Genomic DNA, 57,671 nt, shown 5'->3' with positions numbered 1-57,671 from the left:
TTATATTCACGGCGTAGTGTATAAATATCACCCTGAATATTCGATTCGATAATTTCCAAATTTTCACCTGGAATACGCTTACACACTGCTTCATGCAATGAAGTATCCGCGACCAGTCTTGAAAAGTCCTCAATTGAAACACCATGAATTGTTTCATTAACCGTAAATTGATGTGCCATTTTTAAATGTCCATTTCGTTTTATTAGGATTTCATCATTGCGCAAAAGTATAGCATTCTCATTTGCATCTCTAAATCTGATCAGACAAAAATGGATGACTGCTCGGATTAGTTATTTCTATTGTAATGATGCCGTATGCCTAATTTGACCGTGACACGCTCCATACGACTGATATACAGATAATGATCCCCATATTCAATCACCGCATAAAACTGCTCCGCACCATCATCCAAACCTGTAGCTGACCATCTTGTGCCTTGCGGAAACTCATCTAACCATGCCGCTTTGTAAAAGTCTGAAACCGAATCAAAAGTCAGGTAGTGCTCAGGATCGGCCATAATTTTAGCTGCCATCTGATCGAATTTTTGTTGTTTAAATGCCTCTAAACTGAGTAACACAAAGCGTCCTTCTGATTTAAATTGTGCTTGAATTGCATGGTTAACTTTCCGCCTAATCTTTAACTGACTTACAAAAATACAGTGATTTTCTTATATCTCTATTTTGCTGCGGAATACGCTGTTTTTCTACATTATTTTCAGTTTTATCATATATTTTTAAGCTGTGCTGATTTGCTAGCACAGGCTCAATATGTTATCACCTTGTTATGTTTTCTATTTTTTACAACGATAAACTATAAGGAGTAAATATGTCTTATCAAAATATTTTAGTTCCTGTTGATGACTCTCCAATTTCCTATGCCGCAGTCGAACATGCGCTTTCTTTAGCAAAACTATCTGGGGCAAAAGTCACCATTCTGAGTGTGGTTGCGGTTGACCCATTTGTCGGTGTGGATTTTTATCAAGTTGCCCCTGCGGTGACCGATTACTTTATGCAAGCCGAAGCACAAGCCAAAACACAACTACAAGACATTTCTCAATCCTTTGTCCGTGATGGTATTCAGGTGAATACCAAAATTCATCATGGTTCAGCCAGTGAAGGCATTATCTTTGTTGCTGATGAAGTTGGTGCAGATCTGATTGTGATGGGCTCACATGGCCGCACAGGGGTAAAACGTTTATTGCTGGGTAGTGTGGCACGTGCCGTTTTAACAGAATCACATATTCCAGTGCTGATTGTGAAGCAATAACGATTTGCTTTAATTGAAAAAACCTTGTGTCTCGATACAAGGTTTTTTTATTGTCTCAAAGTTGCATAGATGACCGATTCGCCCCCCATATTGATCATTTATAACCCTGTTCCATGATTTAAAAAGATGCTTCACTAGCAATTGGACATTTATTTTCAAGTCAAAATAGTGAGTCGAATCAGCTTACTATCGCCAGAAAAAATGACCGTCAATAAAAACAGCATGTTTAAGAATAAGACACGGTTTTACAAGGATGATCAATATGAAACTCAATCCAATGGTGATTGGCCTGTGTGGGATATGTATCAGTACATTGAATCACGCGGCAGCACTGGACCAATCAGGACAATCCATTCTCCCTTTTCTGGAAAATGGTAACTATGTTGAAGTCAGTGCAACAGCCGTTGATGCTGACATTTCGGGGAAAATCCGTAATCGTCCTGAACTGGTCAATGATCCACAGAACCTGAACTCAGGCAATATGGGCAATAGCTTTCAATATTATAGTGCCGCGCTCAAACTTCAACTGACTGATCGAATCAGCTTTGGTCTACTCTATGACCAGCCTTTTGGTGCTGATATTCGCTATCCGATGCAATCGAATAACACCTTCTCGGACAATGAATTTACCCAGCAAGGCACATCGGTCAATGTTGATACTGAAAGCATTAGCATGATTTTGGGTGTCAGTCCTTTTAGCAATGTTCAACTCTATGGCGGCGCTGTCTATCAATCGGTCAAAGGTGATGTCGCGCTGCGTGGTAATTCATACAGTGAAGCCTTTAATGGCTATGATGCCAAATTTAAACAGGATCATGCAGTCGGTTGGCTGGCAGGCCTGAGTTATCAAATCCCAGAGATTGCCTTAAAAGCTGCGCTGACCTATCGCTCCAAGATCGACCACGATATGCAAGTGACTGAGACCATGTTCGGTCAGCCTTTAGAAGTGACTACCCCAAGTAAAACCAAAATTTCCACGCCACAATCGGTGAATGTTGATTTTCAAACAGGTGTGTATAAAGACACACTGCTCTATACCAATCTACGTTGGGTCAACTGGAAAGATTTTCATATTCGACCGACGCAATTTGGCGCAGTGACGGAGTATCTCACTGGCGTAATCAGCGAAGGAACCTATACAGGTGGTTTTGATTTAGACAGCTATCAAAAAGATCAATGGACGGTCAATGTCGGACTTGGACATCAGTTTACTGAGAAATGGAGTGCATCCACTGAAGTCAGTTGGGACTCTGGTACAGGCGACCCTGCATCCACATTGAATCCGACCAAAGGGTCTTGGGGGATTGGTCTAGGTGCTCAGTTTAATCCTGCCCCGAACTACTTTATTGCGGCTGGCGTTAAATACTTCTGGTTAGGTGATGTGATTGCCGAAGACGGCACCTATTACATTCCTGTAGCAGGAATTAAACCCATTGCTGAACAGGCCGATTTTAAAGATAACAGTGCAATCGCTTATGGTTTGAAAATGGGCTATCGTTTTTAGTCACAAAAACTCATCATGCTAAGTAGGAACAGATCTACCTCTAGTCTTGCTCCTACTTGGCTCTTTTCTGGCATTCAATCAGCGGATTAGCTTAGAATCTCAAAGCATTATTTTAATAATGAATGTCATCTCTAGGAAAAATCCAATGAAAAAAATCCCTCTTGTCTTTTCAATATTTATATCTAGCTTCGTTTTTCCTTTTACTACTTTTGCCAATTCACCTGATCCCAAAGAAAGCATGGATATTTTTATTGGCACCCTAACCATTCAGGATAACAAAGCCATTTTAACGCGATGCGATATTGCTCAGAATGAATATGTGTTGAAAGATGCGGACTGGTCTAAGCAAAAGGCGGTATCAGGTTTTCTCTCCAAAGCCACAAAACTAAAACAGCCGATCTATGTAGAAGTGATTGCAGCGTATAAAAGCGAAAAAGATATTAATATTCTCTTGGTTGATTCCATTGAAAATCTGACTGAAGCGAAAAGCTGCCATTTAAGCGATTTATTTTAAGGCTCAAAATACATGGCAGACTTTTAGCTCGAATCTTGATGAGCAAAGCTTAGTGACTCATCGTCACTCACTAAAAGTTTGCCATGTCTCAAAAGCATGTCTGCGATACAGCTTTAACTTAGAAAACTGAGGAATAATTGCTTCACTCTGGGTTGGTCTTAAAAATACAAAATCATCGACTTGAATATCACAATCCTTCGGTACATTGATCAATTCCTGATTACTGCTACGCCCGTACAATGCATGGGTATGCGCTTGATCAGGATAGACATAATCAGCCAGCCAATAGCCACCATAAATAAACAGCGCCTTACATTTATGTGGCAATTTATCTAATAAAGACATAGAAGGAAGCTGAGTAAATGGCAGTATTTTTAATACAGGCGCAGCAATCCATAACGCAGGTTGTAATGCCCTTAAAAAATCACTGTCAAAATCACTTGGTTTTAAGAGCATTGAACCAAAAGACAAATCATTGCAGACACTTTCAGTGGTATGAAAGCTAAAGGTTGGGCTACCACCGCCATTAAAACACAGCGCATCATGCCACAGCGATGGAAACTGCTTTTGAATCAATTGTTGATAATGGGCATAGGTCTGCTGTGAACTGTGATAAGCCAATTCAGGTTTTTTAATGATGGCTGGAATTTTAGTGACATGCGCATCATAGCCCATCAAACCAGAAAGCTTTAAATACTGCGGATACTGCTGAATCAGCTTTAAAATTTCGGTCAGTTGCTGTGTCGACTGTACCCCACCACGATGTAAGCCGACATCAATTTCAATATTCACATCCAAACACAGAGAATAGAGCTGGGCAATCTCGAGATATTGCTGTAAGCGTTGCTTGGTATCAATCAGCCACTGAATTTTGGCATTCGACCACTCCGCATGCTGATCAAAAAAATGACGTACAGCTTGGGCAGGCATAGGCTTACCCAACAGAATATCGGCTTCGGCAAAATTTTCTAGGATCGAAACAATATGCGGTTGATGAAATACCATAAAGCGTTGCGTATTCATCTGTTCGGATAGCAACTTGAGTAGGTCTAGGCTTGCTAATGACTTGACCACCAAGCGTGCTTTTAAATGTTTGGCATGAGCAAGACGAATCTGAACATGTTGGATATTTTGTTTTAACGCTGCTTCATCGATGATCAGTTGCGGAATCGCAATCCCCTGCTTTTTTAGGTCGAGATTGAGTTGTTTAAAATAATGATCCAACATGGCTATACCTTTTTTATTTAATTGTGATTCTAAAAAACCATCTTATACGAGGGAATGTCATCTACAACCTGAGCAAGCCAAAGCGACTAAAGCTTTGAGTGCAAGAAGTTTAAATACATCTTACCAAGCTTCAAATGCTTCTCAGGGTGAAACCAAAGTAATTCCAGCTGAAAGCTTAACCCTTAATTGGATGAGAACTCGACATGACTCCGTTAAGCACTTTCAGCTTATAAAATAACTCTATTTAACCTAAAAACAGCTTTTCCAGATAGGGATTTAAAAACTTGGCTTCTGGGTCCAACTGCTGGCGCAAAGCCATAAAATCATCCCACTTTGGATATAAAGCCCGAAGCTGTGTGCTGGTCATATGATGCATTTTACCCCAATGCGGACGCCCTCGATATTTCTGCAAAATCGGCTCAACCACATCAAAAATCAACTTCGGGTCTTGCTTATGATATTGATGCACTGAAATCGAAATGGAGTCCTGCTGATAAAACGGACTAAGCCAAATATCATCACCCTTCACAAAGCGAAATTCGAGCGGAAAAAAGGTGGCCACTTTATACTTTCTTAAGGCATGCAATATTTCATCCAAACACTCAATTCCACGATCAACAGGAATCTGATACTCCATTTCATTGAATTTGGTATTACGCGGCGTTGGAAATATCTTGCTCGACCAATCAACATAGGTTGTCGGTTTGACAAAGATGCCTAATAGCTTCTGTAAATAAGGATTCAGCGAAGGAAAGTTTTTGGTCAGTTCTGAACACAAAGTCAGCAAGGTATCATCCGATGGAAAATTTTCCTTCCGCGGCAAAACCGCTTCATCAGTCTCATCCAAAGTTTTTAGCATCAACTGCTTTTCATGGGAAAACACAAAGCACTCAATATGTCGATGCTGCTGCTTCCATTGCTGAATATGCTGCATCATGTCTTCTACCGGACACAGTTGAATATGCTCTTTCAGCTTATAGCGAGGGCGATTCTGCATGGTGATCTGAGTCAGGATACCCAAGCTTCCCAAAGACACCCGTCCTGCGGCAAAGATTTCAGGATATTCTGTGCGGCTACATTTCAGGATTTCACCAGAAGCCGTCAATAACTCAAAAGCTTCAACATAGGCCGAAATACAATGTAAATCTGCTCCTGTCCCATGTGTGCCTGTGGAGACAGCCCCCGCTAGACTTTGCTGATCAATATCGCCCTGATTCATCAAAGCCTGATTGATCGATTGCTGTTGCAGATGTTGATCTAGGTCATATAAACGTGTACCCGCATAAATGCTGCTCTGACATCGTTCAAGATCTGTCGATGCAATGCCTGCAATATGATCCAAAGACAATAAGGTGGCATCAGTACAGACTAAGGGCGTAAATGAATGTCCTGCACCGACTACCCGTATTTTTTGTTGCGCTTTAACAATGGACTGTAGTTCTTGCACATTGGCTGGTTGTAAAACCTGTTGCGGCATAGATTTTTGGAAGCCTGACCAGTTCGTCCAGATGCCTTGTGTTAAATCACTCATACTGCCTCTCCTTGGCTAACGGCAGTTTTTAAATTGCCATGATTGCTGCGTTTTGCGAGTTCCTGTGCTGGAATCGGTTGTGGTCGTGTCATTTCATCGTAATGACGTTTATTTTTCTCTAATAACAATTGTTCAGCTAAACCTTTGAATTTGCTCTGACAGGCAGCTAGCGTCCATTGACCAAATAAGGTATGTCCACCTTCATAGGCTTGCGCTTGATATTCTTCATAGGTGGTGACATAACCCATATAATCATTGCAGTAGGATGCTAACCAAACCCTTTCAACCGAAGCCTGTGCGGCAAGCGTCTGTTTAACCGTATCAATGACACGCTGCCCTGCAATAGTGGTAAATTCTCCTGGACAGCAAATCAAAGCCAATCGACCTAATCGCAGAATCTGTAAGGGAACCACGCTTGGAACTAAAGGACTGTGCTGAATCGCTCCCGCTTTCACTTGTCGGTTCATTTCTGCAATCAACGGATCAAGCATACTCGGTGGAAAACCAATCGGCTGCCCTAAAATCTTTTTGGCACCTGCTTCCAGTAAAATCTGTTTCGGCCCTTGAGAGGCATACAACTGCTGATAGTCTGCAAAATCAGCAGCTTTTGGGTGCTTGGTTTTTTGTTTGCGAAATTGATCCGCTAAAAATTGCATCCCCATAATTAAGGGTTTGGGCGCCCCTAAGCCATCGACAGGCGTACCTGCAAAAAATGCGGTACCGTGACAAGGCTGACTGGTCTTGGCATGCTTTTGCCCCGCTGCGAACTCATCTGGAATTTCAATATTACTCAGGTCTACATAGGACAAAACCGCATCGATCTTGCCTTCGACTTTATGTAAATTTTTAGGAATATTTGACTGTAAAGCCGTCAAAGCCAGTTCACTTTGATATCGCCCGTTTTGTTGCGCGTATTGATATTCCTGCTCGCCTTTAATCTTATTGCGAATCTTGAGCTGATCTTTGCCATGAAAATGCGGTGATACATCTCCCGCAGTTGCTTGTGCAAAAATCGTGACTGGATTTTGAATCCCTTGCTCAATTAAAGCCTGCTCAGAGAATGCGGCTGCATAGCCTTTATTATCGCCATCATAGGCGTTTAAGGAATTTCCTAAACAGGTTGCATGTACCCCAAATAAGGAAATAAAGGACTGCAGTTTTTGCTCACGATAGAAACCAATCAACTGCATTTCTCGGTTCAAGGCTAAATGCGTTTCCGCTTCGGTACGTGGCTGAACTTCTGGATTACGATTATAGGCTTTAATTGAACGATTCCATGCGACAGCGGTACGCTCTGGAAAATGTTGAGTCTCCAAGAAAATCTCGGTGTCTTGTTCAGATGCAATCGCATTTTGAATACTCAGTACAATCGCCTCAACAATGGCAGTTAAATGTTCAGGCACAAAACCAGGGGTTGGCATATTGTATAAAGCTTCATAGCCACAACCACCAGGGCCAGAATGGGTATGGGTTGCCATGAGGACCAATTGATTTTCATCAAATGGTGAATCTAGAATTTGTGTGAGTCGCGCTATTGTTTGGCTGCGTATGGCATGGGTAATACAACCTACGTCCAGACAACAGATCAGGAGTCGGTTATGTTGCTGATCGACAATACTCACGCAACGTGCAAATAAAGCTGTGCGCTGTTCATAGGCTCGATGTGACCATTGCCCATAACCAAACATGGCATAGCCTTTCGGTGTAATTTTGATTTGCTGCTTGTCCCAACCCACCTGATACATCACGACTTCCTTTCAATTCTTTTTCTAACTGTATTAAAGCATGTTGAAAGTTAATCAAAATTATGCGATACCCAACAGGGTTAAAGACACTTTTCTTTGGGGGGCAAAACGGACTTATGCCTATACGCAGCAACTGTAAAAATGAACAACAGCAATTTATTCCACCCACCATTCTGGCGAGCCTAATCCATTATGCAGAGCAGCAACAGTGGGATTATGCTGTATGGTTTCAGAATTCAGGTTTAGACATTGCACAAATACAGCAAACCCAAGCTGTGGTTCGTTTTAGCCAACTCTGTGATGTGGTTGGTCAAGCCATGACCACCTATCAACAACCGAACCTAGGCTTAAAGCTTGGCAGTAGCGAAGGTCTGATTTCGATGGGGATTTTGGGCTTTGCCATGCAATCCTGTAAAACGGTTGCAGATGCTTTAGACATTGCGCTGCGCTACCATAGGATTTCTGGCAGTGTCTTGAATATCGACTTTTCTATCCACGCTGATCTTTGTGAATTGGAAGTCACCGAACCTTATCCCTGCAATGAACTCAAAGCCTTTTTCTATGATGAATTATTTAGCAGCATCATCACCTGTTTAAATGCGATGTTGGGCGATCATGATGATGTGATCAGTCTTGAGCTCAGCTATTTACCACGCGAATATCAACAACAATATAACGAACTCTTTGGCTGCCCGATCCAGTTTAATCGTGACAGGAATATCATGCGTTTTAGCACTAGCCTATTGCAGCGCAGCTTAAAAAATTATAGTCCAGCCAACTATGCAACTGCACTACACATCTGTGAACAAGCCCTAAAAGAAATAGACCAGCTCAACCAAGTGGGTTATGTGCATCTACTCGATCATTTGATTGAACAGCATTTACCTGAACGCTTTGAGATGCAACAAGCTGCTGAACAATTACGGATCAGCGAACGCCATTTAAGACGACAATTGTTATCAGAAGGTCTGAGCTTTCAACAAATTCGGCAAAATGTGTTGGAGCGTAAAGCCAAGCAACTTATTGAACAGAACCTATCCCTGAGTGAGATTAGCCTGCAATTGGGTTTTAGCGAATTACGTGAATTCCGACGTGCCTTTAAACGCTGGACAGGGCAAGCGCCTTCTATTTATAAACAAGAGACTCACCTTACTTAAATGATTAGTTCGTAATACCTACTCATATAAAATGAACATATCTCAGGAATTACTGGTGCTACAGGTCATCCACAACCTGCGTGAGATTAATCAGATGCTATTTCTGCGATTAATTTAAAGAGATACCGGAAGAAGACAGGTTTTGTGGATGACAATGGTTTTGGTTACTTTTGCTGAAACAAAAGTAACTCCAGCTGAAGGCTTATCTAAAAATAAGATGAGATCTCTATAAGATTCCACCGAAGCAAAAAAATTAAAACTAAATTTTAACTCGCTGCTTGATAAAACGGTACATCACCATTAATCGTGGCACGATGCATAATCCGATGCGCATCACCATAATCAAATAACGCCTTATGCTGTGTGCAACGATTATCCCAAATCGCTACATCACCTGCCTGCCACTGCCAACGCAAATGGAACTGCTCATTGGTGGCATGCGCAAATAAATACTTTAGCAATTCAGCACTTTCCGTCTCATCCAGTTCATTAATACGTGTGGTAAACCCTTCACTCACGAACAAAATCGGCTGACCCGTTACCGGATGCGTTCTCACCACCGGATGAACAACGGGTGGATTACGCTTAAAGGTTTCTTCCAGTTTTTTACGCTCAACATCGTTATGCGCAAAACGTTCAATCGGGAAAGACTGACGAATGTCATGCGTTGCGGTTAAGCCTTTTAACTTTTGCTGCAAACCTTGATCCAAGGCAGCAAATGCAGCTGCCCCGCTTGACCAAAGGGTATCACCACCGACAGGTGGAATCTTAATCGCTTGCAATACACAACCCAATGGCGGTTTCTGACTGAAAGTCACATCAGTATGCCAAAGCTCATTATCACGTAAGTCTTGTTTCCAGCTGTCCAATACAATGATTTCAGGCACATTATCGATAGATGGGTAAATCGGATGAATATGCAAAGAACCAAAACTACGTGCCAACTCCGCTTGTGCCTGAGGTGCAAGCTGCTGATTACGGAAGAAAATTACATGATGATCCAGCAAAGCCTGTTGAATTTGTTGCGTCGTATTTTCATCAGCCGTGTTTAAATCAACATCGTGAATAATGGCACCAATCGTTGGTTTAATAACTTCAATATTTAAGGTCATCTTCTACTACTCACACTTATAACTGTTGGCCATACCAAGGAGATAATTGCTTCTGTAACCAACGCAAAAACAATTCAAAACTAACGGCGACAATCGCAATCACAATAATGCCCAGAACTACGGTATCGGTGATCAGGAACTGCGCTGCAGACTGCACCATAAAACCAATACCGCGATCTGCTGCAACTAATTCCGAAGCCACTAGAGTCGACCAGCCCACACCTAAACCAATACGAATACCCGTTAAAATATGCGGTAAGGCTGTCGGCAGAATCACATGCCAAAACACTTGTGATTGGCTTGCCCCTAAAGATAAGGCAGCACGTTCACGATTGAGCTGATGGCTCAGCACACCATGGGTACTACTGATAATCACAGGTGCAAGGATCGAAAAGAAAATCAAAAGGACTTTGGTGGTTTCACCGATCCCGAACCAGATCACCAATAGTGGCAAATAAGCCAAAGGTGGAATCGGACGCAATAACTCAACCAATGGATCAAGCACGGCACGAACCCACTTATTCAGCCCCATCCATAAACCTAAAGGTACACCAATCGCAATCGCAGCAACTAAAGCCAATAAGACACGAGAAATACTTGCTGCCAAATGCTGCCATAAGGTGGCTTTCATAAAACCTTGTTGACTGACTTCTAGAAATTTTTGCCATACCGCTTGTGGGCTCGGCAAAAATAGACTTGGGACAATTTTTAATGCCGTGATCAAATACCAAATCACCAGTACGCTCAAGACACTGGAAAAACTGAGCGCTAAACTACGATGGCGAGTAAAAAAGGACCCAATTGGACTAAAAACCGAACCTGACTGTGTTTGATTCGTCGATTGCAGTTCCTCGGCCTTGCTCACCTCATAGGCTGTATTTTTTGCTTGCCCCGTCATACAGCCACCTCATGCCCTGCTTGTTTCTGCACACGTAGGCGTTCAAACAATTGCTCGCGTAATTGAATAAATTTAGGATCCGATTTGATCGCACGAATGGATTCACCTTGCTTATAACGCTCTGCAAAATCCAGTTTTAAAGTTTCGACAATCTTACCTGGGCGAGCGGTCATCAACACCAATTGATTACTCAGCAATAGTGCTTCTTCAATGTCATGGGTGATCAGGAAGAAGGATTTATTTTGTTCAATCCATAAGTCCAGGACCAACTGCTGCATGGTTTCACGAGTAAAAGCATCAAGCGCAGCAAAAGGCTCATCCAATAAAATAAAGGCTGCGTGGCTAATCAAAGCACGCGCAATACCGACGCGCTGTTTCATGCCACCTGACAATTCCCAAATATTGGCTTTAGCCACATGACTCAAGCCGACAATTTTAAGAATTGCATCGACTTGCTGTTGAATGTCTTGCTCTTTTAAACCTTTGAGCTGCAAAGCAAAACCGATATTTTCAGAGACATTTAACCAAGGTAATAGCGCATGATCCTGAAATACCACCGCACGGCGTGCATCTGGCGCAGTCACCACTTCATGATCCAGTGTAATCTGCCCCGAACTTGGCTTTTGAAAACCCGCCAGAATATTCAGTAATGTTGTTTTACCACAACCAGACTCACCCAAAATCACAGTCAAAGTGCCTTCTTCAATCTTCAGATTGATATCTTGCAATACAGGCACGGTCTGTTTTGGAAAGGTTAAATGAAGATGCTCGGCAGCTAATACGCTCATTTAGATCTCCTAGGGCTGTAAGAATTGGGTGGTGACATTCGCTTGATAATCAGGTTTTACTTGATCCACCTTGCCTTGGCTTTTGAGGAATGTTGCTGTGTCGAAAATATTTTTGGCGAACTCACCCGCTAATGTTGCGTGTTGTTGCTGACCATTCAGATAAATATTGCCTGATAACAGTAAAGGAATATCTTTCACATCAGAGCCTGTCAGCTGAGCAATTTTCTGGATATTGTCCGCATTTTGTTCAAATGCTTTTGGATCTTGCTGATACGCTTCAACTTGTTTCAAGCTGGTTTTTACGAATGCTTTTAAGAACTCTGGATTTTTTTCAGCGAAATCTTTACGAACCACCCATAAATCATAGGTTGGTGCGCCCCACTCGCCGACTTGTTTCGAATCTGTTAATACATGACCACTGGCTTTGACTTTACTTAATGCAGGTTCCCAAACATAAGTTGCATCGATATCACCACGCTCCCAAGCTGCTGTGATTTCTGGTGGACGTAAGTTAATAATCTTGACTTGATTATCCGCAATATTCCAATGCTTGAGTGCTGACAATAAACTGTAATGCGTGGTTGAGACGAATGGTACGGCAATGGTTTTGCCAATCAAATCTTGAGGTTTTTGAATGCCTGATTTGTTACTCACCACCAATGCCTCTGAACCGCCTAATTTAGCCGTCACAAGAAAGACTTCAATCGGTAAATCACGACTTGCAGCAGCAGCCAGAGGACTAGAACCAATATTGCCGATCACCACATCACCCGAAGCCAATGCATTAACCACATCTGAACCTGCATCAAATTTGCGCCATTGAATTGCTTGATTACTATCACGTTCATAATCACCATTGGCTTGTGCAACCTTGGTTGGATCCACACCAGTTTGATAGGCAATCACCACTGCCTTGTTATTTTTAGACTGAACAGGTGCAGCATCTTTTTGATTTTGATAGACAATAAAAGCAACAATCGCCACAAGGACGATCGCTGTAACAATTAGCGGCTTAGAGTTTTTGATGCCCATAATTAGATGATCTTTCAACAATATAGGCTTATGGTATGCGGCATGCTTTATGATTAAAAATAAGAAAAAGTGAGTTGCTTATTCCTTTATGAGATAAGAATAAGACTTAGGCAATTTTTGCTGTTTTTATATTCAATTGGTTTATTTTTAGTGTTGTTTCATTTAATTTCCCAACTAAGCCTTTTAAATATTTATCCCGCTGTTTAATTGAAAAGTAAAATATTTAATCCTGATAATTTCATCTTTAAATTAAATAAGCATTTTCATTTTAAAATATAGCTCCAAACTATATTCCGAATAAATTAATAAAAACCTATTATTTATCAAAAATAGATATATAAATAAATTTTGCTTATTTTCCTGAATATAAAAACAGTCCTAAGATAAAAACATCATCCCGCTGATGTATGAAAGGTTATAAAAATGAATGCTCAATTTGATTCTACTGATCTAGCAGAATCGACATCTACGATTCACGGTTTATCAAAAAATCCACAAGATATCTTGGCGCGTGCGCAACATTATGCTGAAGAAAATGAACTCGATTTCACTGGCAGCGTTCCCCCACCTGAAGCTTGGTATTTGGTTGAACAAGGCCTAGCGGTATTGGTCGATGTACGTACCAATGAAGAACGCAAATTTGTCGGCTATGTCCCTGAAAGTATCCACGTCGCATGGGCAACGGGCACATCTTTTAACCGAAACCCACGCTTTCTGAAAGAACTGGATAGCAAAGTTGGCAAAGACAAAACCATTCTGCTGCTCTGCCGTAGTGGTAAACGCTCTGCTTTAGCAGCTGCAGCAGCATTTAGTGCAGGTTTTGCCCAAGTTTATAACGTGCAAGAAGGCTTTGAAGGTGATTTAAACGAGCAACAACAACGTAATCAAAGCAATGGCTGGCGTACACATCAGTTACCTTGGTTACAAGACTAATGCTGCTTTTTTAAGCAATTATTTTACGATTTATTTAAGATCTCGTTTTGCAAGGAACTCGCGTGAGTCAATGGAAAATACAGCCTGTCGTCGAAGGCCTACAACAAGCACGACATGAATGGAGAGAGCGTCAACATCGCATCAAAGAATTTGGTGGGCGTGAACTCCCATCTAAGGATGCGCTGAAGTCAATTTTAGATGATCTGTGTGGGATCTTATTTCCAATGCGACTTGGGCCGAGCGATCTACGCCAAGAAACTGAGGATTACTATATTGCCTATACCCTTGACCGTGTCTTGAATGAACTGTTTGCACAGGTCAAGTTGGCTTTAAATTACGAAGCCAAAAGTCGAGTCAAACCGATCCCTGTTTCTAGCAATGAACGTCTGCTGTATGAACAGCAAGTCGCTTTGGCCCAAACCATCGTACAGGATTTTGCCAATACCTTACCTGACATTCGCCGCTTATTGGATGCCGATGTCTGTGCAGCATATGAAGGTGATCCCGCAGCGCATAGCGTTGATGAAGTCTTACTCTGCTATCCAGGTATTTTAGCGATTATTCATCATCGTGTAGCACATCAGCTCTATCACAGTGTACCGCTGCTCTCACGGATTATTTCTGAATTGGCCCATTCAGCAACGGGTATTGATATTCATCCGGGTGCGCAAATTGGGAAAGGCTTCTTTATCGATCACGGCACAGGTGTGGTGATTGGAGAAACCTCAGTGATTGGTGAATATGTCCGTATCTATCAGGCGGTGACGCTCGGTGCAAAACGGTTCGAACTGAATGAAGACGGTGCACTGAAAAAAGATTATGCCCGTCATCCGATCGTGGAGGACCATGTGGTGATTTATGCAGGTGCAACAATTTTAGGCTGTATCACCATCGGTAAAGGCTCAATTATTGGCGGCAATGTGTGGCTTACCCATAGTGTTGCAGCAGGCAGTCAGATTTTACAGTCACCAAGTGAGTCATTACACAATAGTAAAGTTTAATTTAATGAGGTATTTAACCAAGTAAATAAAAAGGCGTAAGAATAAATAACGTATATTCAATACTTATATTTATTTTTCATAATTATATTCTTATGAGTAATAAGCAGATAATTCACGATTATTTATCTCATAATAATATTTTTAAAAAAACTAAATAGCCTCTAGTCTAACGAAATAAATCATTAAATATTATTGCAATAAAACCAATTTTTATTAACAAAGCCAAAGACAACAGGAAAACTTATTCATGGCAAAAACCACAGATAAAGTCCAACTTGCGCTTGGAGATCATGCAGCTAGACAGCTTGCCAATGCCACCAAGACCGTTCCACAACTTTCGACCATTACCCCACGTTGGCTCACACATTTATTGCAATGGATTCCTGTTGAAGCAGGTATTTATCGCGTTAACCGTGTCAGCAACACCGATGATATCCAAGTGGCCTGTACACAACGTGATGAAGCGACTTTGCCGCAAACCTTTGTTGATTATGATGCGCAACCGCGTGAATATTTCTTAAATGGTGTGTCTACCGTCTTGGATATTCATACTCGCGTTGCCGATCTTTACAGCAGCCCACATGATCAAATTAAAGAACAATTACGCTTAACCATTGAAACCATTAAAGAACGCCAAGAAAGCGAGCTGATCAACAACCCTGAATATGGTTTATTGGCCAGTGTCGCAGATGAACAGCGTATCTCAACTTTAAATGGTCCCCCAACACCAGATGACTTTGATGATTTACTGCGTAAAGTCTGGAAAGAACCCGGTTTCTTCTTGGCACATCCAGATGCGATTGCCGCATTTGGCCGTGAATGTACCCGTCGTGGCGTGCCACCACCAACCGTCAGTTTATTCGGTTCGCAGTTCATCACATGGCGTGGTGTCCCACTGATTCCATCGAATAAAATTCCGGTGGAAGATGGTAAAACCAAAATCTTGTTACTGCGTGTGGGTGAAAAACGCCAAGGTGTGGTGGGCTTATTCCAACCAGGCTTGGCAGGTGAGCAATCTCCTGGCCTTTCTGTACGCTTCATGGGCATCAACCGCAATGCGATTGCGTCTTATCTGATCTCACTGTACTGCTCATTGGCGGTATTGACTGAGGATGCGTTGGCTGTGCTCGAAGATGTGGAGGTGGACAAATATCATGACTACCCAGTTAACTACAAGTAACCTATCTTCTACAGGTACTGGGCAAGGTAGTCCAACGGGTTCTGAAGTGGTCGGTGTTAGTCCACCGTCCAACTTCCCAGATGAAGCAACACTTTCAAGGCTTGCCTCTGAATTTTTTGCTGCGCTGCCAAGCTCAGGCAGTAGCCACCCTTCTGGTTTGAATTTGGACTTGCCCAATATCGGTACACCGCCACATCAACCTCAGCCTGCTGAACCTTTAGCAGCGTTAAGTGGTCGTGCGCCGAATATTGCTTATGAAAAAAGTTTGAATCCTGAATATCCTGAGCATATCCCAAACTATCCCGATTATCCTGAACGTCGTGCGATTGCTTCTGCGCCAATGGTTGGTGGAGCGAACTTACCTCGCCCACCAATTGAACCAAATTTTCCACAGGCCATTCATAGTGCACCGAATGTGCCTTTGGTTGAACCTTCTCATCCATCGGCAAGTGAGGCATCACCATTTTATTTTTTAAATGATTTTGCAGCACCCAGCACATCAAATTCTGAATTTGATGCAGCCAGTTTTGCGACTGCTCAATCATTTCAATTACCACATGGCGATGCACTAAAAAGCTTATTGCAGCAAGATCAGGCAAGTTCAACCCAACCCCAAAGTCCTGTCTCTACAGGTTTCTACTTTCTTGATTTGCCACAAAGCAATACGGGTTATGGCAATTACCAGCCTTCACAACCACAGTTTATAGCCAATGCAGCTCAACCTTTGGATATTCAAGCGATCCGTCGTGATTTTCCAATTTTGCAAGAACGCGTCAATGGTCGACCTCTGGTCTGGTTTGATAATGCAGCGACCACGCAAAAACCACAAAGCGTGATTGATCGTATTGCCTATTTTTATCAGCACGAAAATTCCAATATTCATCGTGCCGCACATGAACTGGCAGCACGTGCAACCGATGCCTATGAACATGCGCGTAATGTAGTAGCTCGTTTTATTGGAGCAAAATCATCCAAGGAAATCATTTTTGTTCGCGGCACCACTGAAGGCATTAACCTGATTGCCAAGACCTGGGGTGAGCAGAATATTGGTGAAGGTGATGAAATTATTGTTTCGCATCTTGAACATCACGCCAATATCGTACCGTGGTTTCAACTCACCAAAAAAGTCGGTGCCAAACTCCGCGTCATTCCAGTCGATGATACCGGTCAAATCATTTTGGAAGAATTGCCAAAATTGATCAATGAACGGACTAAACTGATCTCAATTACTCAAGTATCCAACGCCTTAGGTACAGTGACACCTGTGGCTGAGGTGATCAAAATCGCGCATGCCAAAGGTGTACGAGTCTTGGTCGATGGTGCCCAATCGGTTTCACATATGCCAACCGATGTTCAAGCGATTGATGCCGATTTCTTTGTATTCTCAGGGCATAAAGTGTTTGGGCCAACAGGTATTGGAGTTGTCTATGCCAAGCCTGAAATCCTAGAGACGATGCCTGTGTGGGAAGGCGGCGGTAATATGATTCAGGATGTGAGCTTTGAACAAGTGGTTTACCAACCTGCTCCAAATAAATTTGAAGCAGGCACAGGCAATATTGCCGATGCCGTGGGTTTAGGTGCAGCACTGGAATATGTGGAACGCCTTGGTATTCATAATATTGCCCGCTATGAACATGACTTACTGGAATATGGCCAGCATGCATTGAGTACGGTTTCAGGTTTAAGACCAATTGGTACGGCAAGAAACAAAGCCAGCGTGATGTCTTTTACACTTGAAGGTTATTCGACTGAGCAAGTAGGTAAAGCACTGAATCAACATGGCATTGCAGTGCGTTCAGGGCATCATTGTGCTCAACCGATCTTGCGTCGTTTTGGTGTGGAACAGACGGTGCGCCCATCTTTGGCGTTTTACAACACCACGGAAGAAATTGATTTGCTAGTGTCAGTCTTACATCAACTGACCAGAAACAAACGCAGTGCCTAACCCCTCTCCAATAAAAAAGACTGCCTCAGCGCAGTCTTTTTTATGTTCAGGCAAAGGCAACACTCCAAATCAATCGTATTGCAACTACACTGAGAATAATCCCCATTACCCGTTCAAAATACACGCCAAACTCTAAAAAGCGTTTCCGTACAACAGGCTGAGCAAACATAATGCTGACCAAAATAAACCATACGGCATTGACTAGACACATCCAGACGCCATAACCAATTTGAACCTTTAACGGCGTTGCGGGATTCACAATGGTAGTAAAAATCGCCAAAAAGAAAACGGTCGCTTTGGGGTTCAGTGCATTGGTCAAAAAGCCCATATTAAAGGCTTGAATTAAGCTCGGTTTGCCCAGCGCTTCCCCCGCCAGAATATCCAGATTGGCATTCGGTTGACTACGTAAACATTGCCAGCCCAAATAAATCAAATAAGCCGCGCCTGCAACACGTAATAACGACATTAACCAGACACTTTGCTGGATTAGCACGCCAACACCCACCAAGGTATAAAACACATGTACCGAAATGCCGACACCAATGCCGATTGCAGTGATACAGCCAATTAAATAACCATATCGCACACTCTGCCGTACTGTAATAATAAAATCAGGACCTGGTAAAACGACTGCCATAAAATGGATCAATGCCAAGGCCAGAAACTCATGTCCATACAACTGCCACATTTGATTTATCTCCATCATGACTACAGGAAAAAGATTGTATTGCGATTTTTAAAGCGCGATAATCCAATCAAAATCCAAATAACTTTTGCTTCATGAGCACAAATCAAAGTCTGGTTCTGTTAAATGAAATGGCAACCTTTGTCAAAGTTGTCGAAACGGAAAGCTTTTCTGAAACGGCACGTCAGCTCGGCTCAACCCCATCTGCTGTGAGCCGCGCCATTGCCCGTTTAGAACGGGCCTTAGGTACACGCTTATTGCATCGCACCACACGTAAACTGCGCTTAAGTGAAAGTGGTCAGCAGGTCTATGAACGCTGTGTCGACATGGTCAATGCGGCACAAGCGGTAATGGAAAGCTCGGGACAGTTTCATATTGAACCACAAGGCGTGATTCGGATCAGTGTGCCTAAAGCCGTTGGGCATTTTATGCTACATCCACATTTGCCCGAATTCCTGGCACTATATCCTCAAATTGATATTCAACTGCTATTGGAAGACCGCTATATTGACTTGATTGATGATGGTGTCGATCTGGCCATTCGTATTACCGAACAACCACCAGGTGGCTTGATGGGACGGAAACTGATTGATATTGATCATTTAATCTGTGCCACACCCGAATATTTACAGCAACATGGCATACCGCAACATCCACATGATTTAAAGCAGCACCAATGTATTTATTTGGGTGAACAACCGAATGACTCGAAATGGAAGTTCCAGCAAGAACAGAAATCGATTACGGTGCTAGTCCGTGGTCGTTATGCAGCCAATCATACTGGCGTACGCCTCAGTGCCGCTTTACAACACTTAGGCATAGCCAGTTTGCCTTACTTCGTAGCACGCCATGCCTTAGAACAAGGTTCTTTGGTGCAGGTCTTACCTGATTGGCATTTTAAAACCCATTACAGTGGTGGCGCATGGTTGCTGTATCCACCTACCCGTCATGTGCCACCTAAATTGAGTGTCTTCATTCAATATCTAGCGGAAAAATTAGCCGCAGAACCAGTCTTATTTCCGCAAAATACGCCAAGCTAAAACGATCACTTTCATTTATAAATCTAGAGACAATAGCAAACCAAATGAAAATCAATAAATCTTAAGATATTGATTTAAAAATATATATCAATGGAACTTATCCATTCGCAAAACAATAAAAAGCATCTTTATTTTCATCCTGCATGATAGGTAATTCACAAAAACAGATATTTTTTGCTGCATAAGTTATTTTTCTTCATTTTGCATAATCGCTAATCTAACAACCAAGTTGTTATAACAAGTTTAAGTGCAATGAACCAACCGATTGTGAATAAAGTAAGTGGCGAACGCCCATTGTATGATCAAGTCTATCAGGCCCTGCTTCAGCAGATCGTCGAGGGTAGTTATCAGATTCATCAGCAGTTGCCATCTGAAAAAGAACTGAGTGAATTATTTAATGTCAGTCGTATCACCATTCGTCAGGCACTCAATCAACTTCAGCTCGAACACCTGGTTTACAAGATTCAAGGCAAAGGTACTTTCGTCAGCGCACCGAAAACCTTCCAAAACATTTCCCAATTGCAAGGCTTTGCAGAAGCCATGACCAATATGGGACATGAGGTGTTTAACGTGGTCAAAGAATTTCGCTTTATTCCTGCCACACCGCAAATTGCATCGAAATTAAAACTTTCAGTGAATAGCAATGTGGTGGAAATTAAGCGCATTCGCTTACTTAACCGTAAACCGGTTTCATTTGAACTGACTTATTTACCCGAATCGATTGGTTTAGCTTTGCAAGAGATCAACCTCTCCACGCGCGATGTGTTTTTAGCGATTGAAGAAGATTTATCAATTGCCTTGGGACATGCAGATTTAAACATTGACGCCACCCTTGCTGATGAAGAACTCAGTGAACTGCTGCAAGTCGATATCAATGCACCGCTGTTAAGAGTGGAGCGATTGACTCACGATCATGCTGGACACCCAATTGACTTCGAATATCTCTACTTCTCAGGAGAGACCTTCCAATACCGTTTAAGAGTAGATCGAAAAAGAAATACCTAACGTCACCAACCTTGTGAATTAAAACGCACTCAAAAAGGCACAACATGAATACGATTACACTGGACTATGACATTGTCGTCATCGGTGGGGGGACGGCTGGCCCAATGGCAGCCATCAAAGCCAAAACAGCCAACCCCAACCTGAAAGTTTTATTGATTGAAAAAGCCAATGTGAAACGCAGCGGTGCAATTTCAATGGGCATGGATGGCCTGAATAATGCTGTTATTCCGGGCTATGCCACGCCTGAGCAATACACCAAAGAAATTACCATTGCCAATGATGGCATTGTCAATCAAGCCACCGTCTATGCCTATGCCAAACACAGTTTCACCACCATTCAGCAACTGGATCAATGGGGGGTGAAATTTGAAAAAGATGAAACAGGTGAATATGCGGTCAAAAAGGTCCATCACATGGGTGCTTATGTACTGCCGATGCCTGAAGGCCATGACATTAAAAAAGTCCTGTATCGCCAACTGAAACGTGCTCAGGTCAAAATCAATAACCGCATTGTCACTACTCGCCTACTGAAAAATGCCGAGGGAGCCATCAACGGTGTCCTCGGCTTTGACTGTCGCAATGGTGATTTCTATGTGATCAAGACCAAGGCTGCGATTTTATGTTGTGGGGCTGCTGGACGTTTGGGTCTACCTGCATCTGGCTATTTGATGGGCACCTATGAGAATCCAACCAATGCTGGCGATGGTTATGCCATGGCTTACCATGCAGGGGCTGAACTCTCCAATTTGGAATGCTTCCAGATCAATCCGCTGATTAAAGATTATAACGGCCCTGCCTGTGCCTATGTGACCGGTCCATTGGGTGGTTATACCGCCAACAGCAAAGGCGAACGTTTTATTGAATGTGACTACTGGTCGGGCCAAATGATGTGGGAATTTTATCAGGAACTGCAAAGTGGCAATGGCCCAGTGTTCCTGAAAATGGATCATTTGGCGGAAGAAACCATTCAAACCATTGAAGAAATTCTGCATACCAATGAACGCCCAAGTCGTGGCCGTTTCCATGAAGGTCGTGGTACCGATTACCGACAAGATATGGTGGAAATGCAGATTTCAGAAATTGGATTCTGTAGTGGTCACAGTGCGTCTGGGGTGTGGGTCAATGAAAAAGCCGAAACCTCCGTCAAAGGCCTGTATAGCGCGGGCGATATGGCAGCCGTTCCACATAACTACATGCTGGGTGCCTTTACCTATGGCTGGTTTGCTGGGGTCAATGCCGCTGAATATGTCGTAGAACAAGCCGATTCAGAACTGAATGCTGAGCAAATTGAAGCTGAAAAAGCCCGTATTTTTGCACCTTTACACCGTCCAGAAGGCTTGTCATCAGAACAAGTGGAATACAAGTTGCGTCGTATGGTCAATGACTACTTACAGCCACCCAAAACTCGACAAAAAATTGAGATTGCGCTGAAACGCTTTGAAGAAATCAAAAGCGATATTGAGCAGATCAATGCCAGCCATCCACATGAATTGATGCGTGTTGCAGAAGTCGCGGTGATTCGTGACTGTGCTGAAATGGCCGCGCGTGCTTCGCTCTTCCGTGAAGAAAGCCGTTGGGGACTCTATCACTACCGTGCAGATTGCCCTGAAAAAAATGATCGGGACTGGTTCTGTCATACCCATCTGAAAAAAGATCAGCACGGCAATATGGTCAGTTTTAAAAAAGCAGTTGAGCCTTATTTCATCCCAATTGAGGAAGATGAAGCCAACGCTTACAACCTATTGCGTATTCAAAAAAAATTAGTCGCTGAAACAGTCGAATAAGGAACATCACATGGCTTTTATTTTTAAAGAAATTGCCCACCGCACTGCCGCACCTGTGTTGGTGGATGAAGATAAATGTATTGCGGACAAAGGCTGTACCGTCTGTGTTGATGTTTGCCCAATGGATTTATTGGCGATTCATCCAGAAAGTAAAAAAGCCTATATGCAGTTTGATGAATGTTGGTATTGCATGCCATGCGAGAGCGGTAAAAATATCCGTGTGATCTACAACCAAGACCGTAATTTAAAAATCAAATTACTGGCCAATCTGGCATGGTATGCCACCGATAAAAACGGTCAGATCAGTGCCTTCTTACTGCGTGGAGATGCCAACAATTGGGCCAAAACACATGGCGGTAAAGTCTATGACTTTAATAATGCCCAAAAGCTGGTGAAGTGATCAAATCCCTCCCAACCTCCCTTTAGCAAGGGAGGAGCCTCACGAATCTTAGTCAGTCTTTAGACTCGTGAAAAGTCCCCCTTTTAAAGGGGGATTTAGGGGGAATTTTGAGATTCAGGAGAAATAAATATGAATAGTTTAGCGGATACCCAACCAATTCAGTCTAAGGCAATCCGCCCTGTGCTGATATTCTCAAAAAGCCGAGTGATTTCATACAGCTTGAGTGCCGTGTCACTGGTATTCAGTCTTGTGTTTTGGCAACTGGCCTCGCAGTACCATTTAAATTTGGGACTGATCAACTTTGCCAATGTGCCTTCGCCACGAGATGTTATTCAGTCGCTGCTTGCTTTTGGCGAACTGGATACTGCCCTTGCCCATGTCAAAGCCAGTATCACTCGAGTGTTGATTGGCTTCTTACTCGCCGCAGTGGTCGGTGTCCTTTTCGGATTATTGATTGGTTATTCCAAAACCTTGGCAGCCCTATTGATGCCACCGCTAGAAATCTTGCGTCCGATTCCAGCCGTGGCATGGATTCCCTTGGCGATTCTGATGTTTCCTTCCTCAGAAGCCTCAATGATTTTTATTACCTTTTTAGGTGCACTATTTCCAATCTTACTCAATACCATTCACGGGGTTGAGGCGGTTGATCAACGCCTCATTGCATCCGCAAAAAGTCTAGGTGCGGGTCAGTTTGCCATTTTGTACGAAGTGATTATTCCAGGTTCATTACCCAGTATCACCACGGGTTTAGCCATTGGCATGGGCACTTGCTGGTTCTGTCTGGTTACGGCTGAAATGATCTCTGGTCAGCTCGGTATCGGCTATTTCACTTGGGAATCCTTCACCTTGCAAAATTATGCAGACATCATTGTTGGCATGCTGTTAATCGGTGCATTAGGTATGTTCAGCAGTGCTTTTCTGCGTTATCTCGGCAAAAAACTTACCCCATGGTACCAGTTAAGGAAGGCATAACATGAATCAATACGGTCATATCCATTTACACAATATCAACCTACACCTTGGGCAAGACAAACAACGCTTTCAAGCCTTGGATCATGTCTCTTTTGATCTTCAGGCGGGTGAGTTTGTGTGTTTGCTTGGGCCATCGGGTTGCGGTAAATCAACTTTACTCGGTGCACTGGCAGGCCATTTGCCGATTAGTTCAGGCACCATGTTGCTGGACCAAAAAGCCATTGAAAAACCTTCTTCTGATCGTGGTTTGGTATTTCAGCAACACACCCTATTTCCATGGAAAAGTGTGCTAGAGAACGTGTGCTTTGGCTTAAAAATGAAAGGCATCTCTAAAGCCCAAAGACGAGAACAAGCCCAACAAATGATTGAACTGGTCGGCTTAAAAAGCTTTGAACATAAATATCCCGCTGAATTATCAGGTGGTATGCAACAACGGGTTGAAATTGCACGGGTGCTGATTAATCAACCGCGTGTATTGCTAATGGATGAACCCTTTGGTGCACTGGATGCGCAAACCCGCTTAAAGATGCAGGAACTGCTGCTTGAAATTTGGCAAAGCGTTCAAACCTCAGTGCTGTTCATTACCCATGATATTGATGAAGCTTTATTTCTGGCAGATCGGGTCTTGATCATGAGCCATCGTCCGGGACGTATTATTGAAGAAATCAAACTGGATTTCCCCCGTCCAAGACATGTTGATCTGGTGACCTCGACTGAATTTACCCAAATCAAGAAACATTGCATTCAGGTATTAAAACACGCTACTCAAGCTGAACTGAGTCGGTTAAACCCCCTCGGCTTAAATCAGAAAGTCGCCGTTTAGGAACAATAAACTATGAATCTAAACTACCCAGTCCTGACGGATATTGATGAGGATTATGCTGATTATCTGTTTCAGCTTAATCAGGATGATGAAAATATCCGCTTTGTCGCAATTATGAATATTGCCGATGAGGAACAAACAGAATTATTGGCTTGGTTACAGCACGCAGTGTTACATGACCCAGCAAGCAAAGTACGTGAGCGAGCTGCTATTCGTTTAGAAGGATGGGAGGATGCGACATCTTTACATACTTTGGCTCAAGCTTTGAGTGATCCACATGAAAATGTGCGTGTTGCAGCAGCACAAAGCTTAAGTGAAATTAAACATGCTGAATCTGCCCATCATCTGGCGACATATTTGCAGCATCATGATGACTTTGTCCTTGCTGCAATTTTGAGAGCAATTAAGGAGCTACGGGCTGAACCGTTATTTGAAGCCATCCTCGAACATGTTCAGCATGGCAATCCCTTAGTACGTAAAGAAGCTGTGAGCACCCTGAGCTGGTTGCAGAAACAGGAAGGCTTAGTAACGCTGGCACAGATCGCACAGCATGATGTTGATAACGAAATCCGTCGTATCGCCACAGGTGGCTTGGCGGCAACTCACACGTCAACAGCCGAAATTTTATCGGCCTTACACAGTTCTCTCACTGCTGAGGCATGGCAACTACGGGTCGAAGCTGCCTTGACCATTGGAAAATTAAAAGTCCTTGAATTAGAACAACCGCTTTTACAGCAACTGGATGATACTTATTGGCAAGTTCGGATTGCTGTTACACGCAGCTTAGGACGCCTTAGATCAAAAGCTGCAATTGCCAAACTCCAAGAAAATTTCCAGCATGACATCAGCAACCTACGCAAAGAAGTCGCGATTGCCTTAGGTGAAATTGGCGGTGAATCAGCTCAGCATATTTTATTACAACATGCCGAAGACCCAGATCCAGAAGTACGTAAATCGATTCGTATTGGACTGGCACTGATTCAGGAGAGACAATATGTCACTTGAACCTCACCAACTGAACGTCGATATCGAACAGCAACGCCTCTTTCTTTCATGGGAGGATGGTACAGAAAAGGAGTTTAGCCATGCTCAGCTGAGAGCCAGCTGCCCTTGTGGGTTTTGTCGAGCAAAGCGTCTACGGCAACAAGATGTTCAATATCCAGATCATGTTGCCATCTCTGCCATCTACTCACAAGGTTATGGGATTCAGATCTGTTTTGATGATGGACATGACAAAGGGATTTTCCCTTGGGCTTTTTTAAAAACGTTGAATTCGTCATGAAACATTCAAATGACTTATGTATAAACCCTCAAACGATATGAAATTTTTAGATTTATAAAATAAAATTTATGTGTAATATATTTAACAAATAAGTTGAGTATATTACATGAAAATAACCTTACTCATTTCATCCCTGCCAACCCAGAACACGACAACGCGTATGCGAGTTTGGAGAGCACTGAAAGCCAGTGGTGCTGCAACACTACGCGATGGTGTTTATGCTTTACCTAAGCAACATTCAGAAAAGTTTGATGCGATTGCTGAGGATTTAATTACAGAAAATGGCAGTGCCTATCTATTTCAGACCATTGCCGCAGAAAATCTGGATCTGATACAGCTATTTAACCGAAAAGAAGAATACGATGCGCTCTATCAACAACTCACACAACTTCGACAGGAGTTAAATCAGACCAATAAAAAAGAGCTTCTTAAACAGATTCGTAAATTACGTAAACAGCTTGATGCATTAATTGAAATTGACTATTTCCCAACCGAGGCAAAGCAGCAAACTATTCGGGAACTGAATGCGGTTGAACAGAGCATTTTACGTTTTGGCGAAACCGATGAACCCCATGCTCTACACAGTGACATTCAAGTACTACGCAAACAGGACTTTCAGAATAGAATTTGGGCCACAAGAAAACGCCCATGGATTGATCGTTTAGCTTCCGCCTGGCTGATCCAAAATTTTATTGATCCTGATGCAACCTTCATTTGGTTAGACACACCCAACGATTGTCCTGCTACAGCCTTGGGTTTTGATTTTGATGGTGCGAGCTTTAGCCATCTTGATCATTGGGTCACGTTTGAAACCTTATTACACAGCTTTGACCTTTATCAACAATCTGCTTTAAAGCATATTGCGGAAATTGTGCATTTTCTCGATGTCGGTGGTGTGGAGCCACCTGAAGCAATCGGGATTGAAAAAGTCATTCAAGGTTTAAGAGCTAAAATTACGGATGATGATCAGTTACTTGAACTTTCCAATTATGTTTTTGATGGCCTATATACCAATTTTTCTCGAGAATAATCATGCAACAAAAACAAAACCATGTACTCGATCAGCCAATACCCGTTGTCCCTTTCTGGCAGGCTTTTTTATTCTGGCTGAAATTAGGATTTATTAGCTTTGGCGGACCCGCTGGACAAATTGCAGTAATGCATCAAGAACTAGTTGAAAATAAACGTTGGATCTCTGAAAAAAGATTCTTACATGCGCTGAATTACTGCATGTTACTCCCTGGTCCTGAGGCACAACAGCTCGCCACATATATTGGTTGGCTCATGCATCGAACTACGGGTGGGCTTGTAGCAGGCATTCTGTTTGTTCTCCCCTCGTTATTTATCCTGATTACCCTGTCATGGATTTATGTGCAGTTTGGTGATGTCCCCATCATTGCAGGCTTGTTTTATGGGATTAAACCTGCGGTCACGGCAATTGTCTTTCATGCGACTTATCGTATTGGCAGTCGCTCATTAAAGAATCCATTTTTATGGGGTATTGCTGCTGCCGCATTTATTGCCATCTTCATGTTTAATGTCCTTTTCCCCCTGATCGTGTTAGCAGCTGCAATATCAGGCTATGTACTGAGTAAGCAAAAGCCCGATTTATTTACGGCTCAGGCTTCCCATCAAAATAACCACAAAAGTTATGGGACCGCCCTGATTGATGATGATACACCGACGCCGGCCCATGCCATTTTCCGCTGGAGCAACCTCGCCAAAATCCTGATCATTGCTGCGTTCCTATGGTTTGTGCCGATGCTGCTTTTGACTCTAGGATTAGGATGGCAACATGCTTATACTCAAATGGCGTGGTTCTTTAGCAAAGCAGCCTTACTGACCTTCGGCGGTGCTTATGCAGTTCTGCCCTACGTGTACCAAGGTGCAGTCAATCATTATGCATGGCTAAGTCCAACCCAAATGATTGATGGTCTGGCACTCGGTGAAAGTACTCCTGGTCCATTGATTATGGTGGTGGCATTTGTTGGTTTTTTGGGTGCTTATAACCATGCTGTATTGGGTGCTGATCAGCTATTTTTAGCAGGCGCAATGGGTGCGGTGATCGTGACTTGGTTTACCTTCTTATTTTCCTTTGTGTTTATTCTGGCAGGTGCACCAATTATCGAATCTACACATAATGAACTGAAATTTACCGCACCACTTACTGCGATTACCGCTGCTGTGGTCGGGGTAATTTTAAATCTGGCCTTATTCTTTAGCTATCATGTGCTCTGGCCAAATGGTTTTGATCATGCTTTTAATTATGAAGCGGCCTTTATTACCATTGCAGCATTGATTGCTTTATTCAAATTTCAGCTCAATGTGTTATATGTAATTTTTGCATCGGCCTTTTGCGGTCTCATTTTATATATTGGTGCATAATTAAATATATCGAGTAGCTCAAAACGCTACTCGATGAAGTTCTAGCTTAAATATGATGAATTTCGACTGAGGCATGCACAATTTCCTCATGAATCGTCAATTCCGCTTTAACCTGATCAGGATTGAGATCAGTCATGGTGGTTTCCAATCCTAAAATACAAGAGAACTTGCCTTTCCCGACCTTCCATACATGTAGATCAGTAATTTCAACCTGTGCAAACTGGGCAATCACCTCACGTATTTCTTCAACCACAGGATGCCCCATTTCAGCATCCAATAGAGTTTTTCCTGTTTCCTGCATCAGCCCCCAAGACCATTTTGCAACCAGTAATGCGCCGACGATCCCAAGCAAAGCATCTAAGAAATTCCAGCCAAAATATTTGGCCGCAAATAAGGCAATAATCGCGAGCACCGAAGTGACAGCATCAGCAACCACATGTAAAAAAGCTGCTTTTTGATTCAAATCATGATGATGATCATGGCCGTGATGATCTGCGTCACCATGAGAGTGATGATGTGAATGATGGTGATGATGCTCATGTCCCCCATCATGTAGTAACCATGCACACATTAGATTGACGATCAGCCCCACAATCGCAATGGGAATTGCTTCATTAAAATGAATGGTGACAGGATTAAATAAACGCTCAAGTGACTGAATCCCCATCAACAGTGCCACCACCATCAGTAAAATCGCACTGCTATACCCTGCCAAGATTTCAATTTTCCATGTACCGAAGCTAAAGCGTTGATCCTGTGCATAATGTCGCGCCATACGATAGGCAAAATAAGCCAGTCCCAAGGCCAGCATATGTGAACTCATGTGCCAACCATCGGCAAGTAAAGCCATTGAATTAAAAAACCAGCCGCCCAGAATTTCCAAGACCATCATCACTGCGGTCAGAATGGTGGCAATTAAAATTCTTTTTTGAGCCAAGGGATTTCCTTGATCAAACTGATGAGAATGACGTCGTTCTAGGTTACTATGCTGCATTTATTTTAGTCTTCCAATATACTCCCCCTAGTATATATTTTTTTAGGAAAAAAAGTATGTCTCACCTCCATCAAGATAAGAAAATTTTAAATCGTCTTAAGCGGATTCAAGGACAGTTCGCAGCAGTCGAGAAATCAATCACAAATCCTGACAGTTCTTGCATAGAAGTTCTACAGCAGGTAGCAGCAGTCAAAGGTGCGGTAAATGGTTTAATGAACCAATTGATCGAACAACACCTAAAAGAACATGTATTAAAAGGTGCTGATCATGTCGATGAGGAAGAAGTCGAAAAGTTTTTCACCTTATTACAACGCTATCTATAAATACCAAATGGTGTCACTCAATTGTTCAAGCTCGGAATGATCATGACTCACATACAACATTGGGATCTTGATTTCCTGTTTAACGCGTTGAAAAAATGGAATGATCTCGGCTTTATGCGCGGTATCCAGTGCAGACAGTGGCTCATCTAAAAGCAGCAATTGTGGCGAGTACAGTAAGGCTCGTCCTAAAGCCACTCGCTGTTTTTCTCCCCCAGAGAGCTTAATCGGCATACGTTCCAGCAAATGCGCCAATTTCAGCAACTCTACAATATAGTCCACTTCGAACTGACGTTGTTGTGGCGTAATATGCTTAAAACCAAACAGTAAATTCTGTTTGACATTTTTATGTGGGAACAATTGCGCATCCTGAAAGACCAAACCAACACGGCGCTGTTGCGTACTGAGATGAATATTCTGACCTTGATCGAACCAAGTCTGATGCTGAATTTTAATCCAGCCCGATTGAGGTCGGATTAAGCCTGCAATGCTGTGTAATATGGAGGTTTTCCCCGAACCTGAAGCCCCAAATAAACCAATCACCGACTGATCAGATTGAAAGCGTTGATCCAGACAAAATTGCCCTTGCTGTAGCTGTATATGACAATCAATCATGTTGAATATCCACGCTTATTTCTCTGATAACGATTGAACCACTGCGCAAACCATAAGGCAAAGAATGCCACCGATAAAGACAGGATAATCAATCGCCATACCGCGGCTTCGGTATCGGGTTGCTGCATCAAACTATACATTGCCAACGGTAAAGTACGGGTTTCGCCAGCAATATTGCCAACAAAGGTAATCGTTGCACCAAACTCACCTAAACTTCGGCAAAAACATAAAATAGCACCGACCAAAATACCACTACTGGCGAGCGGTAATGTCACCTGCATAAACGCCCCAAAGGAAGATGCACCCAAGGTTTTCGCTGCCAGCTCCAAGCGTTGATCGACCAGTTCAATCGCCAACCGAATCGATTGTACCAATAAAGGAAAGCCCATCACCGCGGATGCCAATACCGCGCCTTTCCAGTTAAAAGCAAACTCTAAACCCAGCGGGGCAAGATATTGCCCCAACAGTCCCCGACTACCAAACAATTGCAGCAATAAGTAGCCGGGCACGACAGGTGGCAAAACCAAAGGTAAGAACACCAAGGTCTCAAATAGTGACTTTCCCCAAAAATCTTTGCGGGCCAATACCCAAGCCACTAAAGTTGCAGGAATTAAGCTAAACACCAGACACGCTGCTGCCACTTTGCAGGACAGCTTGAGAACTTCAATTTCTTCAGGGCTTAAGATCATCATTTAGTTACTGCAACACGCTAAACCCATATTTTTTAAATATCGTTTTTGCCTGTCCGCTTTGTAGAAATTTATAGAATTTGACCGATTCCGCATTCTTCTTGGTTAAACCCACGGGATAAATAATTGGTGGATGCGTATTTTCGGGAAAGATACCCGCCACAACCACATCTTTGCTGATGGCAGCATCCGTCGCATACACAATCCCCACCTGACACTCACCACGCGCTACAAAGTTTAAGGCAGCACGTACATCTTCCGTTTCAACCAATCGTGGTTGAACTTTGTCCCACCACCCTAGTGAGGTCAACGCCTGTTTAGCATATTTCCCGACGGGTACGCTCTTGGTGTCCCCAGTACACAGCTTGCCTTGAATCACTTGAGTTGGATCAAAACTTTTATCCATTTTTAATTTAATCGGACGCTCTTTAGGCGTAATGACAACCAGTCGATTGCCCAGTAAATTCATGCGATCAGTTGGCGCAACCAACTGTTTATTCTGTAAATAGTCCATCCATTGCACATCGGCTGACATAAACACATCAGCAGGCGCCCCCGCCTCAATTTGCTTGGCTAAGGTTGAAGACCCTGCATAAGAGGTTTTGACCTCAATTTTATTTTTTTGCTCATAGATTGCATCGAGTTCATTCACTACATTGGTTAAGCTTGCCGCTGCGTACACTGTAATTGCGTCCGCGGCTACTGCGTGGGTCTGCATCAATAAACTCGCCCCGAAAGCGGCAGCACAGAGATAGGTTTTTTTCATCATTGTTGGCATTGTTTTGTCCTCGAATTTCGATATGTTTTTAAAAATATATCGCTTAATAAAGATACACTAAAAATAACAATTCGCCAGTGTTGTTATCCTTAATCCATCATCTGCGTATTTAGAACCTCAATGATCTAATCATATGTACCATGATCATCATTTGGTGCAAAAAATCAGTGTTTCACCAATTTAGTGCATCTCCATATAAATTCCGACATAAGCGATCAATCAAACATTCACTCAATCGTTATTTACCGAAAAATATAGCGATTAGCCATATTTTGCTTTCCAAAATAAAAAAACGCCTATCCAAACACCAACCAAATGATGCTGAATAGACGCCTTTGTCTATTTCTAAAGATAGCCTAGATCGCTACCCTATTGCTGTTTTAGCAAAAGATATGCCAAATGATTTTTAAGCTTTTACGAGATTTGAAGCTTAAACCATGCCTTAACCTCTAACGGCTAAGTTCTGTTTCGGCAATAATTTACAGCCACAAGATAATGGGTCATTCACTCTAGCGGCGGCTTTACCCATCACTTGCATATTCGGATCACCAGCGACTATCGTCGCCACAGTTTTATGTTTTGGACAAGTAGCCTTATCCCCAACACAAGCAATCGGAATACCTTCTATGAGAAAGCTGCTATTTCCACTGATGACCTGCCCACCACCTGTGGTTGGGCAACCAACAACAATATACGGTGTTGCCATAATCACATCCCTCACATTTGGATTTATGAATGATTAAAGTACTTCAAATTCAATGCGGCGGTTTTTCTTACGACCGTCTGCAGTCGCATTATCTGCAACAGGTTGACTTGAACCTTTACCTTCGGTATTTAAACGATCTGCAGCAATACTTTTACTGACTAAGTAACTTTGTACCGCTGCAGCACGTTGCTGACTTAATACCGTATTCTTATTGGCATCACCAGAGCTATCGGTATGCCCAATAATTTTGACTTTCTTGCCACCCACCTTATTTAACGCCACTGCCATTTCATCCAGAATCTGTTGTCCTGCCGCAGTCAAAATGGCACTACCTGATTCAAATTCAATGATTCGGTTCTTCAAAGCATCGTCAATGATTTTTTGCTCGGCCTGATTCACTGAAAGTTGTGCATTGAATCGATACGGTTGTTGGACCAAAGCCTGAAAACTGCTGGTGGTCGGCTGAATCTGATTTGGGTCGGTCATTTTACCGGTTAAATCGACCTGAGTTCCTTTCACTCTCAGTTGCCCTTGTGAAATCTTCTTTAGATCAGGAGTGATGACACGGGTCACTGAATCACTCCAGCCGCTCGGCGCTGAAACTGGGCGCACCTGAATTTTGTCCACGACTTGATCTACACCATAAACAGACTGCATTTTGACCAAGATTGCCTGCTTGCTCTCCTCATTGGGCACTACACCCTCCACCACAATCGGTGCAGCGTGGACTAGATGGCTTTGACCTATAACACATAAGCCAAACAGTAAACTTGCCCAGATAGATTTCGGATTATTTCTCATATTCATTCATCTAAAAAAGTTTGTCTGAACAGCTTCAAACCTTGGTTAAGGCTCAACTGACGCTGACAAAGTGATTGTTCGAGTGTAGCAAGGCCTGCATTCTGCTCCAGATAGGCATCAATCCATTGTGCTTGGATTAAGGATACCCAGTGCTCGCTCTGCATGTTTTGAGTAAAAATATCGCTGAGCGCCATGATATCCGCGCCTTGAAAACCAATGAACAATATCGGCTCCTCACGATGCAAGATGCCAATCAGGATTTCAGTATTATTGATGCCTAAGAAGCGTCCAATCATCCCGACCCAAAACGCTGCGATTTCATAGCAGTACATCGCGTTATTGATCGGTAGGATCAGCACCTTATTCAAACGACTGGTACCATTTTTTAAGATTGGTTGCAGTAAAAGTCCCAATCCGATCATGCTCTGTGCCAGTTCATAGACATTGATTTTCATCAATTGGGCAAAGGAATGCATGGTGTGATTTTCATAAAAACCATTACATTCTTCGGCAGTGAAAATCTGAACCACATTCGGTAGGTTATTCAGCTTTTCCAGCATAATATTGGTATCACGAATACTACGTAATACCCGATTGCGCTGAAATAAATCGACCAAAACTGACTTGTAGTAAAACGGCGCCAATAATAAATTTTGATAAGGCTGCTCAACTTCAAGCAATTGACTCAATACCATCGGAAATGCGCGCCCAGAGCTGTCTTGGCTGGCAATTAAATTGGCAGCCAAAAACATCGACTCGGCAGGATTGGCAATAAAAAAATCCAAAGAAGGCAAAGACTCATAACGCTGCTTAAACTCAGGGACGCGCATGGCATGTTCAAGTGCTTCTGTAATCCACTGATCAAGTACCTGGATTAATGCGTATTGCCCTTTGGATTTCAGAAAGTCACCACGAGCGGGTGTCTTTCCGTAGTACAAAGCTGTCGTTTTTACTTGTTGCATCCAAGCACCTCCTGCTGTTCCCTGATCATCCCTAACATTACGGCGTTACTCCTGGCTGGGCAGGCGCTGGCGTTTGTGGTTTTGGAGCGACAGCTGCTACAGCCCCCGCAGGTGTCGCTTGCGCAGAGACCACACGTACCGCTTTCTCTGTCACCACTTTATCCACCAGTTGCAAGCCTGCATAACCACGGCTAGAGCCAATACTGCCTGAGCTATTACCACTAATGAGTCGGAAATTCACTTTCAGTGTTAAAGATGGTTCAGCTTTGCTGGTCCATGTCATTTCAAAACTACCATTTTGTTCTTTACGCTGCGCTGCATCGATCAAACGGTTAATCCCATATTCACCTGGCTCTTCAAAAATCGTATGGGTTTTGCCTTCCAAATCAACTGCCGTGATGCGTGCGCCTGGAACTGCTCCCTGATTTGGCCAAACAAAGTTCACCCATTGTTGAACTCCATTTTCAAACACCATGCGCTGACCATCAATATCAATGGTATACGATAGGTATTGCGGGTTCGGTAATGGATAGAACTGGAAGTTGGACTGATTGGATACAGGTGCAGCCGCAGGTTGATCGAGGCTGCCTGTTGCCATGCCATTGATCGGTGCCACATATTGCTGGAATGCCACCACAAATTGTGGATTTAGGCTAATGCCTAAGTCTTTCCATGTTTTCGAGGTCAAGACATAACCACGGCGAATCACAAATGGATCTAAAGCTTCTTTTACAAAGCGTGCAATGCTACCGGTCTCACCAAAGATTTGACCAATTTCACTACTGGTGGCCTGTAAAGTCACACCCGAATTAAATGGATATTTCTGGCTCAAATTGGTTTTAAATGGTTGATACGCTTGAATACCCCACAATTTATTCAACTCATCCTGAGTCGGCACAATCAAGCTAGCAAATGATTGTGTCAGTGGTGTCATCAACAATTTTTGTAATACCTGTTGATCGGTGTCTTTCAGACCCACCATCATCTTTTCATCCACATATTTCTGTGTGGTATTAAAGACTGAAGTTTGATCATTAATAGTCTGTTTCACCAAAGCCATAGCACTTGGACCAATCTCACCTGCTGTTTTCAGATCATTGAACTTACTACGCACTTGGGCAAGATTATTCATGTACTCATCGAATAAGGACTTATCTTGTAAATCATCGCGCTTGCGTACCAATTGATAGAACATTTGATATTCTTGCGAAATTGCACCTTGGGCACGATCCATCGCTTGAGCCGCTGCTCTATCATCTGAATTGTTTAGAACTTTACGTTTAAACCAAGCGACAAAGCCTTTTTCAGGAACAGCCAGTTCAGCCTGTACAATTGGATTATCCCAGTTGGTTTCAATTGCAATGCGTTGTAATAAAGTACGAATTGGTGAATTTTGTGGTTCGCCTAAAACATCAATACTCTTCACTTGCTGAGCAAATTGATCGTTTTTGGCATAATAAATGCCGTTCAGGAATTTTTTCCATTCCGCCACATATTCTTGCTTATACAATGCGACCAATTGTTTGCGGATTTGTTCTGGGCTACCAGAGAAGGTTAAATCATCCGATTGACGACTATTCAATACCCAATCTTTGCTGTCTGTTGGCTTATTCGCAGCTTCATCAATTGCCTTTTCAACATACTCATCCCATGCCTTTTGCGTAAACACACCCGGTAATGCATAGCTACCTAAAACAATGGCACGGTTTTGTTCACCCACAATTTGCCCAACCGTGACTGCTGGGAAGCGTACCGCTGCACGCATCTTAATCTCGTTATAGACACGGTCACGTGCGGGCATACCACGAATCACTGACAATAAAACTTGACGGGTTTGATCGACCACTTGGGCATCGGTTTCAAGTACAGGGAAGCCGTCTTGATTGGCCAAAGTCATGGTATAAGAAAGGATCTTCTCTGCATCCTGAATCATCTCACCACGCGGCATTTGTCCACGATTGGCATCCAGCCAAGAACGCCAGAAACGAGACACTTGATCACTTAAATGACTGGTATCCATATATTCATGGTTACTCATCATCAAATAGGCTTTTAATGCGTTATAAGCATCTTGTGGATTGCTATCCGAAGGCTCTAAATACTGCTGTGTTTTCGCAACTTGTTTGATTTCAACATTGACGTGATTGGCTTTTAAAGTTGCCTCGTTGTTTTTAACACGCTGTAAATATTGCGCAATATTTTGCTGTGTCGGGGTCAGAACAATTTGCTTGATCCCTTTCAAATACTCGGCTTTTAAGCTCTCGCGTAATTGATTGCCTTGGTAAAGGCCAAAGCTGAATTTAAGCGGGCGATGCTCATCAAACTCATCCAGCTGTTGCAAGCGTTCTTGCAGAATCAATAAGGCTTCGAGTTGAGTGGATAATTGCTGCCCAGAGGTTTTTTCCAGATGCACCACTTTATCTAAGTCAGCCTGTACATCCGCAATCAACTGCTGGTTATTGCGATATGACCAGACCCAAACGCCCAAGACCAAAGAAACCCCAACCAATGCCGCAATAAAGCCAATATAACGCTGGCGTTTTTTGGCAGGATTGATGTGCTGTTTCACCAGATCTTTATCTCGTAAAATCACATTAGAGAATAGACCTTGTAAGAAATAACCATGGTTGGGTGCAAGCGAAGCATTTACGCTGTCTTGTCCATTGCCCTGAACTTGCTGCAGTTGAAACTCTTGCGCAATGTTCTCCGTCATTGGGCTTTCAATCACACCTTCTTGTAAGGCACTGGTAAAATAGAAACCACGGAAAATCGGTTGGAACTGGTATGGGTTATCTTCAAATAATGTGCCGACAAAACTTTTTAGCGCAGGTTTGAGTGTTTTAAATTCCAATGGGAAGGTCATGACACTTGGCGAAATATTCTGCGAATGGCGACGACTTAAATGCGTAGTACTGACACTTTTTAAACCGTCATAAAGAATGCTGTAATGTTTTTCGAATAATTCCACTGCATTCTGGGACGAGTTCTGCTCATAAGGTAAGGTTGCACCCCATGCCTGATTATATTCTTGCGACTCATAGCAATCAAAAAACTCCGTAAAGCCTGCAATCAAGTCCATTTTAGAAAAGACCAGATAAACAGGAACCACGACCTCAAGTTTTTCCGTTAAGTCTTGAATTCGAGCGCGCAGATTTTTGGCTAATTTTATTGAGTTCTCAGGACTCTGGCTGATCAATTCAGCAATACTAACAATCAGGACCAAACCATTAACAGGTGCTTTGGAACGATTTTTCTTTAAAATATTTAAAAAGCCCAACCATTCAGAATGATCTTCGGAATAAACCGAATAACGCCCTGCGGTATCCAGTAAAATCCCTTCTGTAGAAAAAAACCAATCACAGTTTCGTGTTCCACTTAAACCTGCTGAAACCATTTTCTGATGGGTTTCTTCAAAGGGAAACTTCAAACCAGAATTATAGATCGCAGAACTTTTACCCGCAGCTGGATTACCAATCACCATATACCAAGGTAATTCGTACAATGCAGCATTGCCCTTTTTATCACCCAATTTAGATTTACGAATCAATTGAATTGATTCTTTCATCTGCTGCTGAATTAACTGTAGCTCGGCTTTGTCTTTGTGTTGACCATATTCAGCTTGGCTGTCTTGCTCAATCGCATTGGCCAGTTCTTCACCTTGTTCAGCGTGGCGTTTTCTTTGAATCAGCCAATAGATACCATAGACGATTAAACCCAATACATAGGTCGCTGCCAATGCCCAAAAGATATGCCGAGGAATAGACGAGTATGAAGAAATCAGTGCCACGAATAAGGATAAAGCAATAATAGCTTTAGGATTCGTGATGTACTGCCACAGATAACCTAAAATGATATACATTGAGTTCTCGAATTCTTAATAAAGTTAATTAATCAGCAATTGCTACACTTTCCTGATCTGGTGTGATCTCAGGAACAGCTTGGATAAATGCTTGTAAATTTTGTCCATAAACAAAGGCAACCTCTGACTCAGAAAAATGTGCCCCCAACATTAATCCAAACAGTTTTGCCACGTTTTGGGTGTGTCCAAAAATAGGTTTGCAGTACAAATAATGGTGTGCCTCGACTGGACTTTGCTTAAAAAACTGTTCCAATTTTTTGGACACCTTGACATCAGCACCATCCTCAACCACCAATACAAAAGGTTCTTCAGCCTGATACTGGGGTAAATCATCAATTCCCAGCTCTTTGAAAATTTGATCGATATTATTTTGATTACTGACCAGCTTAAAGGTCTTCTCGGGTTGTAACTGTTCTAGCTGCACCGCAAGATTCGCCAGACAACTACTGCTTACAAATTCCGCAGGAATATAAGCACTTGCTCCCCAAGATTTTTCATCAATAATTTCTTGATCAATTTCTGAATCTGCCGCAATGATCAATGAAATTTCATGGGCTTGGTTTTGAATCCGCTCAAGCAACTCCAGCAGATGTTGCTCAGTCGATGCCGCACTGAGGTAGTGATATTCAATATGGAACTTTTGGGGAATGATGCCAAGATCGTAAAAAATGGCCTGAATACTTTCATTGCTACTCAGGTCATTCCAGGTATGCACCACATCTTCAGACAATAAAATGTGCAGATTTAACTTATCCAAACGATAGACCTGTTCCACCTGAATCGATTCATGCGCTTCATCATCCGAAAAGCCTGGATCAATCCACGCAGGGTGCATCCGGTATTCATGTAGGTTTTGACTTTCATAAAACAAACTAGACCGCTTTAAGTGGTCTGAAATCGAAGCCAAAAGTTCCGTGTGCTGTTCAATTTGTTGATGGATCAGCGCCATGATGCGTTGCTGTCGAACCGACAAGAACTGCAATTCCTCATCATCCTCGCTTTGGACCTGTTGATCTAAGTCTGCAATGCGATAAGAAAGAATAGGGATGCCATGAAAATTCACCAGATCCTGATCTAACTGGGGACTGGTAAACTGCTTGATTCCCTCCAAAATCGAATCATTTTCACCCAGTGCACTATATGCGCCTGCCGCATAAAGATTCAGTGTTAACCACTTACTCTCCAGTACAATCGGCTGTGACTCGGTTGAGCTCTGCTCTGCATTTTGTTCAGCCTGCAAAGCGTGTTGCTTTTTTTCTTTATAATGTTGATATGCCTTATAGATCAGCCAAGGTGACAGTAACACCAAGGTCATCACGACTGGCAAAATCAGGAAATAATTAATTAAATCGGCAGATTCTGGTTGGTATTGAATATCACGCCAGTAATAAACCACCACCAAGCCGACCAAGATAAAACAACTGATGAGTGTGGCTAAAATTTTCTTCACCATTATGCGGCTCCTAAAAGTGCATAACGTGTTTCCGTGTTATGTTGTAATTGTTCGGATGGCATTAAAAATGCCCCTTGGCCCAGACCTACCTGATGCCCAGAATTCAAACAGATTGGATTGATTTCACGTTTATCCAAAATCAAACGTACATCAATAAACAGTGTTGGGCTGCACCATGTCTGGATCAAGTGCTTTAACTTTTTATTCAAAGGCTGATCAGGTAGAAAAGCTAAATATTGTTCTCTAGGTAATGGCCCAATTTGAATCTCGATTTTGCCATCAATTTGCTGGACCGTATCGCCACAGAAGGTATTCACACCCAGTAGGCTTGGATTGCTACCGCCTAGGCTGGTCTTCTGTTCATCAGCCAGATGAAAGGTTTCTTTGACAAATTCTTGGATCTGAACCTGTTGATTAAACACACATGACAACACTGTTTTTAACGCATGCGCGGTATTGTTTTGCCCCTGCATCAAACCAGAAAATTCGGCAAAATACTCATCTAGATCTTGTTGTTGATGCTGAGAACGAATATAGCCATTTAAGGCATGCAGAATGTCCAGATAATGATTGTCTTGTTCAATCTCATAACGCACTGCCAAGTTATAGGCTAAGCTGGCATCAACATATTTGGCCGTCAGCTTATGATTGAACAGACCTAAAAACTCTTTAATCTCGAGTCGCTGCTGTCGGCTACTTTGTTTTAATTTATTGGTATAAGTATAAGGCAGCGCCCCTTGTGTTCCTGTGAGTCCTACCACCAGATTGGTTAAATAGACACGCTGATCTTGATAACTGAGTTCTTCAATTTCAGTCGCAGGGAAACTTAAACTAAATGAGGTGCCAAATTTAAAATCTTCAGACCAACCCTGTACTTGAGATGCCTGTGGATGATGGCGTAACAAGCGTGTGGATTGAATAAATTCAAATGAACCTGACTTTTTAAAAACTTGGTCGACTACAGAAGAGTCTTGCCACCAACGTTCTGTACGCATTGGTATATCTCCTGCTGGTTAAGACTGTCTTTGACGACCACATCAACAAAACTATTGATTTGAACCTTTAAATTGAAAATATGGCTTAATAACTGGCTAAAAATATAGAGACTATGTCCACGGAAAACGCTCTTATTCACCGAGAGCTCAGCCTTAACCCCACGAATAAACATCGGGAAAGGTTTTGCATTCATCAATTTATTGGTGGTTGAGAAGTTGAGCTGTTTCAATGCATCAATCAACAAAATGTTTTCTTTGGAATGCGGTAAGTTATATAAAGCCAAAAGCTCCTTCACATGACTCAGTGCATCCCCTTTCATCAATGCCAAGGTATTCAACGAAAGATGCGAAATAATGCGCCATTGCTCATTGCTGTTTTTATCAAAATGAAAAGGCGATGTCGGACGCTTTAAAATCAAGGCACGTCTTGCCAAACTACTGTCATTTAAATTCAGAATATTATTGCTCTGACTTAATGCTTCATGTGGCAAATCACCATTGGAGCACAGCAACCGCGTACTAATAAAATCGGATTTGATTTCATAAGGTTTCAAATGCTTGGAAACAATCGAATAACCCATTTGCATGATTTTCGTCTGCGAAGGCAGATAATTTAAAGAATAGAAAAATTGAACCTTATCATTGTGATAATGACTCATTGCAAAAAAAGGCAATACAGGAAGATGCGTTTGCTCTTGATTGGTCTTTTCACGCACCATATTCATCTCAAGGATAGAATAGACTTGATACAACTCAGGATGATGCGCATCCGTGACCAATGGATATTGTAATTGGGTATGTGAAATCTTTTGCGGTTCGGCCTGCTTTTCAAACAGATTAATTGCCGGTGTGGTAAATAATTTAAAGTTGGCTATATTGAGCTCGGAATAATTACGGACCACGGCTTGATCATTCAAATTAAGTTTGAGATGGATCAAAATTTCAAAGCTGTTGTGCTGCTGCAATAATCCTTTGAGGACACTCAAATCCAAATTTAAGTAATTAAACTTCTCAGGGAAACAAAAATATTCCATCAATAAACGATAGGCATGATGGGTATGCTGATCAATCGGCAATAAACTTTCTTGTTCACTAAAGCCCATCACCTCAAAAGGATTACTTACCTCAATGACGCGCTGCCCTACCCGAATTGCAAAACCCGTATCTTTACGGAAAATACTATCCAAAACTTGCAGTGGAAAATTTGAAATAGCATCTAAATAGATCGGTAATTTTTCATCCAAAATCCATTGTTGGGCATCATTAAAGATTTCAAATTTCAAACTCAAGGTCGCATTTTGATTCAAATGCATATGCGTGCTAGGCGAAGTTTGAAACTCCAAATGCGTCAATGCGATCGGTAATAATCGAACCTCATTACTGGTGTTAAACTCGCATTGCACGCCTTTAAAACTACGTGACTTCAACGCTGTTTTTTGTGGAATCAAATGTACTGCAGTTAATTGTTTAAGTTTATTGGTATCTTCAAAACTGACCACAGTACAGGCTGGAAAATGACGCAAATATTGCGGGAACATCACCTCAAATAAAGAATGAGTAAACAGCTCATAGCTATCGGCTAATTTTTTATCAATACGCGCAGCAATCAGGGAAAAGGCCTGAATTAAGCGTTCAATATGCGGGTCATCAATTTGTTCTTGGTTGAGTGATAGACGTTGCGCAATCTTTGGATATTTCTGCGCGAACTCTCGAGATTGTTGACCGAATTCTTGTAGTTGTTTTTCATAATACGGTAAAAGTTGCTCTATCACTGTTCGCTCACACTAAGTTCTGGCAGAAATAACATATTGTTGTGTTGTTGGTTTGAGTAAAGCATCGAAAAAAACAGGTTCATATAAGGGGTGGATATTTAAGTAAGCCTGAATACTTAAACATAGCGATCCCATATTATGCCCATCTAATAGCATCTCAACTTTGATCTGCCGCAATCTTGGCTCATGTGCTGCAATAGACTGCTCAATCGATTGACAAATTTTATCTCGATCCAATGGATTCGCCGTCGACAAGCCTACGAAATCGATAATTCCGAACTGCAAAATTGATTTTTTTGCCAGCGGAAATTCATCCATATCTCGATCAAATTGTGCGATCCGACTATTCAACAAGTCTTCCAAATCACGAGCAACAGACTCTCGTAACTGCTGAATCGACATCCCTCTTAAATAATCTTCTTGCTCTGGTACTAAACGATCAAATAATGTTGATCTGAATCCATAAGGATATAGATGATCTAAATTCATTTTTATAAGAACAGCATCTTGGAAAAATAGAGGCTAATAGGCACCTATTAACCTCTATCAGAAAATCACGATACTGATTACGCAGCGTATGAAGCTGTGTTATTAGAAAGTGACCATTTCTTAGTAACAGCACCTTTCGCAGTACCGTTAATGTCTTGTTGGTTAAAAGTCCACTCAACAGCAGCGTATTTCAAACCAAATGTTTCTGTTGGAACACCTTCTTCGTTTACAGTCGGCGTTACGCTAGAAACAAGAACGTGTTTCAATTTGATTTGTAAGTATTTGATGCGCTTATCACCATTTGCACGGTAGTAATCGATCTGTACTTCATCAAATGTATAACCTGCAGAACAAGCTTCCCAAAGTTTAGGACTAGTTGCATCCAAATCTTTAACGAAGATCATGTCTGAGTGCTCAACACGTTCAGCAGTATGGCCACCTACGCTACTAGAAGTCGCAGATTTAGGTTGACGAATGTTATGAGACCAAGAGTTAACTTCTAGCCAACCTTTGTGTTCAGAATCGCGAGATTCTCCGTCTACCTTGTACTTACCACGAAACTCAACATATATATCTTTCATTTAAAAATTACCTCTATTTTATTTAAAGTTATTATCTAGCTGATCTCATTGTTAATTTGAGGACTGAGGTAGTTCAGTCACGAGTCGTAAAGAAACAGACAACTCATCCAGCTGGAAATGTGGTCTTAAGAAAACCACAGACTTGTAGTGACCCGGTTGAGCTGGATCTTCTACAACTTTTACAGATGCCTCACGAAGCGGATATTGTGCTTTTGCTTCTTGAGATGCACCATCATCTAGCAAGACATATTGCGAGAGCCATTCATTTAAAAATGCTTCGACATTGCCTGCAGATGCAAAACTTCCCACTTTGTCACGCATCATTGCTTTTAAGTAATGTGCAATGCGCGATACCGCCATGATGTATTGGATTTGGCTAGAAAGTGCAGAGTTTGCATTCGCCGTATCACTGTCATATTTCTTTGGTTTTTGAGCAGACTGCGCACCAAAGAAGGCTGCGTAATCTGTGTTCTTGCAGTGAACCAATGGAATAAAGCCAAGGTCGCTGAGTTCTTTTTCACGACGGTCTGTAATGGCAATTTCAGTTGGGCATTTAAACACCACTTCACCATCTGAGGTTTTAAAGGTGTGTACTGGCAAGCCTTCAACTAAACCACCGCCCTCAACACCACGAATCGCAGCACACCAACCATGCATATCAAACGCGTTGGTTAAACGTGTTCCGAATGCATAAGCGGCATTCATCCACAGATAATCATCATGGTTTTCGCCAGAAACATCTTCAACGAAGTTAAAGCCTTCAGTTGCAGTGCCTTCTTTCGGATGGTACGGCAAGCGGCCTAAGACGTGTGGCATGGTCAATGCAACATAACGAGAATCTTCACTGTCACGGAAAGAACGCCATTGCACGTATTCAGCTGTTTCAAAGATTTTTGAAACATCACGTGGACGATCAATATCAGTGAACGATTCAAGACCAAGAATGCTTGGGCTTGCTGCCGAAACAAATGGCGCATGTGCTGCTGCAGCAACATGAGAAATTTGTTCCAATAAATACATATCTGACGGTGTACGATCGAACTCGAAATCACCAATCAACGCTGCATAAGGTGCACCACCAAATGAGCCATATTCTTCTTCATAAATCTTTTTAAACAAGGTGCTTTGATCAAAATCTGTTGCACCTTGGAAGTCTTTCACCAACTCTTTTTTCGTCGTATTCAACATACGAATTTTAATCATTGAGTTAGACGGTGTTTCTTGGCAGAAATAATAAAGACCACGCCATGTCGATTCGATTTTTTGGAATTGCTCATGGTGCATAATTTCACTCAATTGATTTGAAATTAATGCATCAATTTCCGCAATACGCTTATCAATTGACAAGGTCATATTTTCAGAAACAGTAATGGTTCCTGCCATGACTTCTTTTGCCAACTCACCAATTAAGCTTTTTGCACGAACATGCTCATCGTCATTACGGGCAATACGGCTTTGCTCAACAATTGAGTCCAACAAATTTGCTGATTCAGCTTCAACACTCGCTGCAGCGGCTGCTTGTAAATTACTCATTTTCAGCCTCCGCACTGAGTTGGCGAACTTGATCGGTATTTTTTAATACTTCATCCAGCAAATCTTCTAAACGTTCGCTGTTTGAAATCTTATTACGTAAATCGGTCAAACGTTCACGTGCTGCAACCAGCTTACGTAATGGATCTACTTGTTGAACTACTTGCTCTGGGCGGAAGTCTTCCATTGAGTTGAAAGTAAGGTCAACCGACATGCGCCCACCTTCTTCCGTCAAAGTATTTTCAACTTGGAAAGCCGCACGCGGAGCCAAAGATTCCATCACTTCATCAATGTTATCTAAATCAACATTGATAAATTTTTTGTCTTTCAATTTGGTCTTTTCTAGCTCTGATGCAGCGGAGAAATCCCCCATCACACCCACAACAAAAGGGAGTTCTTTTGACTCTTTACCATCACCAACTTCGACATCATATGTCAGCTGTACACGAGGGGGACGTATGCGTTGCAGTTTCTTCTGTACGCTTTCTCTCTTTGCCATAACTTTTCACCCTTGATTATTATTTCAACGAATCGAATGGATTCGAACCTGCCTTTTGAACAGTATTTGCTTGTTTGCTAACTGTTGGTGTTACAGCCGTTTGACGTTTCACCGGTGCAACTGTTTGAGTAACAGTACTACGTGTTGGTTGGGTTGTACGTACTTTTCTGTTCGTTGTGCGTCGCGTTGTGTTATTGGTCGACGTATTTCGCATCTCATTTTTGACTGACTCATCGGTGATCGCCTTGCTCGTTGAGGTATCTGGAGCAGGTAAAGCAACACGGATGCTGTCACTGAGCTGTTTTGCTGGTGGATAAGTGAGTTCATTACTCAAATAGCGCATTTCGCTTGAGCGCATATGTTGCAATGCTTCATTGGCAATTTGAACACTGGCTAAAAAAGTAACATCCGTTAAAGTAGCACCGCGTACATTTTGCTCTTGTAACTGCGTTGCCAGTTTTAAAGCATTCATCGGTTGCTTTAATTCATACATACGCATTGCTGCTTGAGCCAATAAATCGTTTACACGCGAAGCATTATCTTTGTCACAAACTTGTTGATAAATATCTAATAAAGCATGATCCGTTTGGTTTACTGCCAACGGATTCTGTTTTAGACATTTACTTTTTAACTTAATTGGTTTTATTTCTTTATCATCAGCAAAAGCCGAATTACCGATTAAACCTGCTGTTATACAAAGAATTGATATTACAATACCTTTTTTCAAAATATGCCTCGTCATTATTTAACTTATAATTGAAGAGCTGACAATTATTGTTAAAAAACCCTCTTACTCGTCAATTTTTGTACATTTACATCATTTCCGCGAATTTAACAAAAAAAACACATACAAAGTCAATACTAGTTACGTTTATTAACATTATTAAATTTTAATGACAGACATTCCTGTAAAAAAAAAATTTAAAACTGGTGCATTTTTTGTTTAAAAGTGACATTTTTTGTTGTAGAATAATCTGTATACTCGAGCAGAGTTATGTTAAGTTTTTGATTTTATTCAAAAAATATTTCTAGCAAAAACAACCATACCAAGTTAGAAGTTAGTAAATAGCACTTGGTATTTAAAAATTACTGTGAGTAATAAATGAGTAACTTAAAAGTTTTAATTACAAAACTATCAGCTCCTACTCGTACTGCATTAGAAAAGTCTGCAAACTATTGTATTAACCAATTAAATTATGAAATTGAGATTGAACATCTATTCGTTGAATTATTAAATCAAAACATAGTCAATGATTTACACATTTTATTAAAAAAAAATAATATCTCTGCTGATGCCTTAATTACTGATTTAAAAGAAACCATTGCTTCTTTACCTAAAGGTAATACCCGTACGCCCATCTTTGCAAAATCAATCATTCGGTTATTTGAACAAGCATGGTTACTCGCTTCTGCAGAACAAACGCCTTTAATACGTAGTAGTCATTTATTGATAGCATTGTTAACTGCGCCCGATTTACAACAAATCGCATTTAGAGCATCAAGCTTATTTGAACGTTTTCCAATCGATACAATGAAACATAAGTTTCTCGATATTTGTGAAAAAAGTAGCGAACAACCACAAACAGAAAACACCTCGAACAGTACTGAACAAACAACAAACACTGAATCTACTATCACGGCTGCAAAAACACCTGCCCTTGATCAATACACGATTAATCTGACTGAAAAAGCTCAAAATGGTGGTATCGATCCTGTTATTGGTCGAGAGTTTGAAATTCGACTCATGCTGGATATCTTGATGCGTCGTCGTCAAAACAATCCAATTTTGACGGGTGAGCCTGGTGTCGGTAAAACAGCAGTTGTTGAAGGATTAGCTTTAAAAATTGCACAAGGCTTAGTACCTGAAGCGCTCAAAAATGTACAGCTGCATAGTTTAGACATGGGTCTGTTACAAGCAGGTGCAAGCGTTAAAGGTGAGTTTGAAAATCGTTTAAAACAAGTGATTCAAGAAGTACAAGCCTCTGCTCACCCAATCATCTTATTTATTGATGAAGCACACACCATGATTGGTGCTGGTGGGCAAGCAGGACAAAATGATGCCGCAAACTTACTCAAACCCGCATTAGCACGTGGTGAATTAAGAACCATTGCAGCAACAACTTGGGCTGAGTACAAACAATACTTTGAAAAAGATGCAGCCCTCAGCCGTCGCTTTCAGGTGGTCAAAGTTGAAGAGCCAACCGAAGAAGTGGCGATCGATATGTTACGTGCCATGATTCCAGTGATGCAAAGTCACTTCAATTTACATATTGAAGATCAAGCCATTATTACTGCAGTTCAAGCCTCTCATCGCTATATCAGCGGTCGCCAACTCCCAGATAAAGCAGTGAGCGTACTCGATACCGCTTCTGCCCGTGTTGCTTTAACCCAGAATGCACAACCTGTAATTCTGGATCAACTCAAAGCACAACAACATAATCTTAAATTAGAACATCAAATTATTACCCACGAACATCAACAGTTCCCGATCCATCATGAACGGTTAGATGATCTTAATCAGCAACTTGCAAACTTAGACAAAGAAATTCAAGACACTGAAACTAAATGGCAGCAAGAACTAGCGCTGGTTAAACAAATCCAGCAATTGAATGCACATACAGAACAGGACAATAAGACACAAATTGCTTCACTAAGAGCGGACTTAGCACAATTACAAGGTCAAACACCTTTAGTATTTGAACGTGTCAATGCACAAATCATCAATGAAATCATTTCAGATTGGACAGGTATTCCAGTTGGGAAAATGGTGAATGATGAAATCAAACAAATTCTAAGCCTTGAGGACAAGCTTGGCGAACGCGTCATGGGTCAAGATTATGCGCTCACTCAATTGGTACAAGGCATTAAAACCTCTAAAGCAAAATTAGAAGATCCTAACAAACCACAAGGTGTGTTCCTATTGATTGGCCCAAGTGGTGTGGGTAAAACTGAAACTGCCCTTGCTCTCGCTAATGAGCTGTATGGCGGCGAAAATCACCTCATCACCATCAATATGTCTGAATATCAGGAAGCGCATACGGTCTCATCGTTAAAGGGTGCCCCTCCTGGCTATGTCGGCTATGGTCAAGGCGGTGTTCTCACCGAAGCCGTTCGTCGCAATCCTTATAGTGTCGTGCTATTAGATGAGATTGAAAAAGCACATAGTGATGTTCAAGAATTATTCTATCAAGTCTTCGACAAGGGAATGCTTGAAGATGGCGAAGGTCGTGTGATTGACTTTAAAAACACCACAATCATTCTGACCTCTAATACAGGCTCAAGTGCAATTATGCAGGCATGCTTAAATCAACCTGTAGAAGAATGGCCACATGCCGAAGACTTAATCGAACATCTAAAACCAAGTTTATATAAGCAGTTTAAACCAGCCTTTATTGGTCGTATGCGCATTGTGCCTTACTTCCCACTGCATGATGAGTTATTGGTTCGGATTATTAAACACAAGCTTGGGAAAATTGTTGATCGTATTGAAAAGCAGTATGCAACCAAGGTTCAGTATTCTGATGATTTAATCGAATTATTGTTAAGCCGTTGTACCGAAGTGGATAGCGGCGCACGAAATGTGGACAACATCCTCAACTCAACCGTCCTTCCTGCATTGGCAACTGAAATTTTAGTGGCTCTCGCGGAACATAAGTTACCAAAACTAATTGTGATTGATACTAAAGATGATGAAATTACCTATCAGTTAGATCCAGTTGAGAAAGTAACCAAGAAACGTTCAACTAAAAAAACCAAAGCTGAAGTGTAAATTTTAAGATTGAGCCAAATTTGTGATGCATATGGATATTTTATCTTTACTAACGCCTATTAATGAGCAGTCACCTTGTGGTGAGGATTACTCATTTTCAAATGAGTTTCATGCGATTAAAAAAGCAAAGACCCAAGATGATGTACTGCTTGATCAAGGTGACTGGGTCACTGAACCTAAACAGGCCGATTGGGACTTTGTTGCAACGACATCTATAGATTTACTCCAATCGAAAAGTAAAGATATCCGTTTACTCACTTGGCTCTCAGAAGCTTGGGCAAACCTTTATGGTTTTGCAGGAATTTCCAAAAGTCTCGAGCTTAGCCATCGCTTATTAGAACAATATTGGTTAACCCTACACCCTGAAGTTGAAGATGAGGATCTAGATCAACGTATTGGCTTATTACAGGGCTTGATTAACCAACTGCCGCTATTGATCAAAAAAGTTTCTTTGATCAATCATGCGCCTTATTACCATTTGCTCGACTACGACAACTTTCTTTATCACGAGAATATCCGTCGTAAACAAAGCGATGATTATGAGGGTTCAAGTGGTTCGACAGAATTAGAGCAATTCGAACAAGCCTTATCAAATACAGATAAAAATTTTCAGCGTCAAAACTATCAAAGTTTTAATGAGATCCTACAACAATGGGCAACATTGAAACAGGTTTTAGATGGTCTGCTTGGTTTAGACTCGCCGAGTTTTGCGGCAATCGATTCAAGCTTAGACACCATTCATATCACACTGAAAAAGATTTATAAGACCGATTTGTTTGAGCAACCGACTCAAACTGTCATTACTGAAATCGAAACATCGACAACGCCGATGGTACAACCCGTGACGACACAATCTTCTGCTCCCCAAAACCAGCTGTCTTTCCAGCCACAAGTTCAATCGCATGTCGAAAATCGCGAACAGGCAATGCGGGTATTGCAAGAAATTGCCACTTATTTTCAAAAGAATGAGCCGCATAGTCCTGTCAGCTATATGCTGCAGAAAACCATCAAGTGGAGTCAAATGCCGTTGCATGAATGGCTAACCCAAGTGATTAAGGATGAACATCCTTTACAAATGCTACAGGACACCCTTGGTGTTCAGCCAAAGAATGAATACGAATAATTGTTGGTAAATAAATATGTTTAAAGCAGAAAAGATTCTTTGGGGTGAAGGCTTATTTTTACGTCCTCAGCATTTCCAGATTCAAGACACCTACCATGAGCAACGCTTGAATCATACGATTCGAGCAATGATTCCACATGCCTACGGTGTGCAGAAATTAAAGTTCGATGAAGTTCAACTTTCTACTCATATTCTAGCTTTGCAAGAAGTCGAAATCATTTGGCAAGATGGTGAAATTTATCATGCGCCTGCACAAGACTTATTGCCAGAACCATTGTTATTAGATGACCTTAATCTACAAGGTGAAATGACGGTTTATCTGGCACTACCAATTTTGCAGGCCAATAAGAAAAACATTGCTGATGAAACACGCTCAGTGTCTAGTCGTTATCATAACTATTTGACTGAAACACATGATCTGTTTACTGATGCTAGCCCTGCTGAACTGAATTTGTTACGTCGTCGTGCCGAATTCAAATTGTTAGAACAGCATATTCAACCTAGTCAAAATTTAGATGGCTTCTTATATATTCCAGTCGCCAAGATTAAGCGTCAAAGCTCAGGTCATTTTGAGCTGGATAATAAGTTTATTCCACCTATTTTACATATCGCGGCTTCTGAATCTTTAATTAATAATTTAAAGCGTACGCTCAACGTTATTAAGGCAAAAATTAAAACCATTCAAAGCAACAATCGTGAAAATGAACAGAAACTCATTGAATTCCGTTCGGGTGATATCGTTTCGTTCTGGTTAATCAATGCTTTAAATACGGCTTATGCAGGCTTGAATCACCTGTTGCAATATCCATTGATCCATCCTGAGCGTTTATTTTCAGAATTATTGCGTTTAACTGGATCTTTACTGACCTTTTCGACTGCGTATGATGTGGATCATTTGCCACAGTATAAGCATCACCAATTACAAGACAGTTTCCAACAGCTTGATCTGATTCTAAGAGATTTATTAGACACCATTATTTCGAGCCGTTATTTCAGCATTGCTTTAAAAGAAACACGACCATCGTATTGGGTTGGTAGTCTTGAGTCTGACAAAATTACCCGTGACACTCGTCTCTATATTGCGGTTTCAAGCAGCATGATGCAAACCCATGAATTGATCCAGATCGTTCCATTGCGCTTTAAAGTGGGTAGTACAATTGATGTAGAACAACGTGTTATTGCCGCTCTTCCAGCGGTTCCACTCCATCATTTAATGCAGGTGCCAACTGCAATTCCAGTACGTTCTGGTGTCAGCTATTTTGAAATCGAACCACATCACGAATTGTATCAACGTATGCTTGAGTCAGAATCTATCTGTGTCTATGTACCAGCTGGATTCCAAGATATCAGTATTGAACTCATTGCCGTAATGAATAGTTAAGAGAATCACAATGACTCAACCAACAGGCATCCCCTCTTTATTTGATGATGGAAAAATTGGTTCAGGCTTCCCTACGTCTGACCAACCACAAAATAAAGTGCAAGCGACTAACTTGATTGATCTATTACATGATGGGTTCTATCTGGTTTTTTTACTTCGCAATCGCTATATACCTGCAAATCCAACTGATTTTCGTGAAAAAATTGTCGATTTATTGAACCGATTTGAGCAACAAGCCAAACGCTTACAATTTTCTGCTGATGATATTCACGACGCCAAATATGCATTTTGTGCCTTGATTGATGAAACCATTGCGACGCAACAGGATGCTGCCTATTTTAACTTACAGAATTCATGGCTGATTAGCCCATTGCAATTGAGCCTGTTTGGCTCTCAACTGGCGGGTTATCGTTTTTTTGAAATCTTGGAACAACTGCGCAGTCGTGGCAAAGACCGCCTAGCATCACTTGAGGTTTTCCACTACTGTCTCTTACTCGGTTTTCAGGGCAAATACCGTCTGGAATCTGTAGAAAGTCTAAATCACCTCGTGGCTCGTGTTGGAGATGAAATTGATTATCTCAAAGGGAAAAAAGCAGCATTTTCTCCTTTTGCCGCAATTCCTGACCATATTAAACACATTATTCATCACGAGTTACCCTTTTTCTGGATTCTAATCTTCTTGCTCATGTTTGCTGCACTCACTTTTGCAGGCTTAAAGTTCATGCTATCCAAACAGAATCAGAGTGCTTTAGCTCCTTATCAAAATGTGATTTCAGCACCTGCTGAAGAAGCACATATCACCATCCATTTGCCTTAGTTGATAACGTATGACTCAGGAAAGAGCAACTTCTTTACGCATATTACAGACCAATAAGAAAAAAACCTTATCGCCTGTCATTTATTTACTGATTGGATTTCTTTCAGGAGTTATCTTTGCAGCACTGGTTTTCTTTCTCTTATTTGTTACCGACTCGAGTAGATCCAATACAGCTACAACGCAACCAGAGCAAGCTGTAGAAGAAAATAATCCTGCTCAAGCCCATAATACCAAAACGACAACTCAAAGCTCAGAGGAAACGACAGCTAGTCATCATGAAACAGCCGAATCGGTAGAGGATAATAATTTCACTCAACCCGGTAGTAATGATTTAAATAAATTCTTCCAACGCACACCTCCAGCAGCTGCACCAACACCGACTGGACAGCACGTTTCCCCTTTTGCCAATGAGCCAAATGCAAAATCCACACAAGTTGTAGCGCCAACCAAACCTGTTTCAGGGAAGAATGAAGCAGTCCCTGCGGCAACAAATAAAGTGGTTAAAACTGCTCCTCAAACAACAAAGACTACAGCGCCTGCTAAAACACCTGAGGTAGAAGCGGAAGCACCTGAGGCAACGGTACAAATCAAAGTCACACAAAAGCCTTTTGCTGTGAATGAACTGCAATAAAGCATGATTTTTCTTATTTTCTTTTGCTTTGTCGCTGTCGCGATCGGATTAACCCTGCTCATGTCATATGAGCTGCGTTATAAATGCAAGCAGTTGTTGCAATCATTACTTCCAAGTAGCAAAAAGAAAATTGCCAATGCGATGCAGTTTGCAGAGAATATGCATCAAGCGGCCTCGCCAGAAAAATTACAATCGCATTGGCACTTACAACAATGGTGGATTTTAATTGCAGGTTTCTTTTTATTCGCCAGCATCCTGATTTTTGCGTTTACTCGCCCAATCAATTCCACACGAATTGAAGCTGAATATTTAAAAGAAACTGATCCGCAAATTTATACGCTACTCAATGGTGAAATGCTGAGTCCACCACCAGAAGTCGATGCCAACTTGATTGAAGATGCTATTGTCGAAGCAACTCGGCTTGAACAGGCCTATCAAGCCCAGCATCCAACAGATCCGAGTATTAATGCATCTCAAATTGAGATTCCACTTACACATTCACATGGTAGTTTTGATGTATCCATGGTAGATCGTAAATGGGACAAAATTAATCCTCGCTATAAGCAACGCCTACTGATGGTATTCAAAATCATGAAAGAACAGCACGGTTATGAGTTGGTGTTACTTGAAGGTTACCGCAGCCCAAGCCGCCAAAATATGCTTGCAGGGAATCCAAATACAACCCGTGCCAAAGGTTATCAAAGCTATCACCAATTTGGTTTAGCTGCCGATGTTGCTTTTAAACGCAACGGTAAAGTCGTTATCTCAGAACGTGACCCTTGGGCAATGCGTGGTTATCAACTCTATGGGCAAGTTGCTGAATCCGTTGGTTTAACTTGGGGTGGTCGTTGGAAATCTATTCAAGATTATGGTCATACCGAATACCGTATGCCAGGCTTAAGAAAAACCAAAGAAATGGCTGAACAACTCACTGCAGAAGGACAATTAACCGCCCGATCAGATGAGTCTTAAAAACAGATCTAAAGTACAATTAAATTAAATAAAGCCTATCTTTATAAATGGATAGGCTTTATTTTAATATCAAATTAGAATATTTCAATAAAATATAATTCACACTAAAATTAAAAAAATCTTAATCCACAACAGATATGGGAACTGTTTTTTTAACTTTAAAAATAAACTCCTTAAATATTATATTCATTCCTAATACCAGCATAAAAGCAATCACAAATGATCCAAGTACATCGAAAGGGAAATGGACACCAATATAAATTCTGGACCAACCTACAATTAAAGCCAATAGCAATGCTGCACTTCCAATTTTTCGATAACCAGACAGTAGATATGCAAATGCAATCGTTGCTACTGTCAAGGTATGCTGGCTTGGAAATGAAGAAGATGAACCATGTCCTGTCAGGATGTGTCCGATTCCCATGTCAAAAGGACGTGGATGGTAGTAGACCGAATGAATGATCTGAGTCACGAGTAATGAAACAACGATGGTGATAAGCATCTTGATAAACTGTACTCGGTATTTTTTATCCTTAAAAAACAATGAAGCAATTAAAAATACAAATAATACTGCAATTAAATTATGAGATGCGAATAATGCAGCTTTATCTAAAATAGGATTTTGAGTTGCAGCTGAGTTAATCCAATTAAATAAGCTGATATCGATCGTTTCAATTGACATCGTCAATCGTTCCATGATTATTTGACGATGTGAATATAAAAATATCAGCTTAAAATAAAATTAAATACGCTTAAAAACCAAACAAAATTACAATTTAGTTTTAAGTCGCTATTAATAAAAAAATCCTAAATTTGATCTACCCTTCAATTGGAATGAATTATGGATAACAAAAATAGGCTACCCGAAGTATTAAGCAAAGTGCCTGAAGTGACATTGCTGTTCTGGATTATAAAAATTGCAGCAACAACACTCGGTGAAACGGCTGGTGATGCTTTATCAATGTCGCTCAATCTGGGCTATATCTTAAGTACATGTATTTTTTCTATTATTTTTATTGGCTTTGTTTCACTGCAAATGAAAGCCAAAGAGTACAAACCCTTCTTATATTGGGCAACTATTATCTCAACCACAACACTGGGAACCACCATTGCTGATTATGTCGATCGCTCTCTAGACATAGGCTATCTCGGAGGGAGTATTATTTTACTCACCCTACTGCTTAGCTCGCTTGCGATCTGGTATTGGAGCTGTGGCAATATTGCGGTGAACAGTGTGCAGTCTGCAAAGACCGAAGCCTTTTACTGGGTCACCATTATGTTCTCTCAAACCCTAGGAACAGCGCTTGGTGACTGGACAGCAGATACCCAAGGACTAGGTTATACAGGGGCTGCCCTGATCTTTGGTTCATTACTGCTTATCTTGATTGTCTTGTATTATTGGACCAAGATCTCTAGAACATTTTTATTCTGGTCAGCTTTTGTTTTAACCAGACCTCTCGGTGCGGTCTTAGGTGACTTCTTAGATAAACCCCTTGATCACGGCGGATTGGATTTAAGCCGATTCGGTGCTTCTTTTGTATTATTGGCTTTTATCCTTGTTTGTTTAGTGTTTTTTAAATCCAAACCGGCTTCAACAACACATTAAATCTTTCGCTAATCCTCTTCGTTACACATATAGAAAAGGGACAAGAAAAACTATTTTCTTATCCCTTTTAGTGATCACTTATAAATGATTAGCTATGTTTCCAAGGTACTGCAGGTGAGCCAATCCATGCTGATTTTGCAGGAATATTCTCTCCTTTCATTACCAATGTCAGTGGACCCAATACCGCATGGTCAGCCACATTGGCATTGTATAAAATGATACTACGCGAATTCACTACCACATCACTGCCGATATTGACTTGACCAATTTTCATGATGCGGTCTTCAAATAAATGCGTTTGTGGCCCAGAGAAGCTGTTAAATTCTGCACGGTCTCCAATCTTCACACAGTCAAATTCAGTGATATCGGCGGTATCTAGATATACATCCTTACCAATCCCAACACCTAAAAGACGCAAGAAGAAAGGCAACATCGGTGTCCCTCTTAAATAATTCAAGAAGTTCGGAATCGCAACAGATTCATAGAGACTGGTAATGCCTTCACTGAGCCAAACGAACATGGTCCACATCGGTGCTGAACGTGGTTGATAACGTCCAATTAAAGCCCATTTCAATACGGTCACGATGACAAAACAACCCACGCCGTATAACAATCCAGCCATAGTTAAAGCCAATAGCCCCATCGCAATACTATAGTCATTAATGACATCAATCACTTCTAAAACAATCATATAACCTACACCAATGGCGAGTGCTGTCGGTAATACAATACGTAAACCCTCAATCAAGCCTCGCATAAAACGGCGTTTGATACTTGGTTTAAAGGTAAGATGATCTGGATATTGCGCTGCTGCTTCACGCGCTGGCAACAATAAAGGTGGCGAACCGAACCATGTCTGACCTGAATACATTTCTCGGTTATCTGGCGTTTTTGATTGCACACCAATCAAAACATTATCCGGTAATACCGTACCATCCGCGATATAGGCACTATTCCCAACAAAGCTACGATTGCCAATTTGAGTCGATTTCAACGACATCCAGCCGCCTTTAATTTCTTCATCACCGAGCATCACCGCATCTGCAATAAAACTTTCTTCACCTAGAGTCAGCATTTCAGGAATTACACCTGTGGCAGTCGAAATTTCTGTATTTTTACCTACCTTTGCGCCCAACATACGAAACCATGTCGGAGCATATATGGTGGCGAACAAACCATGTAAAGTCTGTAAACTGGTCTCTAAAATCTGAGCTGCGAACCATTTACGATAATAAGTACCACCATGTATGGCATAAGTGCCTGTCTCTAAACGTGGTAATACAATCTTACGTATAGCCGATGAAATCAATGCGGTAATGACCATCATCATGGCACTGGCAGGAATGGCAAGGATGAAATAATACAGTGCGGTTTGAATATGGTTATTCGGATCAATATTAAACACATTGACATCTAACCAATCCACTAACAAGAAACTTGGGAAAATCGGAATAAAGAACAAACAGGCAATGATTAAAGCACTGACACTGTAATAGCCATATTCAGAAAATTTGCGCACTAAAGATAATTTTGGTCGTGCAGCTAATGATTCCAACTCATCAATATGGCCTATTTTTTTCGCTGGTGTTCCTTCCCAAATTTCACCTGCGGGTACCGTAGTGCCATATTCAATTGAGGTTAAAGCATTGACATGCGCTTGCGGTTCTAACACGGTATTTTCTTCCAATACTGCATAAGAGCCCACATAACTGTCTTTTTTGAGTTGGATTGAACCCAATACGAGATGTCCGTGCTCAACCTTGGCATTTTCCAGATTTACATTGGAACCAATACTGACCCCATCTTCAATCTGTAACAACGATGGCATCCGGATATGCACTGAGCTAATCGTGACATCATGCCCAATTTTTGCCCCAAGTGCTTTGAGATATAAATTCAGTAAGGTTGAACCAGAGAGTAGATATACAGGTGAAATACTGGTGATCCGATCAGCTAACCACCAACGGAAATAGGTCATTCCCCATAATGGATAACGACCTGCGCCAACCCCTAACATCAGTAACCGTTTTACTGTAATTGAAACTGCAAAACTGGCAATAATCACACTGATATACACCAGCAAAGACAACGCGATCGCATAAGGAATACTATCTCGTGTG

54 protein-coding genes and 2 pseudogenes (2 of these 56 running past the window's edge) are annotated in these 57,671 nt (G+C 41.7%); 28 read left to right on the top strand and 28 right to left on the bottom strand.

The window, feature by feature from the left end; translation table 11 throughout:
* Both MN869_RS15245 and MN869_RS15240 read right to left on the bottom strand, forming a co-directional pair.
* Positions 1-179 carry the 5' end (the start) of a DUF2505 family protein gene (locus MN869_RS15245; RefSeq protein WP_004654699.1) on the bottom strand. It extends 313 nt beyond the left edge of the window, so the window shows 179 of its 492 coding nt (coding positions 1-179); it begins with the start codon at positions 177-179; the stop codon falls past the left edge of the window.
* A gap of 107 nt (positions 180-286) precedes the next feature.
* Complete coding sequence (locus MN869_RS15240) at positions 287-577, bottom strand: hypothetical protein (protein WP_005321921.1); 291 nt, start codon at positions 575-577, stop codon at positions 287-289.
* A gap of 248 nt (positions 578-825) precedes the next feature.
* Here MN869_RS15240 and MN869_RS15235 point away from each other — a divergent pair, with 248 nt between their 5' ends.
* The 3 genes from MN869_RS15235 to MN869_RS15225 all read left to right on the top strand — a co-directional run bounded on the left by MN869_RS15235 (position 826) and on the right by MN869_RS15225 (position 3,284).
* Positions 826-1,266: a universal stress protein gene (locus MN869_RS15235; protein WP_033133116.1), complete on the top strand. Its 441-nt coding sequence runs from the start codon at positions 826-828 to the stop codon at positions 1,264-1,266.
* Between the two features lie 262 nt (positions 1,267-1,528).
* Positions 1,529-2,770 (top strand): outer membrane protein transport protein, encoded by a 1,242-nt coding sequence (locus MN869_RS15230; RefSeq protein ID WP_033133117.1) that lies wholly within the window; start codon positions 1,529-1,531, stop codon positions 2,768-2,770.
* A gap of 145 nt (positions 2,771-2,915) precedes the next feature.
* Positions 2,916-3,284 carry a hypothetical protein gene (locus tag MN869_RS15225; protein ID WP_033133118.1) on the top strand — a complete coding sequence of 123 codons (369 nt, stop codon included), beginning with the start codon at positions 2,916-2,918 and terminating at the stop codon, positions 3,282-3,284.
* A 63-nt stretch (positions 3,285-3,347) separates the two neighbouring features.
* Here MN869_RS15225 and MN869_RS15220 read toward each other — a convergent pair whose 3' ends face one another.
* Positions 3,348-4,511, bottom strand: coding sequence for an alanine racemase (locus tag MN869_RS15220; RefSeq protein ID WP_033133119.1), 1,164 nt, complete (start codon positions 4,509-4,511; stop codon positions 3,348-3,350).
* On the opposite strand from MN869_RS15220, the gene MN869_RS15215 reads away from it, so the two are divergent.
* On the top strand, positions 4,510-4,749 hold the full coding sequence (locus MN869_RS15215; protein ID WP_032859721.1) for a hypothetical protein: 240 nt from the start codon (positions 4,510-4,512) through the stop codon (positions 4,747-4,749). The two genes, MN869_RS15220 and MN869_RS15215, sit on opposite strands and share 2 nt — an antisense overlap.
* Before the next feature lie 6 nt (positions 4,750-4,755).
* On the opposite strand, the gene MN869_RS15210 is transcribed toward MN869_RS15215, so the two are convergent.
* Entirely contained in the window at positions 4,756-6,042 is a 1,287-nt protein-coding gene (locus MN869_RS15210; RefSeq protein ID WP_033133120.1) for a D-arabinono-1,4-lactone oxidase, read from the bottom strand.
* A complete protein-coding gene (locus MN869_RS15205) occupies positions 6,039-7,787 on the bottom strand; it encodes a neutral/alkaline non-lysosomal ceramidase N-terminal domain-containing protein (RefSeq protein WP_005321902.1) in 1,749 nt (582 codons plus the stop codon). Before MN869_RS15205 ends, MN869_RS15210 begins: the two co-directional genes overlap by 4 nt.
* A gap of 62 nt (positions 7,788-7,849) precedes the next feature.
* Here MN869_RS15205 and MN869_RS15200 point away from each other — a divergent pair, with 62 nt between their 5' ends.
* A complete protein-coding gene (locus MN869_RS15200) occupies positions 7,850-8,944 on the top strand; it encodes an AraC family transcriptional regulator (RefSeq protein ID WP_033133121.1) in 1,095 nt (364 codons plus the stop codon).
* 266 nt (positions 8,945-9,210) lie between these two features.
* Here MN869_RS15200 and tauD read toward each other — a convergent pair whose 3' ends face one another.
* Genes tauD through tauA form a run of 4 tightly spaced genes read right to left on the bottom strand, consistent with a single transcriptional unit; the run spans position 9,211 to position 12,792 of the window.
* Positions 9,211-10,056 (bottom strand): taurine dioxygenase, encoded by an 846-nt coding sequence (gene tauD / locus MN869_RS15195; protein WP_033133122.1) that lies wholly within the window; start codon positions 10,054-10,056, stop codon positions 9,211-9,213.
* A gap of 16 nt (positions 10,057-10,072) precedes the next feature.
* On the bottom strand, positions 10,073-10,954 hold the full coding sequence (gene tauC, locus MN869_RS15190; protein WP_033133123.1) for a taurine ABC transporter permease TauC: 882 nt from the start codon (positions 10,952-10,954) through the stop codon (positions 10,073-10,075).
* On the bottom strand, positions 10,951-11,742 hold the full coding sequence (locus MN869_RS15185; protein WP_033133124.1) for an ATP-binding cassette domain-containing protein: 792 nt from the start codon (positions 11,740-11,742) through the stop codon (positions 10,951-10,953). The genes tauC and MN869_RS15185 overlap by 4 nt, the downstream gene beginning before the upstream one ends.
* 9 nt (positions 11,743-11,751) lie before the next feature.
* Positions 11,752-12,792: a taurine ABC transporter substrate-binding protein gene (tauA, locus tag MN869_RS15180; protein WP_171248646.1), complete on the bottom strand. Its 1,041-nt coding sequence runs from the start codon at positions 12,790-12,792 to the stop codon at positions 11,752-11,754.
* 405 nt (positions 12,793-13,197) lie between these two features.
* Between tauA and MN869_RS15175 the strand changes: the two genes are divergently transcribed.
* The 4 genes from MN869_RS15175 to MN869_RS15160 all read left to right on the top strand — a co-directional run bounded on the left by MN869_RS15175 (position 13,198) and on the right by MN869_RS15160 (position 17,833).
* A complete protein-coding gene (locus MN869_RS15175) occupies positions 13,198-13,707 on the top strand; it encodes a rhodanese-like domain-containing protein (RefSeq protein WP_005205084.1) in 510 nt (169 codons plus the stop codon).
* A 62-nt stretch (positions 13,708-13,769) separates the two neighbouring features.
* Entirely contained in the window at positions 13,770-14,708 is a 939-nt protein-coding gene (gene epsC, locus MN869_RS15170; protein ID WP_004805539.1) for a serine O-acetyltransferase EpsC, read from the top strand.
* A gap of 247 nt (positions 14,709-14,955) precedes the next feature.
* Complete coding sequence (locus MN869_RS15165; RefSeq protein ID WP_004654714.1) at positions 14,956-15,888, top strand: family 2A encapsulin nanocompartment shell protein; 933 nt, start codon at positions 14,956-14,958, stop codon at positions 15,886-15,888.
* A complete protein-coding gene (locus tag MN869_RS15160) occupies positions 15,863-17,833 on the top strand; it encodes a family 2A encapsulin nanocompartment cargo protein cysteine desulfurase (protein WP_243308543.1) in 1,971 nt (656 codons plus the stop codon). Before MN869_RS15165 ends, MN869_RS15160 begins: the two co-directional genes overlap by 26 nt.
* A 46-nt stretch (positions 17,834-17,879) precedes the next feature.
* Here the strand turns inward: MN869_RS15160 and MN869_RS15155 are convergent, their stop codons facing one another.
* Positions 17,880-18,521: a LysE family transporter gene (locus MN869_RS15155; RefSeq protein ID WP_033133127.1), complete on the bottom strand. Its 642-nt coding sequence runs from the start codon at positions 18,519-18,521 to the stop codon at positions 17,880-17,882.
* Between the two features lie 92 nt (positions 18,522-18,613).
* On the opposite strand from MN869_RS15155, the gene MN869_RS15150 reads away from it, so the two are divergent.
* From MN869_RS15150 to chrA, 11 genes and pseudogenes are all read left to right on the top strand, one after another.
* Positions 18,614-19,558, top strand: coding sequence for a LysR family transcriptional regulator (locus tag MN869_RS15150; protein WP_033133128.1), 945 nt, complete (start codon positions 18,614-18,616; stop codon positions 19,556-19,558).
* A 252-nt stretch (positions 19,559-19,810) separates the two neighbouring features.
* Positions 19,811-20,563, top strand: a complete 753-nt coding sequence (locus MN869_RS15145) for a GntR family transcriptional regulator (protein WP_033133129.1) — start codon at positions 19,811-19,813, stop codon at positions 20,561-20,563.
* Positions 20,564-20,607: 44 nt separating this feature from the next.
* The gene (locus tag MN869_RS15140; protein ID WP_033133130.1) at positions 20,608-22,347 is read left to right on the top strand and encodes a fumarate reductase/succinate dehydrogenase flavoprotein subunit; all 1,740 of its coding nucleotides are present in this window, start codon (positions 20,608-20,610) and stop codon (positions 22,345-22,347) included.
* Between the two features lie 10 nt (positions 22,348-22,357).
* A pseudogene (locus MN869_RS15135) lies at positions 22,358-22,549 on the top strand (4Fe-4S dicluster domain-containing protein); the annotation flags it as partial.
* A pseudogene (locus tag MN869_RS15130) lies at positions 22,547-22,747 on the top strand (nitrate ABC transporter substrate-binding protein); the annotation flags it as partial. The pseudogenes MN869_RS15135 and MN869_RS15130, both read left to right, overlap by 3 nt.
* Before the next feature lie 129 nt (positions 22,748-22,876).
* The gene (locus tag MN869_RS15125; protein WP_033133131.1) at positions 22,877-23,719 is read left to right on the top strand and encodes an ABC transporter permease; all 843 of its coding nucleotides are present in this window, start codon (positions 22,877-22,879) and stop codon (positions 23,717-23,719) included.
* A 1-nt stretch (position 23,720) separates the two neighbouring features.
* Positions 23,721-24,542 (top strand): ABC transporter ATP-binding protein, encoded by an 822-nt coding sequence (locus MN869_RS15120; RefSeq protein WP_033133132.1) that lies wholly within the window; start codon positions 23,721-23,723, stop codon positions 24,540-24,542.
* A 12-nt stretch (positions 24,543-24,554) separates the two neighbouring features.
* Positions 24,555-25,547: a HEAT repeat domain-containing protein gene (locus MN869_RS15115; RefSeq protein WP_033133133.1), complete on the top strand. Its 993-nt coding sequence runs from the start codon at positions 24,555-24,557 to the stop codon at positions 25,545-25,547.
* Complete coding sequence (locus MN869_RS15110; protein WP_033133134.1) at positions 25,537-25,824, top strand: gamma-butyrobetaine hydroxylase-like domain-containing protein; 288 nt, start codon at positions 25,537-25,539, stop codon at positions 25,822-25,824. Before MN869_RS15115 ends, MN869_RS15110 begins: the two co-directional genes overlap by 11 nt.
* Before the next feature lie 106 nt (positions 25,825-25,930).
* Complete coding sequence (locus MN869_RS15105) at positions 25,931-26,854, top strand: chromate resistance protein ChrB domain-containing protein (protein WP_033133135.1); 924 nt, start codon at positions 25,931-25,933, stop codon at positions 26,852-26,854.
* Positions 26,855-26,856: 2 nt separating this feature from the next.
* A complete protein-coding gene (chrA, locus tag MN869_RS15100; RefSeq protein WP_033133136.1) occupies positions 26,857-28,209 on the top strand; it encodes a chromate efflux transporter in 1,353 nt (450 codons plus the stop codon).
* Between the two features lie 46 nt (positions 28,210-28,255).
* Here chrA and dmeF read toward each other — a convergent pair whose 3' ends face one another.
* Positions 28,256-29,203 carry a CDF family Co(II)/Ni(II) efflux transporter DmeF gene (dmeF, locus tag MN869_RS15095; RefSeq protein WP_033133137.1) on the bottom strand — a complete coding sequence of 316 codons (948 nt, stop codon included), beginning with the start codon at positions 29,201-29,203 and terminating at the stop codon, positions 28,256-28,258.
* A 56-nt stretch (positions 29,204-29,259) separates the two neighbouring features.
* On the opposite strand from dmeF, the gene MN869_RS15090 reads away from it, so the two are divergent.
* The gene (locus MN869_RS15090; RefSeq protein ID WP_004805533.1) at positions 29,260-29,526 is read left to right on the top strand and encodes a metal/formaldehyde-sensitive transcriptional repressor; all 267 of its coding nucleotides are present in this window, start codon (positions 29,260-29,262) and stop codon (positions 29,524-29,526) included.
* Here the strand turns inward: MN869_RS15090 and MN869_RS15085 are convergent.
* The 15 genes from MN869_RS15085 to MN869_RS15015 all read right to left on the bottom strand — a co-directional run bounded on the left by MN869_RS15085 (position 29,521) and on the right by MN869_RS15015 (position 45,979).
* Positions 29,521-30,138 carry an ATP-binding cassette domain-containing protein gene (locus MN869_RS15085; RefSeq protein WP_033133138.1) on the bottom strand — a complete coding sequence of 206 codons (618 nt, stop codon included), beginning with the start codon at positions 30,136-30,138 and terminating at the stop codon, positions 29,521-29,523. The two genes, MN869_RS15090 and MN869_RS15085, sit on opposite strands and share 6 nt — an antisense overlap.
* Positions 30,135-30,830, bottom strand: coding sequence for a molybdate ABC transporter permease subunit (gene modB, locus MN869_RS15080; RefSeq protein ID WP_033133139.1), 696 nt, complete (start codon positions 30,828-30,830; stop codon positions 30,135-30,137). The genes MN869_RS15085 and modB overlap by 4 nt, the downstream gene beginning before the upstream one ends.
* Before the next feature lie 4 nt (positions 30,831-30,834).
* On the bottom strand, positions 30,835-31,605 hold the full coding sequence (gene modA / locus MN869_RS15075) for a molybdate ABC transporter substrate-binding protein (protein ID WP_033133140.1): 771 nt from the start codon (positions 31,603-31,605) through the stop codon (positions 30,835-30,837).
* Between the two features lie 442 nt (positions 31,606-32,047).
* Positions 32,048-32,311 (bottom strand): PAAR domain-containing protein, encoded by a 264-nt coding sequence (locus MN869_RS15070; protein WP_004654745.1) that lies wholly within the window; start codon positions 32,309-32,311, stop codon positions 32,048-32,050.
* A 33-nt stretch (positions 32,312-32,344) separates the two neighbouring features.
* A complete protein-coding gene (locus MN869_RS15065; protein ID WP_243308541.1) occupies positions 32,345-33,118 on the bottom strand; it encodes an OmpA family protein in 774 nt (257 codons plus the stop codon).
* Positions 33,115-34,074, bottom strand: a complete 960-nt coding sequence (tagF, locus tag MN869_RS15060) for a type VI secretion system-associated protein TagF (RefSeq protein ID WP_033133142.1) — start codon at positions 34,072-34,074, stop codon at positions 33,115-33,117. The genes MN869_RS15065 and tagF overlap by 4 nt, the downstream gene beginning before the upstream one ends.
* A gap of 37 nt (positions 34,075-34,111) precedes the next feature.
* Complete coding sequence (gene tssM / locus MN869_RS15055; protein ID WP_033133143.1) at positions 34,112-37,933, bottom strand: type VI secretion system membrane subunit TssM; 3,822 nt, start codon at positions 37,931-37,933, stop codon at positions 34,112-34,114.
* 28 nt (positions 37,934-37,961) lie between these two features.
* Positions 37,962-39,386, bottom strand: coding sequence for a hypothetical protein (locus MN869_RS15050; protein WP_033133144.1), 1,425 nt, complete (start codon positions 39,384-39,386; stop codon positions 37,962-37,964).
* A complete protein-coding gene (tssG, locus tag MN869_RS15045) occupies positions 39,386-40,381 on the bottom strand; it encodes a type VI secretion system baseplate subunit TssG (RefSeq protein ID WP_033133145.1) in 996 nt (331 codons plus the stop codon). The genes MN869_RS15050 and tssG overlap by 1 nt, the downstream gene beginning before the upstream one ends.
* A complete protein-coding gene (tssF, locus tag MN869_RS15040) occupies positions 40,345-42,153 on the bottom strand; it encodes a type VI secretion system baseplate subunit TssF (RefSeq protein ID WP_033133146.1) in 1,809 nt (602 codons plus the stop codon). The genes tssG and tssF overlap by 37 nt, the downstream gene beginning before the upstream one ends.
* 12 nt (positions 42,154-42,165) lie before the next feature.
* A complete protein-coding gene (tssE, locus tag MN869_RS15035; protein WP_004654759.1) occupies positions 42,166-42,642 on the bottom strand; it encodes a type VI secretion system baseplate subunit TssE in 477 nt (158 codons plus the stop codon).
* A gap of 77 nt (positions 42,643-42,719) precedes the next feature.
* On the bottom strand, positions 42,720-43,223 hold the full coding sequence (locus MN869_RS15030; RefSeq protein WP_243308538.1) for a type VI secretion system tube protein Hcp: 504 nt from the start codon (positions 43,221-43,223) through the stop codon (positions 42,720-42,722).
* A gap of 51 nt (positions 43,224-43,274) precedes the next feature.
* Positions 43,275-44,756: a type VI secretion system contractile sheath large subunit gene (gene tssC, locus MN869_RS15025; protein WP_005190398.1), complete on the bottom strand. Its 1,482-nt coding sequence runs from the start codon at positions 44,754-44,756 to the stop codon at positions 43,275-43,277.
* Positions 44,749-45,252, bottom strand: coding sequence for a type VI secretion system contractile sheath small subunit (gene tssB / locus MN869_RS15020; RefSeq protein WP_004805522.1), 504 nt, complete (start codon positions 45,250-45,252; stop codon positions 44,749-44,751). Before tssB ends, tssC begins: the two co-directional genes overlap by 8 nt.
* A 19-nt stretch (positions 45,253-45,271) precedes the next feature.
* Positions 45,272-45,979 carry a hypothetical protein gene (locus MN869_RS15015; RefSeq protein WP_033133202.1) on the bottom strand — a complete coding sequence of 236 codons (708 nt, stop codon included), beginning with the start codon at positions 45,977-45,979 and terminating at the stop codon, positions 45,272-45,274.
* Between the two features lie 375 nt (positions 45,980-46,354).
* Here MN869_RS15015 and tssH point away from each other — a divergent pair, with 375 nt between their 5' ends.
* From tssH to MN869_RS14985, 6 genes are read left to right on the top strand one after another with little or no spacing between them, the layout of a single operon-like run.
* Positions 46,355-49,021: a type VI secretion system ATPase TssH gene (gene tssH, locus MN869_RS15010; protein WP_033133147.1), complete on the top strand. Its 2,667-nt coding sequence runs from the start codon at positions 46,355-46,357 to the stop codon at positions 49,019-49,021.
* Between the two features lie 25 nt (positions 49,022-49,046).
* A complete protein-coding gene (gene tssA, locus MN869_RS15005) occupies positions 49,047-50,144 on the top strand; it encodes a type VI secretion system protein TssA (protein WP_033133148.1) in 1,098 nt (365 codons plus the stop codon).
* A 16-nt stretch (positions 50,145-50,160) separates the two neighbouring features.
* Positions 50,161-51,525, top strand: a complete 1,365-nt coding sequence (gene tssK / locus MN869_RS15000; RefSeq protein WP_005205118.1) for a type VI secretion system baseplate subunit TssK — start codon at positions 50,161-50,163, stop codon at positions 51,523-51,525.
* A gap of 10 nt (positions 51,526-51,535) precedes the next feature.
* The gene (gene icmH / locus MN869_RS14995; protein ID WP_033133149.1) at positions 51,536-52,342 is read left to right on the top strand and encodes a type IVB secretion system protein IcmH/DotU; all 807 of its coding nucleotides are present in this window, start codon (positions 51,536-51,538) and stop codon (positions 52,340-52,342) included.
* A 10-nt stretch (positions 52,343-52,352) separates the two neighbouring features.
* Positions 52,353-52,973 (top strand): hypothetical protein, encoded by a 621-nt coding sequence (locus tag MN869_RS14990; RefSeq protein WP_033133150.1) that lies wholly within the window; start codon positions 52,353-52,355, stop codon positions 52,971-52,973.
* 3 nt (positions 52,974-52,976) lie between these two features.
* Positions 52,977-53,945, top strand: a complete 969-nt coding sequence (locus tag MN869_RS14985; RefSeq protein WP_162180569.1) for a M15 family metallopeptidase — start codon at positions 52,977-52,979, stop codon at positions 53,943-53,945.
* A 121-nt stretch (positions 53,946-54,066) separates the two neighbouring features.
* Here MN869_RS14985 and MN869_RS14980 read toward each other — a convergent pair whose 3' ends face one another.
* Complete coding sequence (locus MN869_RS14980; RefSeq protein ID WP_005205123.1) at positions 54,067-54,627, bottom strand: undecaprenyl-diphosphatase; 561 nt, start codon at positions 54,625-54,627, stop codon at positions 54,067-54,069.
* Positions 54,628-54,786: 159 nt separating this feature from the next.
* Between MN869_RS14980 and MN869_RS14975 the strand changes: the two genes are divergently transcribed.
* The gene (locus MN869_RS14975) at positions 54,787-55,551 is read left to right on the top strand and encodes a membrane protein (RefSeq protein ID WP_033133151.1); all 765 of its coding nucleotides are present in this window, start codon (positions 54,787-54,789) and stop codon (positions 55,549-55,551) included.
* A gap of 88 nt (positions 55,552-55,639) precedes the next feature.
* Here MN869_RS14975 and posA read toward each other — a convergent pair whose 3' ends face one another.
* Positions 55,640-57,671, bottom strand: the 3' portion of a protein-coding gene (gene posA, locus MN869_RS14970; RefSeq protein WP_243308535.1) for a delta-poly-L-ornithine synthetase PosA. 1,967 nt of this gene lie beyond the right edge of the window; the window shows 2,032 of its 3,999 coding nt (coding positions 1,968-3,999); the start codon falls outside the window, past its right edge; its stop codon occupies positions 55,640-55,642.

The organism is Acinetobacter sp. NIPH1876 (assembly GCF_022808535.1).
In the GTDB taxonomy this organism is placed as follows: Bacteria; Pseudomonadota; Gammaproteobacteria; order Pseudomonadales; family Moraxellaceae; genus Acinetobacter; species Acinetobacter higginsii.
The sequence above is the reverse complement of the archived record's forward strand: the minus strand, read 5'-3'. Positions and strand labels throughout refer to the sequence as shown.

Bases quoted from the DNA above. Each gene is read 5' to 3' on its own strand.
- MN869_RS15235 (WP_033133116.1), top strand. From the start codon at position 826: ATGTCTTATCAAAATATTTTAGTTCCTGTTGATGACTCTCCAATTTCC.
- MN869_RS15230 (WP_033133117.1), top strand. From the start codon at position 1,529: ATGAAACTCAATCCAATGGTGATTGGCCTGTGTGGGATATGTATCAGT.
- MN869_RS15225 (WP_033133118.1), top strand. From the start codon at position 2,916: ATGAAAAAAATCCCTCTTGTCTTTTCAATATTTATATCTAGCTTCGTT.
- MN869_RS15215 (WP_032859721.1), top strand. From the start codon at position 4,510: ATGGCTATACCTTTTTTATTTAATTGTGATTCTAAAAAACCATCTTAT.
- MN869_RS15220 (WP_033133119.1), bottom strand. From the start codon at position 4,511: ATGTTGGATCATTATTTTAAACAACTCAATCTCGACCTAAAAAAGCAG.
- MN869_RS15210 (WP_033133120.1), bottom strand. From the start codon at position 6,042: ATGAGTGATTTAACACAAGGCATCTGGACGAACTGGTCAGGCTTCCAA.
- MN869_RS15205 (WP_005321902.1), bottom strand. From the start codon at position 7,787: ATGTATCAGGTGGGTTGGGACAAGCAGCAAATCAAAATTACACCGAAA.
- MN869_RS15200 (WP_033133121.1), top strand. From the start codon at position 7,850: ATGCGATACCCAACAGGGTTAAAGACACTTTTCTTTGGGGGGCAAAAC.
- tauD (WP_033133122.1), bottom strand. From the start codon at position 10,056: ATGACCTTAAATATTGAAGTTATTAAACCAACGATTGGTGCCATTATT.
- tauC (WP_033133123.1), bottom strand. From the start codon at position 10,954: ATGACGGGGCAAGCAAAAAATACAGCCTATGAGGTGAGCAAGGCCGAG.
- MN869_RS15185 (WP_033133124.1), bottom strand. From the start codon at position 11,742: ATGAGCGTATTAGCTGCCGAGCATCTTCATTTAACCTTTCCAAAACAG.
- MN869_RS15175 (WP_005205084.1), top strand. From the start codon at position 13,198: ATGAATGCTCAATTTGATTCTACTGATCTAGCAGAATCGACATCTACG.
- MN869_RS15165 (WP_004654714.1), top strand. From the start codon at position 14,956: ATGGCAAAAACCACAGATAAAGTCCAACTTGCGCTTGGAGATCATGCA.
- MN869_RS15160 (WP_243308543.1), top strand. From the start codon at position 15,863: ATGACTACCCAGTTAACTACAAGTAACCTATCTTCTACAGGTACTGGG.
- MN869_RS15155 (WP_033133127.1), bottom strand. From the start codon at position 18,521: ATGTGGCAGTTGTATGGACATGAGTTTCTGGCCTTGGCATTGATCCAT.
- MN869_RS15150 (WP_033133128.1), top strand. From the start codon at position 18,614: ATGAGCACAAATCAAAGTCTGGTTCTGTTAAATGAAATGGCAACCTTT.
- MN869_RS15145 (WP_033133129.1), top strand. From the start codon at position 19,811: ATGAACCAACCGATTGTGAATAAAGTAAGTGGCGAACGCCCATTGTAT.
- MN869_RS15140 (WP_033133130.1), top strand. From the start codon at position 20,608: ATGAATACGATTACACTGGACTATGACATTGTCGTCATCGGTGGGGGG.
- MN869_RS15125 (WP_033133131.1), top strand. From the start codon at position 22,877: ATGAATAGTTTAGCGGATACCCAACCAATTCAGTCTAAGGCAATCCGC.
- MN869_RS15120 (WP_033133132.1), top strand. From the start codon at position 23,721: ATGAATCAATACGGTCATATCCATTTACACAATATCAACCTACACCTT.
- MN869_RS15115 (WP_033133133.1), top strand. From the start codon at position 24,555: ATGAATCTAAACTACCCAGTCCTGACGGATATTGATGAGGATTATGCT.
- MN869_RS15110 (WP_033133134.1), top strand. From the start codon at position 25,537: ATGTCACTTGAACCTCACCAACTGAACGTCGATATCGAACAGCAACGC.
- MN869_RS15105 (WP_033133135.1), top strand. From the start codon at position 25,931: ATGAAAATAACCTTACTCATTTCATCCCTGCCAACCCAGAACACGACA.
- chrA (WP_033133136.1), top strand. From the start codon at position 26,857: ATGCAACAAAAACAAAACCATGTACTCGATCAGCCAATACCCGTTGTC.
- dmeF (WP_033133137.1), bottom strand. From the start codon at position 29,203: ATGCAGCATAGTAACCTAGAACGACGTCATTCTCATCAGTTTGATCAA.
- MN869_RS15090 (WP_004805533.1), top strand. From the start codon at position 29,260: ATGTCTCACCTCCATCAAGATAAGAAAATTTTAAATCGTCTTAAGCGG.
- MN869_RS15085 (WP_033133138.1), bottom strand. From the start codon at position 30,138: ATGATTGATTGTCATATACAGCTACAGCAAGGGCAATTTTGTCTGGAT.
- modB (WP_033133139.1), bottom strand. From the start codon at position 30,830: ATGATGATCTTAAGCCCTGAAGAAATTGAAGTTCTCAAGCTGTCCTGC.
- modA (WP_033133140.1), bottom strand. From the start codon at position 31,605: ATGCCAACAATGATGAAAAAAACCTATCTCTGTGCTGCCGCTTTCGGG.
- MN869_RS15070 (WP_004654745.1), bottom strand. From the start codon at position 32,311: ATGGCAACACCGTATATTGTTGTTGGTTGCCCAACCACAGGTGGTGGG.
- MN869_RS15065 (WP_243308541.1), bottom strand. From the start codon at position 33,118: ATGAATATGAGAAATAATCCGAAATCTATCTGGGCAAGTTTACTGTTT.
- tagF (WP_033133142.1), bottom strand. From the start codon at position 34,074: ATGCAACAAGTAAAAACGACAGCTTTGTACTACGGAAAGACACCCGCT.
- tssM (WP_033133143.1), bottom strand. From the start codon at position 37,933: ATGTATATCATTTTAGGTTATCTGTGGCAGTACATCACGAATCCTAAA.
- MN869_RS15050 (WP_033133144.1), bottom strand. From the start codon at position 39,386: ATGGTGAAGAAAATTTTAGCCACACTCATCAGTTGTTTTATCTTGGTC.
- tssG (WP_033133145.1), bottom strand. From the start codon at position 40,381: ATGCGTACAGAACGTTGGTGGCAAGACTCTTCTGTAGTCGACCAAGTT.
- tssE (WP_004654759.1), bottom strand. From the start codon at position 42,642: ATGAATTTAGATCATCTATATCCTTATGGATTCAGATCAACATTATTT.
- MN869_RS15030 (WP_243308538.1), bottom strand. From the start codon at position 43,223: ATGAAAGATATATATGTTGAGTTTCGTGGTAAGTACAAGGTAGACGGA.
- tssC (WP_005190398.1), bottom strand. From the start codon at position 44,756: ATGAGTAATTTACAAGCAGCCGCTGCAGCGAGTGTTGAAGCTGAATCA.
- tssB (WP_004805522.1), bottom strand. From the start codon at position 45,252: ATGGCAAAGAGAGAAAGCGTACAGAAGAAACTGCAACGCATACGTCCC.
- tssH (WP_033133147.1), top strand. From the start codon at position 46,355: ATGAGTAACTTAAAAGTTTTAATTACAAAACTATCAGCTCCTACTCGT.
- tssA (WP_033133148.1), top strand. From the start codon at position 49,047: ATGCATATGGATATTTTATCTTTACTAACGCCTATTAATGAGCAGTCA.
- tssK (WP_005205118.1), top strand. From the start codon at position 50,161: ATGTTTAAAGCAGAAAAGATTCTTTGGGGTGAAGGCTTATTTTTACGT.
- icmH (WP_033133149.1), top strand. From the start codon at position 51,536: ATGACTCAACCAACAGGCATCCCCTCTTTATTTGATGATGGAAAAATT.
- MN869_RS14990 (WP_033133150.1), top strand. From the start codon at position 52,353: ATGACTCAGGAAAGAGCAACTTCTTTACGCATATTACAGACCAATAAG.
- MN869_RS14985 (WP_162180569.1), top strand. From the start codon at position 52,977: ATGATTTTTCTTATTTTCTTTTGCTTTGTCGCTGTCGCGATCGGATTA.
- MN869_RS14980 (WP_005205123.1), bottom strand. From the start codon at position 54,627: ATGTCAATTGAAACGATCGATATCAGCTTATTTAATTGGATTAACTCA.
- MN869_RS14975 (WP_033133151.1), top strand. From the start codon at position 54,787: ATGGATAACAAAAATAGGCTACCCGAAGTATTAAGCAAAGTGCCTGAA.